This is a genomic window from Aquitalea sp. FJL05 (assembly GCF_003852595.1).
GTDB classification, from domain to species: domain Bacteria; phylum Pseudomonadota; class Gammaproteobacteria; order Burkholderiales; family Chromobacteriaceae; genus Aquitalea; species Aquitalea aquatilis.
Genome location: NZ_QAJS01000010.1, coordinates 1 through 56103 on the forward strand (window position 1 = coordinate 1; position 56103 = coordinate 56103).

General features: G+C 59.9%; 56 protein-coding genes, 1 other RNA gene and 1 riboswitch (1 of these 58 only partly in view). Of the genes, 41 read left to right on the forward strand and 16 right to left on the reverse strand.

Annotated features, from left to right (window positions below; all coding sequences use genetic code 11):
- Nucleotides 1-183 precede the first annotated feature (183 nt).
- From DBR44_RS10570 to DBR44_RS10620, 11 genes are all read left to right on the forward strand, one after another.
- Nucleotides 184-702 carry a GspH/FimT family pseudopilin gene (locus DBR44_RS10570; protein ID WP_124644144.1) on the forward strand — a complete coding sequence of 173 codons (519 nt, stop codon included), beginning with the start codon at nucleotides 184-186 and terminating at the stop codon, nucleotides 700-702.
- Between the two features lie 4 nt (nucleotides 703-706).
- A complete protein-coding gene (gene pilV, locus DBR44_RS10575) occupies nucleotides 707-1270 on the forward strand; it encodes a type IV pilus modification protein PilV (RefSeq protein WP_124644036.1) in 564 nt (187 codons plus the stop codon).
- On the forward strand, nucleotides 1227-2036 hold the full coding sequence (locus tag DBR44_RS10580) for a PilW family protein (protein WP_233578475.1): 810 nt from the start codon (nucleotides 1227-1229) through the stop codon (nucleotides 2034-2036). The genes pilV and DBR44_RS10580 overlap by 44 nt, the downstream gene beginning before the upstream one ends.
- Nucleotides 2033-2449, forward strand: coding sequence for a PilX N-terminal domain-containing pilus assembly protein (locus DBR44_RS10585; RefSeq protein WP_124644037.1), 417 nt, complete (start codon nucleotides 2033-2035; stop codon nucleotides 2447-2449). The genes DBR44_RS10580 and DBR44_RS10585 overlap by 4 nt, the downstream gene beginning before the upstream one ends.
- Before the next feature lie 10 nt (nucleotides 2450-2459).
- Nucleotides 2460-6908: a pilus assembly protein gene (locus tag DBR44_RS10590; protein WP_124644038.1), complete on the forward strand. Its 4449-nt coding sequence runs from the start codon at nucleotides 2460-2462 to the stop codon at nucleotides 6906-6908.
- 8 nt (nucleotides 6909-6916) lie between these two features.
- Entirely contained in the window at nucleotides 6917-7357 is a 441-nt protein-coding gene (locus DBR44_RS10595) for a type IV pilin protein (RefSeq protein WP_124644146.1), read from the forward strand.
- Nucleotides 7358-7482: 125 nt separating this feature from the next.
- Nucleotides 7483-7983, forward strand: a complete 501-nt coding sequence (gene rfaE2 / locus DBR44_RS10600) for a D-glycero-beta-D-manno-heptose 1-phosphate adenylyltransferase (RefSeq protein WP_124644039.1) — start codon at nucleotides 7483-7485, stop codon at nucleotides 7981-7983.
- Entirely contained in the window at nucleotides 7980-8948 is a 969-nt protein-coding gene (locus tag DBR44_RS10605) for a biotin--[acetyl-CoA-carboxylase] ligase (RefSeq protein ID WP_124644040.1), read from the forward strand. Before rfaE2 ends, DBR44_RS10605 begins: the two co-directional genes overlap by 4 nt.
- A complete protein-coding gene (locus tag DBR44_RS10610; protein ID WP_124644041.1) occupies nucleotides 8945-9661 on the forward strand; it encodes a type III pantothenate kinase in 717 nt (238 codons plus the stop codon). The genes DBR44_RS10605 and DBR44_RS10610 overlap by 4 nt, the downstream gene beginning before the upstream one ends.
- Nucleotides 9658-10527 (forward strand): SPOR domain-containing protein, encoded by an 870-nt coding sequence (locus tag DBR44_RS10615; RefSeq protein ID WP_124644042.1) that lies wholly within the window; start codon nucleotides 9658-9660, stop codon nucleotides 10525-10527. The genes DBR44_RS10610 and DBR44_RS10615 overlap by 4 nt, the downstream gene beginning before the upstream one ends.
- A 114-nt stretch (nucleotides 10528-10641) precedes the next feature.
- Complete coding sequence (locus DBR44_RS10620) at nucleotides 10642-11439, forward strand: YoaK family protein (RefSeq protein ID WP_124644043.1); 798 nt, start codon at nucleotides 10642-10644, stop codon at nucleotides 11437-11439.
- Between the two features lie 30 nt (nucleotides 11440-11469).
- On the opposite strand, the gene DBR44_RS10625 is transcribed toward DBR44_RS10620, so the two are convergent.
- Nucleotides 11470-12465: a M48 family metallopeptidase gene (locus tag DBR44_RS10625; protein WP_124644044.1), complete on the reverse strand. Its 996-nt coding sequence runs from the start codon at nucleotides 12463-12465 to the stop codon at nucleotides 11470-11472.
- Complete coding sequence (locus DBR44_RS10630) at nucleotides 12462-13589, reverse strand: YjgN family protein (protein WP_124644045.1); 1128 nt, start codon at nucleotides 13587-13589, stop codon at nucleotides 12462-12464. Before DBR44_RS10630 ends, DBR44_RS10625 begins: the two co-directional genes overlap by 4 nt.
- A gap of 235 nt (nucleotides 13590-13824) precedes the next feature.
- Between DBR44_RS10630 and speB the strand changes: the two genes are divergently transcribed.
- Together speB and DBR44_RS10640 are read left to right on the forward strand one after the other, a co-directional pair.
- Entirely contained in the window at nucleotides 13825-14790 is a 966-nt protein-coding gene (gene speB, locus DBR44_RS10635; protein ID WP_103524823.1) for an agmatinase, read from the forward strand.
- Nucleotides 14791-14868: 78 nt separating this feature from the next.
- Nucleotides 14869-16002: a hypothetical protein gene (locus DBR44_RS10640; RefSeq protein ID WP_124644046.1), complete on the forward strand. Its 1134-nt coding sequence runs from the start codon at nucleotides 14869-14871 to the stop codon at nucleotides 16000-16002.
- Here the strand turns inward: DBR44_RS10640 and DBR44_RS10645 are convergent, their stop codons facing one another.
- The 4 genes from DBR44_RS10645 to cobT all read right to left on the reverse strand — a co-directional run bounded on the left by DBR44_RS10645 (nucleotide 16003) and on the right by cobT (nucleotide 19034).
- Nucleotides 16003-16488, reverse strand: a complete 486-nt coding sequence (locus DBR44_RS10645) for a GNAT family N-acetyltransferase (RefSeq protein ID WP_124644047.1) — start codon at nucleotides 16486-16488, stop codon at nucleotides 16003-16005.
- A gap of 133 nt (nucleotides 16489-16621) precedes the next feature.
- Nucleotides 16622-17401: an adenosylcobinamide-GDP ribazoletransferase gene (cobS, locus tag DBR44_RS10650; protein WP_124644048.1), complete on the reverse strand. Its 780-nt coding sequence runs from the start codon at nucleotides 17399-17401 to the stop codon at nucleotides 16622-16624.
- Nucleotides 17398-18000: a histidine phosphatase family protein gene (locus tag DBR44_RS10655; RefSeq protein ID WP_124644049.1), complete on the reverse strand. Its 603-nt coding sequence runs from the start codon at nucleotides 17998-18000 to the stop codon at nucleotides 17398-17400. The genes cobS and DBR44_RS10655 overlap by 4 nt, the downstream gene beginning before the upstream one ends.
- On the reverse strand, nucleotides 18000-19034 hold the full coding sequence (cobT, locus tag DBR44_RS10660) for a nicotinate-nucleotide--dimethylbenzimidazole phosphoribosyltransferase (protein WP_124644050.1): 1035 nt from the start codon (nucleotides 19032-19034) through the stop codon (nucleotides 18000-18002). Before cobT ends, DBR44_RS10655 begins: the two co-directional genes overlap by 1 nt.
- A 152-nt stretch (nucleotides 19035-19186) precedes the next feature.
- A riboswitch (cobalamin riboswitch) is annotated at nucleotides 19187-19387 on the forward strand.
- A gap of 175 nt (nucleotides 19388-19562) precedes the next feature.
- On the opposite strand from cobT, the gene DBR44_RS10665 reads away from it, so the two are divergent.
- The 7 genes from DBR44_RS10665 to DBR44_RS10695 all read left to right on the forward strand — a co-directional run bounded on the left by DBR44_RS10665 (nucleotide 19563) and on the right by DBR44_RS10695 (nucleotide 24352).
- Nucleotides 19563-21407 (forward strand): TonB-dependent receptor domain-containing protein, encoded by a 1845-nt coding sequence (locus tag DBR44_RS10665; protein ID WP_124644051.1) that lies wholly within the window; start codon nucleotides 19563-19565, stop codon nucleotides 21405-21407.
- 91 nt (nucleotides 21408-21498) lie between these two features.
- The gene (gene cobU / locus DBR44_RS10670; protein WP_124644052.1) at nucleotides 21499-22023 is read left to right on the forward strand and encodes a bifunctional adenosylcobinamide kinase/adenosylcobinamide-phosphate guanylyltransferase; all 525 of its coding nucleotides are present in this window, start codon (nucleotides 21499-21501) and stop codon (nucleotides 22021-22023) included.
- Entirely contained in the window at nucleotides 22023-22904 is an 882-nt protein-coding gene (locus DBR44_RS10675; protein WP_124644053.1) for a cobalamin-binding protein, read from the forward strand. Before cobU ends, DBR44_RS10675 begins: the two co-directional genes overlap by 1 nt.
- A gap of 21 nt (nucleotides 22905-22925) precedes the next feature.
- Nucleotides 22926-23153: a hypothetical protein gene (locus tag DBR44_RS10680; protein ID WP_124644054.1), complete on the forward strand. Its 228-nt coding sequence runs from the start codon at nucleotides 22926-22928 to the stop codon at nucleotides 23151-23153.
- Nucleotides 23150-23461 (forward strand): cell division protein ZapA, encoded by a 312-nt coding sequence (locus DBR44_RS10685; protein WP_059285823.1) that lies wholly within the window; start codon nucleotides 23150-23152, stop codon nucleotides 23459-23461. Before DBR44_RS10680 ends, DBR44_RS10685 begins: the two co-directional genes overlap by 4 nt.
- A 32-nt stretch (nucleotides 23462-23493) precedes the next feature.
- Nucleotides 23494-23676, forward strand: a non-coding RNA gene (gene ssrS, locus DBR44_RS10690) — 6S RNA.
- Nucleotides 23677-23737: 61 nt separating this feature from the next.
- Nucleotides 23738-24352 (forward strand): 5-formyltetrahydrofolate cyclo-ligase, encoded by a 615-nt coding sequence (locus DBR44_RS10695; RefSeq protein ID WP_124644055.1) that lies wholly within the window; start codon nucleotides 23738-23740, stop codon nucleotides 24350-24352.
- 15 nt (nucleotides 24353-24367) lie between these two features.
- On the opposite strand, the gene DBR44_RS19500 is transcribed toward DBR44_RS10695, so the two are convergent.
- Entirely contained in the window at nucleotides 24368-24529 is a 162-nt protein-coding gene (locus DBR44_RS19500) for a hypothetical protein (RefSeq protein WP_158613595.1), read from the reverse strand.
- Nucleotides 24530-24658: 129 nt separating this feature from the next.
- Here DBR44_RS19500 and DBR44_RS10700 point away from each other — a divergent pair, with 129 nt between their 5' ends.
- From DBR44_RS10700 to DBR44_RS10730, 7 genes are all read left to right on the forward strand, one after another.
- Nucleotides 24659-25117, forward strand: coding sequence for an EVE domain-containing protein (locus DBR44_RS10700; RefSeq protein WP_124644056.1), 459 nt, complete (start codon nucleotides 24659-24661; stop codon nucleotides 25115-25117).
- 52 nt (nucleotides 25118-25169) lie between these two features.
- A complete protein-coding gene (gene pip, locus DBR44_RS10705) occupies nucleotides 25170-26111 on the forward strand; it encodes a prolyl aminopeptidase (RefSeq protein ID WP_124644057.1) in 942 nt (313 codons plus the stop codon).
- 31 nt (nucleotides 26112-26142) lie between these two features.
- Nucleotides 26143-26535, forward strand: a complete 393-nt coding sequence (locus tag DBR44_RS10710) for a hypothetical protein (protein ID WP_124644058.1) — start codon at nucleotides 26143-26145, stop codon at nucleotides 26533-26535.
- A gap of 173 nt (nucleotides 26536-26708) precedes the next feature.
- Nucleotides 26709-29327: a leucine--tRNA ligase gene (gene leuS / locus DBR44_RS10715; protein ID WP_124644059.1), complete on the forward strand. Its 2619-nt coding sequence runs from the start codon at nucleotides 26709-26711 to the stop codon at nucleotides 29325-29327.
- A 114-nt stretch (nucleotides 29328-29441) separates the two neighbouring features.
- Nucleotides 29442-30002 (forward strand): LPS assembly lipoprotein LptE, encoded by a 561-nt coding sequence (gene lptE, locus DBR44_RS10720; RefSeq protein ID WP_124644060.1) that lies wholly within the window; start codon nucleotides 29442-29444, stop codon nucleotides 30000-30002.
- Nucleotides 29983-30987, forward strand: a complete 1005-nt coding sequence (gene holA, locus DBR44_RS10725) for a DNA polymerase III subunit delta (protein ID WP_124644061.1) — start codon at nucleotides 29983-29985, stop codon at nucleotides 30985-30987. Before lptE ends, holA begins: the two co-directional genes overlap by 20 nt.
- Nucleotides 30988-31207: 220 nt before the next feature.
- On the forward strand, nucleotides 31208-31471 hold the full coding sequence (locus DBR44_RS10730) for a hypothetical protein (RefSeq protein ID WP_233578476.1): 264 nt from the start codon (nucleotides 31208-31210) through the stop codon (nucleotides 31469-31471).
- Nucleotides 31472-31555: 84 nt separating this feature from the next.
- Here the strand turns inward: DBR44_RS10730 and DBR44_RS10735 are convergent, their stop codons facing one another.
- Nucleotides 31556-32350 (reverse strand): lytic transglycosylase domain-containing protein, encoded by a 795-nt coding sequence (locus DBR44_RS10735; RefSeq protein WP_124644063.1) that lies wholly within the window; start codon nucleotides 32348-32350, stop codon nucleotides 31556-31558.
- 114 nt (nucleotides 32351-32464) lie between these two features.
- Between DBR44_RS10735 and DBR44_RS10740 the strand changes: the two genes are divergently transcribed.
- The 3 genes from DBR44_RS10740 to ahpF all read left to right on the forward strand — a co-directional run bounded on the left by DBR44_RS10740 (nucleotide 32465) and on the right by ahpF (nucleotide 35404).
- Nucleotides 32465-32857 (forward strand): YidB family protein, encoded by a 393-nt coding sequence (locus DBR44_RS10740; RefSeq protein WP_124644064.1) that lies wholly within the window; start codon nucleotides 32465-32467, stop codon nucleotides 32855-32857.
- Nucleotides 32858-33137: 280 nt separating this feature from the next.
- Entirely contained in the window at nucleotides 33138-33707 is a 570-nt protein-coding gene (gene ahpC / locus DBR44_RS10745; protein ID WP_124644065.1) for an alkyl hydroperoxide reductase subunit C, read from the forward strand.
- Nucleotides 33708-33853: 146 nt separating this feature from the next.
- Nucleotides 33854-35404, forward strand: coding sequence for an alkyl hydroperoxide reductase subunit F (ahpF, locus tag DBR44_RS10750; protein WP_124644066.1), 1551 nt, complete (start codon nucleotides 33854-33856; stop codon nucleotides 35402-35404).
- A 136-nt stretch (nucleotides 35405-35540) separates the two neighbouring features.
- Here the strand turns inward: ahpF and DBR44_RS10755 are convergent, their stop codons facing one another.
- Nucleotides 35541-36050: a YcnI family protein gene (locus DBR44_RS10755; RefSeq protein ID WP_233578479.1), complete on the reverse strand. Its 510-nt coding sequence runs from the start codon at nucleotides 36048-36050 to the stop codon at nucleotides 35541-35543.
- Nucleotides 36051-36196: 146 nt separating this feature from the next.
- Between DBR44_RS10755 and DBR44_RS10760 the strand changes: the two genes are divergently transcribed.
- Nucleotides 36197-36646, forward strand: coding sequence for a YiiD C-terminal domain-containing protein (locus DBR44_RS10760; protein ID WP_158613596.1), 450 nt, complete (start codon nucleotides 36197-36199; stop codon nucleotides 36644-36646).
- 97 nt (nucleotides 36647-36743) lie between these two features.
- On the opposite strand, the gene rlmH is transcribed toward DBR44_RS10760, so the two are convergent.
- The 7 genes from rlmH to DBR44_RS10795 form a co-directional block, all read right to left on the reverse strand.
- Complete coding sequence (rlmH, locus tag DBR44_RS10765; RefSeq protein ID WP_124644068.1) at nucleotides 36744-37214, reverse strand: 23S rRNA (pseudouridine(1915)-N(3))-methyltransferase RlmH; 471 nt, start codon at nucleotides 37212-37214, stop codon at nucleotides 36744-36746.
- Nucleotides 37215-37341: 127 nt separating this feature from the next.
- Nucleotides 37342-37713, reverse strand: a complete 372-nt coding sequence (gene rsfS / locus DBR44_RS10770; RefSeq protein WP_103524800.1) for a ribosome silencing factor — start codon at nucleotides 37711-37713, stop codon at nucleotides 37342-37344.
- 204 nt (nucleotides 37714-37917) lie between these two features.
- On the reverse strand, nucleotides 37918-38562 hold the full coding sequence (gene nadD, locus DBR44_RS10775; RefSeq protein WP_124644069.1) for a nicotinate-nucleotide adenylyltransferase: 645 nt from the start codon (nucleotides 38560-38562) through the stop codon (nucleotides 37918-37920).
- Entirely contained in the window at nucleotides 38559-39140 is a 582-nt protein-coding gene (locus DBR44_RS10780; RefSeq protein WP_124644070.1) for a carbonic anhydrase, read from the reverse strand. Before DBR44_RS10780 ends, nadD begins: the two co-directional genes overlap by 4 nt.
- 266 nt (nucleotides 39141-39406) lie before the next feature.
- The gene (locus tag DBR44_RS10785) at nucleotides 39407-39853 is read right to left on the reverse strand and encodes a GNAT family N-acetyltransferase (RefSeq protein WP_124644071.1); all 447 of its coding nucleotides are present in this window, start codon (nucleotides 39851-39853) and stop codon (nucleotides 39407-39409) included.
- A 4-nt stretch (nucleotides 39854-39857) separates the two neighbouring features.
- On the reverse strand, nucleotides 39858-40850 hold the full coding sequence (locus tag DBR44_RS10790) for a DUF2804 domain-containing protein (protein WP_124644072.1): 993 nt from the start codon (nucleotides 40848-40850) through the stop codon (nucleotides 39858-39860).
- 33 nt (nucleotides 40851-40883) lie between these two features.
- Nucleotides 40884-41747 (reverse strand): MBL fold metallo-hydrolase, encoded by an 864-nt coding sequence (locus DBR44_RS10795; protein WP_233578481.1) that lies wholly within the window; start codon nucleotides 41745-41747, stop codon nucleotides 40884-40886.
- Between the two features lie 160 nt (nucleotides 41748-41907).
- Here DBR44_RS10795 and DBR44_RS10800 point away from each other — a divergent pair, with 160 nt between their 5' ends.
- The 10 genes from DBR44_RS10800 to DBR44_RS10845 form a co-directional block, all read left to right on the forward strand.
- Nucleotides 41908-42234 carry a helix-turn-helix transcriptional regulator gene (locus DBR44_RS10800; RefSeq protein ID WP_124644073.1) on the forward strand — a complete coding sequence of 109 codons (327 nt, stop codon included), beginning with the start codon at nucleotides 41908-41910 and terminating at the stop codon, nucleotides 42232-42234.
- 9 nt (nucleotides 42235-42243) lie between these two features.
- Nucleotides 42244-42681: a YeeE/YedE family protein gene (locus DBR44_RS10805; RefSeq protein ID WP_233578484.1), complete on the forward strand. Its 438-nt coding sequence runs from the start codon at nucleotides 42244-42246 to the stop codon at nucleotides 42679-42681.
- Between the two features lie 2 nt (nucleotides 42682-42683).
- On the forward strand, nucleotides 42684-43103 hold the full coding sequence (locus tag DBR44_RS10810; protein ID WP_124644074.1) for a DUF6691 family protein: 420 nt from the start codon (nucleotides 42684-42686) through the stop codon (nucleotides 43101-43103).
- Complete coding sequence (locus DBR44_RS10815) at nucleotides 43091-44800, forward strand: SulP family inorganic anion transporter (protein ID WP_233578486.1); 1710 nt, start codon at nucleotides 43091-43093, stop codon at nucleotides 44798-44800. The genes DBR44_RS10810 and DBR44_RS10815 overlap by 13 nt, the downstream gene beginning before the upstream one ends.
- Before the next feature lie 135 nt (nucleotides 44801-44935).
- Entirely contained in the window at nucleotides 44936-46387 is a 1452-nt protein-coding gene (locus tag DBR44_RS10820) for a M48 family metalloprotease (RefSeq protein WP_124644075.1), read from the forward strand.
- A 304-nt stretch (nucleotides 46388-46691) separates the two neighbouring features.
- Complete coding sequence (aceE, locus tag DBR44_RS10825; protein WP_124644076.1) at nucleotides 46692-49355, forward strand: pyruvate dehydrogenase (acetyl-transferring), homodimeric type; 2664 nt, start codon at nucleotides 46692-46694, stop codon at nucleotides 49353-49355.
- Between the two features lie 132 nt (nucleotides 49356-49487).
- Nucleotides 49488-51140, forward strand: a complete 1653-nt coding sequence (gene aceF, locus DBR44_RS10830; protein WP_124644077.1) for a dihydrolipoyllysine-residue acetyltransferase — start codon at nucleotides 49488-49490, stop codon at nucleotides 51138-51140.
- A 139-nt stretch (nucleotides 51141-51279) separates the two neighbouring features.
- Nucleotides 51280-53079 carry a dihydrolipoyl dehydrogenase gene (lpdA, locus tag DBR44_RS10835; RefSeq protein ID WP_124644078.1) on the forward strand — a complete coding sequence of 600 codons (1800 nt, stop codon included), beginning with the start codon at nucleotides 51280-51282 and terminating at the stop codon, nucleotides 53077-53079.
- Nucleotides 53080-53299: 220 nt separating this feature from the next.
- The gene (locus tag DBR44_RS10840) at nucleotides 53300-55048 is read left to right on the forward strand and encodes an autotransporter assembly complex family protein (RefSeq protein WP_233578487.1); all 1749 of its coding nucleotides are present in this window, start codon (nucleotides 53300-53302) and stop codon (nucleotides 55046-55048) included.
- Nucleotides 55048-56103, forward strand: the start of a protein-coding gene (locus tag DBR44_RS10845) for a translocation/assembly module TamB domain-containing protein (protein WP_124644079.1). 2772 nt of this gene lie beyond the right edge of the window; only the first 1056 of its 3828 coding nucleotides appear in the window; its start codon is at nucleotides 55048-55050; its stop codon lies beyond the right edge, outside the window. Before DBR44_RS10840 ends, DBR44_RS10845 begins: the two co-directional genes overlap by 1 nt.

Genomic DNA, 56103 nt, shown 5'->3' on the forward strand with positions numbered 1-56103 from the left:
GGGCCTGGCCTGAGTGCCCCCAAGCCGCCCAAGGGCGGCTTTGTTGCGTCGGGCCTGGCTTGGCAGGGGTGTGTGATATACCGACTATCGGATTATTCATAACGTACATCAGTACATACCAGTCATTTGTTGGGAAAATTCCTAAAATATACCAATGAAAAATGACTGCAGGAACGCTCGGCTATGAAACTGCCTGCGTTAGCACTTGGATTCACATTGGTTGAACTGATGGTGGTAATTGCTGTTGTGGCAATTTCATTGGCTATCGCAGTTCCAAATTTCGCACAGTTCGTCGATACCAACCGCTTCCAGTCCCTTTCCAGTGCATTGATTGCAGATATGGCCAATGCGCGTGCTGAGGCAATCCGGCGCGGTAGTTATATGGGAATCTGTGCATCCACTGATGGATCAAGCTGTTCTGGCTCGGGGGCTGATTGGTCGCGTGGTTGGATCGTGTTTGTCGACATCAATCAAGACGGAACACCAGTTGCCAGCGCGATCTTGCAGGTTCAGAACCTGGGTGGTACGGCTGTTGCCTCAGGTACTTCAGGTTTCCGTTTTGTTCCGAGTGGAGAGGTGCGAGGACTGTCATCAGGTGGTGTTCGCATCGGCAATTCAGTGGCTATTACTCTCACCAATACGACGAGTAATGCCAGCAAGACGATATCCGTTGCTCCATATGGTTTGATCAGGGGTAACTAAATATATGCATAGAAAAACTGAATCCGGCTTTACTATTCTTGAGGCGCTGATTTCATTGCTGGTTGTTGCATTTGGAATGCTTGCGATGGCGGGGATGCAGCTCAAATCAATTCGGGACACACATGATGCCTATGTACGTAGCTTGGCTTCTGAAATTGCAACAGAGGCAGCAGAGAGGATCAGGGCATCAGTTGGTGATCAACTATATACAGTCAATAGTACAACAGGGAAGGTTGACCTCAGTACTACCGTAGCTTGCTACCTTGGGAGCACCGCTAGCTCGACATGTAGTTCGGTTATAAGCAGTGTGCAATCTATTGTCGCTAGTGACATCACATATATGGTGTCGACAGCTTCTCAGTCATTAAGCTCGGGTACGCTGGCAATTAGCTTATTAAAACCAAATGGCACGACTACTACAGCAGTAACCGATTGTAGCTATACCTTGTCTGCTACTGCAGCTTCAGCAGGGACTGCGTGCTCGGTACAAGTACAAGTTGGTTGGATGGAAAAAACAGCCTCAGGTGGGGCAATTACTGCCGCGAGTTTTACCTATGCCTTCCGTTAAAATGAGTAATTTTCGTTCTGAAGAAAATAAACACCATGGCTTTTCACTTGTTGAACTAATGGTCGCCATTACTATCAGTTCATTCATAGTGTTGCTGGTTGGTCAAGTTTTCTTTGCAAACAAAGCTGTATATCGTAGCCAGAATGCACAGGCCGAAATCCAAGAAAAAGGCCGTTTTTTAATGCGTTGGATTGCAGGTCAATTACGGCAGGCTGGCTATGTTGATACTTCACGGCTAAGTAATGGTATGCCAACTAACTTTGCCATTAGTGGAACCACTTTTCCGACTGCGGGTATGATTTTAAATGAAACTGCATCCAATACGATAAGCTACAGATATTATGGCAACAGTGATAATCAAATCATTGACTGTAATGGAAGCCCTAATGCAAGTGCTGTTCTCAATACTTCACAAATTGCACTGACTGCTAGCAATACAATGTCTTGCACTAGTTCCAGTTCCCAAGGTGGAACTGCACAGCAAGTAATGACAAATGTCAGTCAGTTTGTCATGAAGTATGGTGTGGATAATGCAGTAGGAACTGCAGATAGAATACCGGATAGTTATCTTTCAGCTGCCGGGGTGGCCGATTGGACGCGGGTATTTAGTGTGCAGGTGTGTGCATTGGTTGAGTCAGAGACTAGTTATGTTGCACCCAGTAATTACTCGATATCTGATTGTAGCGGTAATGCGTATACACCAGGATCTGGTCGAATAGGTCGCGTATTTAGGACTACGATATATTTGAGAAATAACTTGCCATGAAAATTAATTTGCATGAAAAAAATCAAGCAGGTTTTTCACTGCTTGTGGCATTGATTTTTCTGAGCGTAATGGCGTTATTGGGATTTGGTGCGGTTAGATCTGCGCTCATGGAAGAAAAATTGGGTGGTAATAATCGAGAACGCTCATTATCTTTCATGGCTGCAGAGGTGGCTATGCGGCAGGGCGAGGTGTACATAGAAACATCTGATAGTCTCCCTGCTAGTGGGACTGTTGCGAGCGGGGTTGTCTCGGTGGCCAATACGGCAGCATCTGCAACTTATGCAATTAATTATATCAGTAGCAATGGTGGCAGGGATTATTATCGTATTTTAGCTACTGGTTATGGTGCAAGAAAATTAATTGGCAATGTCACGCAGACAAATCTGGAATCAGTTGTGTGGGTTCAGCAGTAAGGAGCTTTAAATGAAAAGAGTATTCTTGGTAATGATAAGACTGTTCATTGGATTATTAGCCCCCACGTTTGCATTGGCATTGACTATGCCTACAGCGCCACTGTTACAGAATTTGATTCAGGTGAATCCTGTTAATTTGCTGGTTATGGGGAAAAGCCATAATCTTTTCACCGCAGCCTATAACGATTATACGGATTTGACCGGTGATGGGGTACCGGATATTGGATATACGCCGAAGTCAATTGATTATTATGGCTATTTTGATTCATATAAGTGTTATAAATATAGCTCGTCGATGTTTAAACCCAACTCAACTACTGCGAATAAAAAGTGTGATGGTGCGAGTTGGAGTGGTGATTTTTTGAATTATGTCACTATGTCGCGTATCGATGTGCTGCGAAAGTCATTGTATGGAGGTAAAAGAACATCTGGTACCACTGGGGTATTGGTAAGGTCGCAAATTCCTCTTGATTCCCATGTATGGGGGAAATCTTTTACCTCTAGTGTTATTGGAGGGGATAGTCTTTCTTCATACGTCGATACAACTTTTTCAGTATCTGACTATGGCAGTACCTCCGCGACGAGAACCATTGCATCAGCCTTGAGTAGTGGGCGGGCTATTGTCATGGCCAATATGGATGACTCCTTTCCAGGAACACCACTTTTACGTGTGGTGTCAATGAATCCTTCAACAAATACAATGAATGATTGGCTTAGCACAGATGGCAATGCTAATTTATCTACACAATATACTTGGATGGCCGTAAAAATACAGGTCTGTGTTGCAGGTATGCTGGAGTCAAACTGCACGCAATATGGTAGTAACTATCTTCCTACTGGATTGCTCCATAAATATGGGGTGAACGGTAATATGGAATTTGGGCTGATTACCGGTTCATATGATTTTCCTCAGTTGGGTGGCGTCCTGCGTGACTCGATCAGGAAGTTTTCTGCTGAAGTCAATTCAGATGGCTCGTTTATTTCGGGAGGTATTGTTGATACACTTGATCGCTTGCGTATCAATAAGCCAAATTCTAGCTATGATCCAAGTACGTCGGGTAGTGGTAACTGGGGTAATCCAATTTCCACCATGTATTATGAAGCATTGCGCTACCTGGCAGGTAAAAGTGGGCCGACATTTATTACCGGATCGACTGGAATTGATACCTCAACGTTTGGGCTGCCTAAAGTTACTAGCTGGACTAACCCTTATGCTTCTCGTCCATGGTGCTCCAAGCCATTTATCACTGTTATTAGTGAGGCAATATCATCCTATGATAGCCAGGTTCCCGGTTCTCCTTGGGGGTTTAGTTATTCCAAAGATATATCATCGAATTTAAATGTGAGTACCCTGGGTAAGACGCTATGGGGCTATGAGGGTTATGGTTCTCAGAATGTACTGATCGGTGAGGTAAGTGGTGGTACTGCGGATGGTTTGCCTACCAGCAAGTCTGCCAGTAATTTTGATATCAGAGGCTTGTCACCAGATGAACCGGCGCGCCAAGGTAGTTATTACTCTGCAATGGAAGCATATTTTGCTCGTACAACCCCCATCATCAGCCCAGCAGCAGTTCCTACCGGGGCGACACTAGCCCCGATACGCACTTATGCGATAGGTCTGTCATCTCCGCTGCCCAAGGTTAGTATTCCACTGACCGGAGGCACAATTACCGTTGCTCCTTATGGTCGAGTGGTCTATGCCATCCCCGGGTTTTCATTAACTACCCTGACAATTTCTAATTTTTACCTGTTAAGTGCAGCGTCGGATGGTAGCTATTATAAGTTTCAGGTCAATTATGATGACTCTGAATTTGGTAACGACTACGATCTGGATGCAATTGCAGTGTATGAGGTGACAAAGATCAATAACACTCAGGTACAGGTCAAGGTTACATCGACTTATGCTGCTAGTGGAAATTCAAACCATATGGGTTTCATTATTTCTGGTGCGAAATCATTGCCAGGTGCATCATCTGCTAATCAGGCAGGAGCATACCTTGTTGTTCGTGAAAATGAATCGGCATCGCAGTCAGAATGTGTTGGTACAACAGTGGGTTCTACACGTTACAGCCCACTGAATTATGGATTGATCAATAATGGCTATTGTAGCAATGTATTACCATTAAATTTTACTGGAACCTTTACGGTAGATACTTCGCAGGGTACCACCACCACGCTACAAAGCCCTTTGTGGTATATGGCAAAGTATGGTGGTTTTGCTGACAATAAGACGACGCCATCTACTCCGAATACCTTTGATCCGACACAAACATGGCAATGGGATGCTGATGGTAATGGCTCACCAGATGCGTACTCGCTGGTGAGTAATCCCGCTCAGCTGAATTCGCAGCTTGATAAGGCTTTTCAGAATATCAGTAATCAGAATGGTTCGGCCACTGGCGGCACTGGTAGCCAATCCTCGATTAGCAGTACGAGTAATACTTATTATTATGAGGCTGGTTTGAATACCAGTGACTGGTCTGGCTCGTTGATTCAACGATTGATTTCTGTCTCAGGTTCGTCGGTCTCTCTGGGTACGGCGCAATGGAATGCGCAGACCAAGCTGACAAGTGATAGTGGTCGTCAGATTATTACCAGTAGTGATGGTATCGGTATGGGAGCCGCGTTCCTTTGGTCTGGTTTGACCGGGACGCAGCAGTCGGCATTGAAGAGCAGTAGTGGTGAGAGTACTGCTACCACGCAGCTCAAGCTTAGCTATCTCCGTGGTAATGCCGGAAATGAAGGGACTGGAAGCTCACAGTTTCGCCCACGGACGACCACCAAGTTGGGTGATATTGTCAATTCTTCACCTCAATATGTAGGTGCTCCATCGACAGCATCCAGTAATATAAATTATCAGGAGAGTAGCTATAAAACATTTGCAACAAACTATGCCAGTCGTACCCCTATAGTCTATGTTGGTGCTAATGATGGAATGTTGCATGCTTTTGATGCAACAAATTCGGGTGGTACTGAAAAGCTTGCGTTCCTTCCTAATGCCGCTATTTCTAATTTGAATCAATTGCCAAGTAATGCTTATGCGCATGCATTCTACGTGGATGCGCCCCCTGTGATTGCAGATGTGAAGAATTCTAGTGGAAGCTGGATGACGTTGCTGGCTGGTGGCATGGGGGCAGGTGGTCAGGCACTTTATGCCTTGGATGTGACAAATCCAGCGAATTTTTTAGAGTCACAAGCCAGTAATTTGGTGAAGTGGGAGTTCTCCTCTGCAGCTGATTCTGATCTAGGTTATACATTTGGCCAGCCTGCTATTGCTAAACTAAATGATGGAAACTGGTATGTGGTAGCCAATAATGGCTATAACAGCAGTAATGGAGATGCCGTACTCTTTATTATTCCAGTTACTCCTGCAAAGTTGACTACCACGACGACTGGATGGGTGCTGGGTTCTAATTATTATAAAATTAACACTAGTTCTGGAACCACTGCTTCTATCAATGGTTTGTCTGCGGTAACGCCTGTTGATTTGGATGGGGATGGCAAGGTCGATGTGATTTATGCAGGTGATTTGAAAGGTAATGTCTGGAAGTTTGATATGAGTGGTACAACTCCAGCAACGTGGAAAGTCGCCTTGGGTGGAAAAGCATTGTTTACTGCAAAGTCATCATCTGGCAATTTGCAGCCAGTGGTATTGCCACCTGCTGTTGGAGCTTTCCCTGCAGCAGCGGGTGTCGCTTCTGTCAGTAAAACCAATTTGATGGTTTATGTCGGTACTGGTAAGTATATTGAAAGTTGTGACAAGAGTAGCAGCTGTACCCCAGAGTCGAATAATCATACTGTTTATGGAATTTGGGATTGGGGTGTGCCGGTGTGTGCTAGAAGTTTGATGCTTCCGCAGACACTTGATAGCATCGATCTCAATGCTTCGGGGGCAATTGTCGCTGCTGGTAGTGGTGGTAGTAAAACGTACCGAACTGTAAGCAAGAACGCTATCACTTGGAAAGATGCTAGTTTGGCTACTAGTGCTAATGCGGATTGTACAGTTAATGGTACTACTACCAAGCAAGAGCAGAATATTTCTTCTCAGCCAGGTTATCTTGGATGGTATGAAGATCTCAACTTAAGTGGAGAGCGGGCTGTTGGTGCGATTCGCTTTCAATCAAAGACTGTCGAATACCAGACTTATATCCCAGCAACCAGTACCAGTGATGTATGTACACCTACTGATCAATCATTCGTCATTCGTGTCAGTGCCGATAATGGGGGTGCATTTTCAGTGCCTAAACTGAGTGATTCCGCTGCACAGGCTTTGGTAAATGGCCAATACCGTAATATTGTCGGGGTCTCGGTGGGTGGCTCTCTGGGAAGTACTGACTATAGTTATAATGGCAAGGTTATTACCGTGACGTCTGGGACTTCTGGTGTCAACTCTATGCTGACTTGGAATCTCAGCCGTACTTGGCAGCGCCTTACATGGCGTGAATTGATCAATAACTAGGGGTTGAAATGCAGAGAGTTCGCCCATCAGGTTTCACTTTGATTGAGATGATGATTGTTTTGGCGATTGTCGGAATACTGACCGCGATTGCCTATCCATCCTATAGCCGCTATGTATTACGCTCATATCGGGCGGATGCAGAGGCTACGCTGGTAGCAGTAGCACAGTCTCAAGAGAAGTATTACACCCTGAACAACATGTATGCTTCGAGTTTGGTCAGTCTTGGCTATTCGACTCCGCTTTATAGTCAGAATAATCGCTATACCATTGAGATGAATGATCTGAATGCATCAGCCACTTTGAATAGCGGGCTTGGTTACTCCTTGAAGGCGACGGCTAATCTTACTGGAGGCCAGAATACAGAAACCTGCGGGGATCTGACGCTGGATAGCCTCGGTACCAAAAATATGTCCGCGTCTGGGGTGTCCGTGTCGGATTGCTGGAGATAAGTACTTTTTGAGTTGACCACGGGCTGGAGATTTTCAGCCCGTTTTCATTGGCCCGATGCATCGCGCCCGCGTCCATGGTGCATCCATAATTTGTTCCAACAGCTCATGCCGGAGATAATGGCGGAATGACTTATCCCACTCCCGCATTTGAAGACAAGATCTGCGCGCCAGAGGCTCTGGCGGCGCGGCTGGCCGCCTTGCCGCGGCCCATCGTGTTCACCAATGGCTGTTTCGACATCCTGCACCGTGGTCATGTCACCTACCTGGCGCAGGCTCGCGCATTGGGTGCCAGCCTGGTGCTGGGGCTGAATACCGATGCCTCGGTCAAGCGCCAGGGCAAGGGCGAGGATCGCCCGATCAATAATGAGCTGAACCGCGCCGCCGTGCTGGCCGCGCTGGAAAGCGTCAGCCTGGTCACCTGGTTTGACAGCGACACCCCGGCCGATTTGATTGAACTGGTGCAGCCGGATGTACTGGTCAAGGGCGGTGACTGGACGGTGGACAAGATAGTCGGCAGCACCGAAACCCTGGCCCGTGGCGGCCAGGTGCATTCCATCCCCTTCCTGTTTGCCACCTCCACCACGCAAACCATCAACAAGATCCGCGCGGCCGAGGATCAGCAGTGAGCGAACATGCTTTTGCCGTACTGCGCCAGTTGAGTGATGGCCGCTTTCATTCCGGTGCCGATATCGCGCGCGAGCTGGGTTGTTCTCGTACTTTGATCTGGCAGGCGGTGCATGCCATCGAAGAGGAGTTCGGCCTCACCGTGTTCAGCGTGCGCGGTCAGGGCTACAAGCTGGCCGAGGCTTTCGAGTGGCTGGATGTGGCCCGTGTGCGCGAGGCGTTGACCACCCCGGCGGCGGAAACATTCACCCTGGCCGTGGCCGAACGTACCGACTCCACCAATAGCCAGCTGATGGCACGCGCCGCCAGCGGTGGCCTGCATGGCCTGGTGCTGGCTGCAGAAATGCAGACGGCCGGGCGTGGCCGCCTGGGCCGCCGTTGGCAAACCCGACTGGGTGCTGGCCTGACTTTTTCCCTGCTGTGGCGCTTTGATCGCGGCCTGGCCGAACTGGCCGGCCTGTCGCTGGCTGTCGGCCTGGCATTGGCGCGCGCCCTGCATCAGCTGGCGGTGCCGGTACAGCTCAAGTGGCCCAATGATGTCCTGCTCAATGGCCGCAAGCTGGCCGGCATCCTGATTGAGTTATCCGGCGATGCACTGGGGCCGGCGGCGGTGGTGATTGGCATTGGTCTGAATCTGGATAGCCCCGGCGAGGTTGACCAGCCGGTGGCTTCGCTGGCCGAGGCCGGCATCCGGCTGGGGCGCAACCAGTTGCTGGCCGCGCTGCTCAGCGAGCTGGCCACGGTGCTGGAGACTTTCAATCGCGAAGGTTTTGCCGCATTCCGCGATGACTGGATGCGCTGTTCCAGCCACGAAAACGCCCCGGTGCGGCTGAGCTTTTCCCACGGTGAGCCGGTGGATGGCATTGCCCGTGGCGTGGCTGAAAATGGTGCCTTGCAAGTGGAAACTGCAGATGGCAGCTTGCGCATTTTCCATGCCGGAGAAGTCAGCCTGCGGAGCCGCACATGAAGCTGTTGCTGGATGCCGGCAATAGCAGGCTGAAATGGGGCGTGCATGATGGCAGCCGCTGGCTGGCGCAAGGTGCCGTCGCGCATGACGCCATTGCTGCGCTGGCACCGCAATGGGCCGCCTGGCCAATTAGCACCGTCCATGCCGCCAGCGTGGCGCGCCCCGAGGTAGCTCAAGCCATCGGGCAGGCTGCGCCCTGTCCGGTGCAGTGGGTGCGTTCAGCTGCCAGTTTTGCTGATGTGCGCAATCACTACCGCAATCCGGCCGAGCAGGGGGCCGACCGCTGGCTGGCGGTACTGGCGGCTCGCAGTCTGTGCCCTGACGATGTGGTGGTGGCCTGTGCCGGTACGGCGCTGACCGTGGAAGCGCTGACGGCTGAGGGCGATTATCTGGGGGGCATGATCCTGCCCGGACAACAACTGATGCTGCGCAGCCTGGCGCAGGGCACGGCGCAGCTGGATCGCATGGCTGGGCAGGTGCAAATCTTCCCGCAAGGTACCGCCGATGCGCTGGCCAGTGGTGTGCTGGCGGCGCAGTGCGGGGCCATCGAGCGCATGGGCCGGCAGTTGGCGGCACATACCGGTCGTGGCCTGCCGCAAGTCTTGCTGACCGGCGGTGATGCCACAGTCATTGCGGCGCAACTCGCCGTGCCGCCGCGTATCGTGGATAATCTGGTGCTGATGGGACTCTTGAGAGTGGCGTGCGAATCATGAAGTGGTTTCTGGTACTGATTATGGTGCTCAATCTGGCGGTAGCCGGCTATGGCTCGTTCAAGCAACGGCCACCGGCAGACGTGCACGCCCAGGAAATCAGCCCCGAGCAGGTCAAGCTGCTGCCGCCGGACTGGCAGCCGGCTTCGGCTCCGGCCGCCGATGCTAGCGCGCCGCTCAAGCTGGTGGCCTCCATGCCGCAAACCGAGACCCTGAAACCGGGCGATCTGGGCAAGGCTGCTTCGCAGCCGGCCAGCAGCAAACCGGAAGCCGCCAAGGCGAAAGCCGAGGCCTCCAAGCCGGAAGCCAAGGCCGAGGTGAAAAAGGTAGTGGACACCAAGCCAGCTGACAAACCAGCGGACAAACCGAAAGTGGAAGCCACCAAGCCGGAGCCGGCCAAGGCGCTGGCCTGTTACGACTGGGGCACGCTGGACGCCAAGTTGCTGGCGCGGGTCAAGGGCGGTCTGCCCAGCCTCAAGCTGAAGGCCGAGCAAATGGCGGAAACCGCCAAGGGCGAAGTCAAGGGCAATGGCAAATTCTGGGTCTATCACCCGCCGCTGGCCACCCAGGCTGAAACCCAGACCCTGTCTGCCGAGCTGAAGGACAAGGGCTTCGACAACTACATCGTGCATAACGACCCGTTTAAGGGCAGTGTGTCGCTCGGCCTGTTCGGGCAGGAGGGCGCGGCCAAGGCCATGCTGGCCAAGCTCAAGGCCGCCGGCTTCGATAAGGCCATGAGCGAGCAGAAGGGGCAGAAGGGCGCTGCCACCGTGCTCAGCTTCAAGGCGCTGGAGCCGGCACAGGCCGAACGTCTGCAGGCGCTGCAAAAGCGGCTGACGCCGGGGATTCCGCTGCAAAGCTGCCGCTGATTATTGCGTTGCAGCAAATGAAGCCGGCCCTGCGCTTGTCAGCAGGCCGCTCGAAGATGGATGATGAACGGCAATGGCGGGATGTCCCGCCTTGCCGTTTTTTCATGGTCTGCTATGTCCCGACGTTCAAGCAATATCACCCGCCTGCTGGATCGCGGCACGTTCAATGACCGCGTGCTGCGCCAGCTGGGCGGCTCCATGGCCTTTATCGCCGGTGCGCTCAATGCCGGCGGTTTTCTGGCGGTGCATCGCTACACCTCGCATGTTTCCGGCATTGTCTCCGGCATGGCCGATGACCTGGCGCTGGGGGAAATCCGCCTGTCGCTCTCCATGCTGATCATGCTGCTGTGCTTCATCGGCGGGGCCATGCACTCCACCTGGCTGATCTTGTGGGCCAGGCGGCAGCGGCTGCGTGGTGGCTACGGGGTGTCGATGATGGAAGAGGCTGGCCTGCTATTGCTGTTTGGCTTGCTGGGAGCGGGGTTGGCCAGTCACAAGGGTTTGTTTACCCCGCCTACCGTGATGTTGCTGTGCTTCATCATGGGCATGCACAACACCATCGTTACCAAGCTGTCCGGCGGCCTGCTGCGCTCCACCCACATGACCGGCATTGCCACCGATATCGGCATCGAGCTGACCAAGATGAGTTATTACAATCACCTGCACAGTTCCAAGATCAAGGACATCAAATCCAATCGCAGCCGCTTGTGGGTATACAGCATGATTCTGTCGGCCTTTTTCCTGGGCGGGGTGGTGGGGGCGCTGGGCTTCAAGCACCTGGGTTACGCCTTTACCCTGCCACTGGCGCTGCTGCTGTTCGGGCTGGGCCTGCGGCCAGTGTGGTACGACATGCGCCTGCGCTGGCGCTGGTGGTTGCAGCATCAGGAGCAGGGGGCCGGGCCACGGGACTGAGCCGGTCCTGCACCTGCCATCGCTGGTGTTTCAGGCCGGGCATTGCTGGCCATCGGGGTGGCTGCGTTCCTCGCTGCCGGGATGGCTGGCCAGCAAGGAGGTGCTTGCGCCATCCGCCCCGCTTAGCCGGGTGAGGAACTGGCCGAGCACGCAGGGCGAACTGCCACGGGCCGCCAGCGCGCGGAAGGCGTAACGGTCGGCATCGCGCTCGAAATCGCGCGAGTATTTCATGTCGGCCAGCATGATGGGTGCCACCGCCAGCATGGGGGTGGTGTCGCCGCTGAACAGTGTCACTGCAAGTGACAGGCCGCCATACTGGATCAGGCCGCGCAGCCCATGCCGCCCCTCCACATGGCCCACTTCATGCGCCAATACGGCAAACACCTCTTCATCGTTTTTGGCCACCTTGACCAGTTGGTCGGTCAGAATGACCTGGCCGGCGGGCAGGGCAAAGGCATTGGCACCGATATCGCGCGAATCCACCACCCGCAATTGATAGTGATAGCGGCTGCCCTTGGGCACGGCCTGCATCAGCAGCGCCTGCAAGGCATTTTGCCGAGCCTGTGACAGCTGGGATGGGCGGATGCTGTTGGTTCTTTCCAGCAAGCTGATGGTGGGGGCGGCCATTTGTTCTTCGATGGCGATGGGCGTGCGCCGCGCCGCTTCATCGGCCAGCCAGGGCAGGCCATAGCGATAGCCGCACCAGACGGCGACTACGGTGAGTAGCGCCAGCACGGCCAGTACCTGCCAGCCGCTGTGCAGCCACTCCAGCAGGCGTACCCCCAGCGGCAGGCCGCCGCTCAGGTGGCGGCAGCGGTATTCGCTGGCCACTTCGATCACGCCGCCATCGGGCAGTTGCAGTTTGTCGGGCAGGCCGGGCAGGCCGGCTTCGAACTCCACCTCGCGTGCCAGATAGCGGTGGGTATGCACACCATCGGTAAACACCAGGTGGTGAGCATCGCGCTGCAGCATTACCGCCCGGCTGACGGGGCTGCGGCCATCCATATAACTGCCCGGCAGACTCATAGGCCCAGATCCAGTTCAAAGCCATCGGCGGCGGCATCGCCCAGCGCGCTACGCGAGGACTGTGGCCGGGCACGGATGGCGGCAAGGTCTTCATCGGGAAACATCTTCAGATGTTCTAATCTGTAGCGCAGTGCGCGCAATTTGGCAAAGGGGTAATACAGGCCCAGTGTCAGCAGGGTGAGCAGGGCGTTGCTGGCATGCAGGTTCATCAGGCCACGCAGCGTCATGCTGCTTTCAAAGCGGTGCAGACGGCCATTGCTCTCCAGCAGGATATGGTTCCACATCACGTTGGCCAGCCCGTCGCGCACCACCTGGCCGATGGACATCCACAACAGCAGCACCCCCAGATAGACCGTCGCGCCCAGCAGCAGCAGGCTGATACCGCTTAAGTGGCCACTGAACAGGTGGCTGATGATGGAGGAATACAGGCCGCCGATAAAGCCGAATAACAGCAGCATCAGCAAACCCAGCGCGCTGGCGCGGAAATAGACCCGGTAATAGTCGCTGGCACAGTTGAGCATTTCAAAGCGGGCATTGCCAAACCAGGCATTGTTGACCAGAAAGCGTTGCTGCATGTGGCGGGCGTAGGGGAAGCCAATACCCAGCGTCAGTACGGTAATGATCAGGCCCATGATGAAGGGGCCAACCGCATCCATGGTACTGGCGCGGAAGTTGAAACGCATCTGGCGCCAGCTGGTGTTGCGCAGGCGAAAGCGCATGGCCATCACTACCACCCAGGGCAGGGCCGGTAGTAGCAGCAGATAGAGCAGGGCATGCAGGCCCGGTGAGGATTTCTGCGTCACGCCCAGGAGCAGCAGCACCAGGAAAACCAGTGCCCGCCCCTTGAGAATGGCCAGTGGCTTGCCGTGGTAGCCGAAACCAGCACCGGCAAAGCGGGTGTGGCCGTACAGGTATTGGTGGCTGCGCACCTTGCCCCAGGCCGAATAGATGCCCAGGGTGAGGATGGACAGCAGCAGGTTGACGATCCAGATGCGGAAGTAAGCCGCACCATTGCCACTGAAGCTGAAGCCCAGGCCATCACCCTGCGGCGTGGGCGGTGAGGCCGGCTGGCCGATGCGCACCGGCTCCATGGCCAGCGTGTAGTCTTGCGACGAGGAAGTCATGATGGCCCCTTTGTGGCATCTGTGGATGTTTTGCCGCGTCAGCGCGGTGGCGCACTTGAACTGCAGCACGGCTCGCGGCACACTGCCGGTTCCGCGCCAAGGGGCGCGGCAGCCTTAACCCGTCGGCTGTGCAAGATGGACGGCAATCGTCAGTCTCCCACTTATTCTAAGCCTCAGTCCATTGTCATGGAATGGGGCGTGGCAGCGTTGGCGTACTCTCTCTTGGAGAGTGTCTGTGACCGATATCATCAAGGGCGATGGCGCAGTGCGCCGTCAGGGCCTGTATGGCTCTTCCATCGAAAATACCTATGCTGGCGTGCTGTCTTTCATGCGCCGCAACTATAGCCGCGACCTGAGTGGCGCTGATGTGGTGGTGTCCGGCATCCCGCTGGACCTGTCCACCACCTTCCGCTCCGGCGCACGCATGGGGCCGCAGGCCATCCGTGCCGCCAGCGTGCAGCTGGCCGAGCTGAAGCCCTTCCCCTGGGGCTTTGATCCCTTCGACGACCTGGCCGTCATCGACTACGGCGATTGCTGGTTCGATGCGCACAACCCGCTGACCATCAAGCCGGCCATCATCGAGCATGCTCGCCATATCCTGGCCTCCGGTGCCAAGATGCTCACCTTCGGCGGCGACCACTTCGTTACCTACCCGCTGCTGATCGCACACGCAGAAAAATACGGCAAGCCGCTGGCCCTGCTGCATTTCGATGCCCACTGTGATACCTGGCAGGACGACGAGCCGGACAGCCTGAATCACGGCACCATGTTCTACAAGGCCGTGAAAGAAGGCCTGATCGATCCGGCCAAGTCGGTACAAGTGGGTATCCGCACCTGGAACGACGACTTCATGGGCATGAACGTGTTGGATGCGCCGTGGGTACACGACAATGGCGTGGATGCCACCATCGCCCGCATCAAGGAAGTGATCGGCGATCATCCGGTCTACCTCACCTTCGATATCGACTGTCTGGACCCGTCCGCTGCACCGGGCACCGGCACGCCGGTACCGGGTGGCCTGACCAGTGCCCAGGCATTGAAGATCGTACGCAATCTGGGCGATCTGAACATTGTCGGCATGGACGTGGTCGAAGTGGCTCCGGCTTACGACCAGAGCGAAGTGACCGCCATTGCGGCCGCTCATCTGGCCTGTGACATGCTGTGCCTGATGCGTAACAAGAAGGTGGCTGGCACGCTGTAAGAACCAGGCAGCTTCACCGGCCTTGATAACAGCGTCGCGCCATGGTGGCCCGGCGCTGTTTTGCTGAAAGGGAATGAAATGTTGCCAAAACTGGCGGGACTATTGTTGTGGGGGCTGAGCCTGGCGGCGCAAGCGGCTCCGCTGCTGTTGCAGGGGCAAATCGGCAATGCCGCAGTCGTGATGGAGTTGAATGTCGGCCAGGATGGCGAGGTTGATGGCCGCTATTTCTACCGCAAATATCATCAGGACCTGGCCTTGTCCGGCAAGCGCATGGCCGACGGCAGCCTGCAGTTGGGCGAGAACCTCAAGTACGACGAGCAGCGCAATGATCTCACCCTGCAGCCGCAAAATGGCGGCTGGCGTGGTGAATGGCATGGCCCCAAGGCGAGCAAGAGCCTGCCGGTGATGCTGACTCCCTATGAGCCGGGACAATGGCCGGCCAGCGCGGATGCGGCACTCAACTCCATGCGCCAGCGTTCCGGTTACGACTACACCCGTCTGGCCGGGCTGTCGCTCAAGCCGGGCAAGCGCGAGCGCGTCCAGGGCCATACCCTGCAATGGTGGGATGAACCGCTGAGCAAGATCCGTCTGTTCCGGATACTGGATGGCTATCCCGATGCCAGCCTGCAGCGGTTGAACCAGTTGCTGGCCGAGCGCCAGTGGCAGGAAGTCGCCAGCTATTTCGATTGCCAGCTGGGTGGCACGCATAGTGCCGGAGCTGATTTCGAACAGACTGTCACACCACACCTGCTGAGCAGCAAGTTGTTCAGCATCAGTATCTTTACCAGTTACTACTGCGGCGGCGCACACCCTGACTTTGCGGATAATCCGCTAACCGTCGATGTCGCCAGCGGCCGGACGCTGCAGCTGGAAGACCTGTTGTGGCTGGGCAAGGGCAAGCCGCAGCTGCTGCGCAGCGCCAGTGGTGAGCGCAAGGACTATCAGTATGAAGAAAAGGTGCTGGCACCATGGCTGGCCAGCACCATGGCGCGTTTGCACTCGGCCGAAACCCAGCCGGGCAATGAAGATGACTGCGCCTACCGCGATCCGCAGGTGTGGCAGTTTGTCAGCTGGTATGCCACGCCGCAGGGTCTGTATCTGGGGCCATCCTTTGCCCGGGTGGCCCGTGCTTGTGAATACCCGGAATGGAGTGTGCTGCCGTGGTCGCTGGTCAAGCAGCACCCTGGTGCACGGCCGGAGCTGTTGCCCTGATCAGGCGCTGGCGCGCGGGCGCTCCGCTTGCGGCCGGCGCAAAGTGAAAGGCCAGCGCAGCAAGGCCGGTTGTGGCGCCTGCTGGCGCAGCTCCATATAGCGCTCGCCCTGCTGCAGAGGGCCAAAGCCGAGCTGGCGGTAAAAACCGCGCGCATCGCGCGATACCAGCAGAAAGCGGCGCAGTTGTTGCAGATCGGGGTGGGCGATGGCGGCCTTGATCATGGCCTGGCCCACCTGCTGGCCACGGTGCGCGGGCAGCACGAACACATCAGACAGATAGGCAAAGCTGGTGTAGTCGGTAATCACCCGGGCAAAGCCGATTTGCCGGTCGTGGTGATACGCGCCGATCACCAGCGAATGGCGAATGGCCCGTTGCAGCCGTGCGCCATCCATATTGGCTGCCCAGTGCGCCTGCTCCCGCAGAAACTGCAGAATCATGGCGTGGTCGAGGCGGTTGGGGTCGAACGAGATGTCCAGATCGGTCATGCGCCAGCTCCACGAAGTGTCCGGGGGAGGCGTACCCCCGGCCTGTCGCCGGCTTGGGCCGCTGGCCGCAGTATGCTGAGCCAAGGTCACCGTCTTGTGACAGGACGATGGCAGGTCTTTGACAGCCAGGCCGTCACAGCCCGTGCATGCCGTGCAGTGGGATCAGCAACAGGCCCAGCAGCAGGATTTCACACACTTCGATGCCGGCACCCAGGCAGTCGCCGGTCATGCCGCCCAGCTTGCGCTTGAGCCAGCTGCGCCATAGCAGGCCGGCCAGCGGTGCCAATAGCAGCGCGGGAGCCAGCCAGGCAGACAGGCCGAGCAAGGCCAGCAGGCTGATGGCCTGTACCCGCCATTGCGGCTGCCAGGCAAAGCGCTCGCCACTGCCGGGGGCCAGGGCTGGCAGGGTGGCCGACCAGAACAGGGCGAACAGCCGCGCCCAGGCCGGCAGCAACAGCAGCCCGGCCAGCTGGGCGGGCTGTCTGGCCAGCAGCATCAGCAACACCAGTTTGCCGACGATGGCGCTGATCAGGGCAATCACGCCAAAGCTGCCGACATGCGGGTCTTTCAATACCTCGAAAAATCGTTTGCGCGAGCGGTGTGCCGCCCCCATGGCATCGGTCAGGTCGGCCAGCCCGTCCAGATGCAGGCCGCCGGTGACACCTATCCAGCACAGCAGGCCCAGCAGCGCGCCCAGCCAGGGGTCGTACTGCCCCCCCAGCCACACGGCCAGCCACAGCAGGCTGCCCAGCAACAGGCCGACCGGAGCAAACCAGCGCGCACTGGCGGCCAGCCATTCCGGGTGGAAGGTGCGCAACTGCGGTGTGGGCAGACGGGTAAGAAACTGGATGGCCAGAATCAGCGATTGCCACCAGCGGGCTGGCGGCACCGGGGACGAGGGGGGCAGGCTCATGCTTCGCCGGGGCTTTCCAGATGCATCAGATAGGCCGGATGGCCTTCCAGAATCGACAGCTGGGCAAAGCCGCCACGCTGTACCGTCATCAGCTTGGCCACGGCGAATTCGGTGCCCAGCAGCTCGGCCAGCAGCGCGGTAATCACCCCGCCGTGGCAGACCAGCACGCGATGGCTGCCGCGCGCGGTTTGAATCCACTCGCTGAAGCCACACAGCACCCGGGTGCGGAATAGGGCATAGCTCTCGCCGCCCGGCGGGGTCAGTTCTCCGCTGGCCACCCGGCTGCCCCAGTCCGGTTGCTGGCCGGACAGGATGTCGCGCGACATGCCGTCCCAGTCGCCAAAGTCGAATTCGGCAAAGCGCTCGTCCACCTTCAATGGCAGCGAACCATGCAGGGCCTGGTGTACGGCAAATTCGCGGCAGCGCTGCAGGGGGGAGGTGGCCATGCTGGTCACTGGTGCCAGCTGGTTCAGCCGCTGCCAGCTGCGGGCCATCTGTTCACAGCCCAGATCATTCAGCGGCAGATCGGTACGGCCGATCAGCCGGCCGTCGTGGTCGATCTCGCCGTGGCGCAGCAGGGTCAGCGTGTAGGGGTTCATCAATCCTTCTCCGTCACTCCGGCCTGGGCAAAAGTGGCCATCTCGGCATGCAGCTTGATGGCCAGTTGCAACAGCGGTACGCAGGTCGCCGCGCCGGAGCCTTCACCCAGCCGCATGCCCAGTTCCACCAGCGGCTCCAGCCCCAGCGCCTCCAGTGCCAGGCGGTGGCCGGTTTCTTCCGAGCGATGGCTGGCCAGCAGCCAGGCGGCCACGGCAGGGTTGATGGCGCGGGCAGCCAGTGCGGCTGCGCTGGCGATGAAGCCATCCACCAGAGACGGCACGCCCTGTAGGGCACCTTCCAGATAGAAGCCGGCCATGGCGGCGATTTCCAGCCCGCCCAGTTCGGCCAGCACTTGCGTGCCGCTCAACGGCTGCCCTTGCAGGCGCTGCAGTGCCTGTGCCACCACGCGGCGCTTGTTGGCGAGGCCGGCGTCGTCGATGCCGGTGCCGCGGCCGACGATGAGATCGACCTCAAGATTGGCCAGGCGGCAGATCAGCGCCGCCGACGGCGTGGTATTGCCAATGCCCATATCGCCGGCGATCAGCAGATTGGCTCCTTGTTCGATGGCACGGCGGGCGGCGGCGCGGCCCACTTCCAGCGCGGTCTCCACCTCGGTCGTGCTCATGGCAGCCTCAAGCGCCAGATTGGCCGTACCGGCAGCGACCTTGGCGTAGACAATGGGCAATTCCGGCAGCTGACCCAGTACACCCACATCCACCACTTCCAGCCGGGCGGAGATGGCGCGGGCCAGCACGCAGATGGCCGCGCCGCCGGCGGCAAAGTTTTTCACCATTTCGCCGGTCACGATGGACGGGTAGGCCGATACGCCTTCGGCAGTCACGCCGTGGTCACCAGCAAAAACGGTAATGGCCGGCGTCAGCGCGGCCGGAATGGTCTGGCCTTGCCAGGCGGCAAAGCGGCAGGCCACCGTTTCCAGTACACCCAGGCTGCCGGCCGGCTTGGTCAGCGAGTTCTGGCGCTGCAGGGCAGCCTGATAAGAAGCGTGGGCGGGCAGGGCGATGGACTGGGTCATGATGCGGTGTTCTCTGGTTGGCATGGGCTAGAGCGGGACTCTAAGTCATGGGGGGCGGCGCGGCAAGCGGCATGCCGGTATGGCGTGGGCATTGCCATTTGCATATGGCAACAAATCGCTGATGATCGCTCTATTTTCGCGACAATTCGCTTTATAATTCCCGCCAGACAGGTGTCCGGGCTTTGCCGCCCGGATGAAACGGGAAGCCGGTGCAAGACCGGCGCTGCCCCCGCAACGGTAAGGTCTGGCCTTTTGCTGGCCAAGGTTGTGCCATCGCCACTGTTCACATCGAACGGGAAGGCGCACGACTGCAAGACCAAGCCCGGAGACCGGGCTGTCGCCGGCGGCTGCCTGTGCGGCTGCCGGTGCTGGAGTATCGCGGGGAGGCGATCTTGCAGACAGCGGAGCGCGCCAGCTGCGCCGCTCCGCATGCCATGATGTTCAAGCGGCGAAAGCCGTCCTCTTCGCACTCCTCGCGGCAGCAGCCTGTCAGCGCTGCCGGTTTTTCATTTCAGGAGTGTGTGTTTCATGTTCAAGCCGCAACAAATCGGGCTGCTGGTGTCGCTGATCGGCACCGGCATGGCCCATGCCGACAATCTGCCGCAATTCCAGGGCGAGGAAGTGGTGGTAACGGCCAGCCGCCAGCCGCAATCCATCACCAAGACCCTGTCTGACATCAGTGTGATTACCCGCGACGACATCGAGCAATCTGCCGTCACCAGCCTGCCGCAGCTGCTGGCGCGCCAGCCCGGGGTTGAAGTGGTCAGTTCCGGTGGCGCCGGCAGCCAGGCCAGCATCTACCTGCGAGGCAGCAATGCCAACCAGACCGTGGTGTTGCTGGATGGTGTGCGTATCGTCTCGGCCACCACCGGTACCACGGCGCTGGAAAACATTCCGCTGGATAATATCGAGCGCATCGAAATCCTGCGTGGCAGCAGCTCCAGCCTGTATGGTGCCGATGCCATCGGCGGCGTGATCCAGATTTTCACTCGCCAGGGCAGCGGTGCCCCGCGTTTCAATGCTGCGCTGGGCGTGGGCGACCATGGTCTGTTCCAGTCAGCCGCTGGGGTGGCTGGCAAGCTGGACAATACCGCCTTCAGCCTGCAGTTCAGCCAGCAGCAAACCAATGGCATCTCCGCCACCAATGCGCAGAGCAGCAGCTATAACCCCGACCGTGATCCCTACCGCAACCTGTCCTACTCGGCGAACCTGACCCAGACGCTGGCTGCCGGCCAGGAGCTGTCGCTGCGCCTGTTCCAGACCAACGGCAAAATGGATTACGACGGCTACAACAGCCACGGTGAAGATCTGCAACGCAGTCGCCAGAGCGGTGCCAGCCTGGAATCCAAAAACAGCCTCACCGACAACTGGACCTCCACCCTGCGTTTCAGCCACAGCGTTGACAGACAGGAGCACTGGACCAATGGCGACATGGCCCAGCATGCCGACCTGTATCAGACCGCCCAGAACGAATGGCTGTGGCAGAACGATATCCACACCGGGCTGGGAAATTGGCTCGCTGGTTTCGACTATACCCAGCAGCATGTGGACAGCAGCACGGCTTTTGATGTCAGCGAACGCAGCAACAAGGCGGTGTTCATCGGCTACAGCGGCGAATTCGGCAAGCATTTGCTGCAAGCCAGTGCCCGTCATGATCAGGATGAGCAGTTTGGCGGCAAAACCACCGGCCAGCTGGGTTACGGTTATCGCCTGAACGAGGCGCTGACTGCACGCGCCAGCTATGGCACCGCCTTCAAGGCCCCTACCTTCAATGACCTGTACTACCCGCTGGATAGCTATGGCTACGCCGGCAACCCCCACCTGCAGCCAGAGACATCGCGCAATGCCGAGCTGGCCTTGCAATACAAGGCTAATGGCAGTTCGGCCTCGCTGACGCTGTTTCACAACAGCATCGACAACATGATTGCCATTACCTCCGACTACAGCACCATGACCAATATCAGCCATGCCACCATCCGTGGTGCCACGTTGGCGGCGGCCAAGGCTGTCGGCAACTGGGACTGGTCTGGCTCTGCCACCTATCAGGACCCGCTGGACCATTCCGGCCACCAGCAATTGCAGCGACGTGCCCGCGCCTACGGGCAGCTGGCGGCCGCCTACGACTGGGGGCGGGTGACTACCGGGCTGGAGTGGCAGGTCAGTGCCAAGCGGCGTGACACGACCGATAGCGGCAGCAATGTCTGGCTGGGCGGCTATACGCTGACCAATCTCTATGCCAATTACCGCTTTGCCCGCGAGTGGACTGCCAATCTCAAGCTCAGCAATGTGTTCGACCGTCATTACACCACGCTCTATGGCTACAACACGGCGGGCCTTGGCGGGTATATCGGCGTAAGCTACCAGCAGAAATAGACCTTGCTTGCTACCTTATTGGTGGCAGCTCCTTCTTGGTTTGTAGCCGGGCCTCCTTGCTGGAGGCCCGGTTTTTCGGGATATCAAGTTCATGACCCACCTGATCAGCGGCGGCTCCCGCTCCGGTAAAAGCCGCTACGCCGAACAACTGGCCGTGCAGCATGGCGGCCCGGTGACTTACATCGCCACTGCCGAAGTGCGCGATGATGAGTTTGCCGAACGGGTGCGCCAGCACCGTTTGCAGCGGCCGCAGCACTGGCACGTGCTGGAAGCCGAGCGTGGTCTGGCCGAACTGCTGCTGGGACATGATCAGGAAGACGGCCTGTTGCTGGTGGACTGTTTGGGCATGTGGCTGATGCGCTTTTTCCGCAGCGATGACCAGTTTGACGAAATGGACTTCGTGCAGGAAAGGCAATGGCTGCTGGAAGCCATTGCTGCCGTGCAAGGCCAGCTGTTGCTGGTCAGCAATGAAATCGGCTGGGGCGTGATGCCGATGAGCAGCGTGGCACGGCGCTATGGCGATCTGCTTGGCCGGCTCAATCAGGACATCGCCGCCCGTTGCCAGCGCGTGACCCTGGTGGCCTGCGGCCTGCCGCTGGCGCTCAAGGGCGGCTGATGGCCCGGTTTGGACGCGCCGGCTGGTTGTTGCTGGCACTGCTGCTGGCCCCGGCCCAGGCGGCCATAGTCGTGCGCGACGGTGCCGGCCAAGGACTGACCCTGCCTGCCAGCGCCCGGCGCATTGTCTCGCTCTCCCCCCATACGACCGAAATGCTGTACGCCATCGGTGCTGGCTCACGGCTGGTGGCGACGGTGGATTACAGCAACTATCCGCCAGCGGCACGCCAGCTACCGCGGGTGGGCGGCTATAGCGGGGTCAGCCTGGAAGCGGTCATGCGCCAGCAGCCCGATCTGGTGGTGGCCTGGCAGGATGGCGGCAATCCACGCGAACTGGAGCGCTTGCGCCAGCTTGGCGTGCCGGTGTTCATCAGCCATCCCTTGCAGCTGGAAGACATCGCCAGCGAGATGCACCGCCTGGGCCAGTTGACTGCCACGCAGCCGCAAGCCGATGCGGCGGCCAGCCGCTATCGCCAGCGTCTGCTGCAACTGCGCCAGCGCTATGCCCGCCGTCCGCCGCTGACCGTGTTTTACCAGATCAGCAGTGCCCCCATCTTTACCGTCAGCCAGCGCAGCTTCATGGGTTCGGTCATGCAGCTGTGCGGTGGGCGCAATGTGTTTGGTGGCCTTGCCCAGGCTGCGCCGCAGGTCAGCATGGAAGCGGTTGTCGCGGCTCAGCCACAAGTCATGCTGGCTGGCCGCGCCGATATCCTGCGCATGTGGGACCGCTGGCCGGCCTTGCCGGCAGTGGCCAAAGCGACGCGCTATGTGGTGGATGAGGATTTGCTGACCATTCCCGGCCCACGGCTGCTGGACGGGGCTGTGGCCATGTGTGCCACGCTGGACACAGCACGGCGTAGTCTGGGTTTGACGCTGGACTAGCCGACCGTTATCCTCGCCGCCATGGACAAGGAACTGGAATATCTCGAATCCCGCGTGCAGGCATTGATTGGCCGCATCAAGGAACTGGAAACCCAGAACGGCCGTTTTGCCCAGGCGCTGGCTGAAGCGCTGAAGGAAAACGCCGAGCTGAATTTCCGCGTGAACGAAACCCGCAGTCGCGTGGCCGCGCTGGTGGAGCGCCTGCCGAAGGCGGATGAACCGGAGCAGGGCGCAGGAGAGGCAGAATGAGCGATATCGTGCAGGTGGACATCGAATTGCTGGGTCGTCACTTCACCATAGGCTCACCCGCCGACGAGCGCGAAACCCTGCTGGAAGCGGTCAGACTGCTGGAAGGCAAGATCGACATGATCCAGCAGCATGGCAAGGTGATGGATGCGGACAAGATCGCCATCATGGCCGCGCTGAACATTGCCCACGATTTGTTACGCACCAAAGTGGGAGAGGGCTTGGAAATGGCCTCATTCCAGCGTAAAATACGCAATATGAGCGAGGCAGCCGACACGGCGCTTCGCGAAAGCCAGCAAGCCCTGTTCTGAACAGGCAGGCTGGCGGACACTACAGATCAGCTTATCCCCTGCGGTGTTCGTGACGGCAAACAATTCCTTTGTACCAATGCGTTCGCTTCTGGTTGCCAGCGTGAGTCACGGGTGTGTCGGGTCCCTTGCGGACGCGCCCGAAGTGGCTGGCAGGTGACCCTCCCTGGAAACAGGGTACAAGCGAATTATGCCCAAACGACACTCGCGGGGGTCTCCCTTCACGACCCGGCGCATCTTGCTCCGGGTCGTTTTCATTTCTGCTCTCATGGGCCAGCCATGACGCCATCGTCTTCTGCCGCTACCGACAAGATCACCCTGCGCAAGAACATCCGTCGCCAGCGCATGGCATTGAGCCCGGCTTGTCGCGCCCAGGCCATGCGCGCCGTTGCGCGCCATGCCGGCCGTTTGTTGCGGCGGGGCAAGCGCATTGGTGGCTATCTGGCGGCGGGTTCCGAGCTGGATATCGAGATTCTGCTCAGCACGGCCTTGCAACGCGGGGCCAGTGTCTGGCTGCCGCAGATTCCGGCGCGCGGCCGGCGCATGTGGTTCTCCCGGCTGAATGCGGCAGGCCGCTGGTATCGCCATCCGCGCTACGGCATCGTGGAATTTGATGGCCCCTGCCTGCGGGCAGAGCGGCTGGATGTGCTGTTGCTGCCCTTGCTGGCTGTCGACGAGCAAGGCTATCGCATGGGGCAGGGCGGGGGCTTCTATGACAGCAGTCTGGCCTTTCGCCACCGCCACCCCCGCTACGGCAAGCCCCTGCTGGTCGGCGTGGCCTACGATTGCCAGCGTGTGGCTGCCGTACCGCGCGAAGCGTGGGATGTGCAGCTGGACTATCTGCTGACTGAGTCGGGTCTGCACCGCTTTGCACCAAACCGCAGTGCTACTTAACGCACAGGGCGAGGGTTAGTCTCGACGGTCCCAGTGGTGATGGCGCTCTGCCGGCACGTAGACCGGAACCACCTCCACTGGCCGGAACTCAGGTCCACGGTAGGCAACGCGTGGCGGGACGACGACACAGGCGCTCAGAGCGCTGGCGAGCAAGACGCCGATCAGCAGGCTTTTCATGATGTTTCTCCTGGTTGCAAGGGCTGCTTGGCCCTGATGTTTATCCTGAACTCAGCATAATCCAGCCCGACAGTTGTAAGATGGCGTAAATTGTTAAGTTAACCTCCCATTGATTAACAGACATTTCCCATGCGCTATTGGCTGATGAAATCCGAGCCGGACGAAACGTCCATTGATGACCTGATGGCTGCGCCGCAGCGGGCTTTCGAGTGGACCGGGGTGCGTAATTATCAGGCGCGCAATTTCATGCGCGATGACATGCAGCCGGGTGATGGCGTGCTGTTCTGGCATTCCAGCTGTGCCGAGCCAGGTATCGCTGGCCTGGCTGTGGTGGCCAGTACTGCCCATGCCGACTCCAGCCAGTTTGATCCGGCCAGTCCCTATTTCGATGCCAAGTCCGTGCCGGATGCCGCGCGCTGGCAGTGTGTGGATGTGCGCTTTGTGCGCAAGACTCCGCTGCTGACGCCTGCCTTGTTGCGCCAGCATCCACCGCTGGAGCAGATGCAGGTACTCAAGCGCGGCAATCGGCTGTCGATTACCCCGGTCAGCCCGCTGGAGTGGGACTACATCACCAGCCAGTTGTGCTGAATCCTGCCCTGCTAACAGGGCCTGTCCCCATGCCAACCCGACAAGGACGCTGATGCTCTATCCCCCGATTACGCCCTACGCCAGCGGCATGTTGCCGCTGGATGGTCTGCACCAGATGTACTGGGAACAATGTGGCCGGCAGGATGGTCAGCCGGTGCTGTATCTGCATGGCGGGCCGGGCGATGGTTGTGCGCCGATGAGCCGGCAGCTGTTCGACCCCTGGTTTTATCGCGCGGTCTTGTTTGATCAGCGCGGCAGTGGCCGTTCGGTGCCGCGTGGCGAACTGCGCGACAACACCACCCAGCACCTGGTCGCCGACATCGAACGCCTGCGCGAGCATCTGGGCATCGCGCGCTGGCTGGTGTTTGGCGGATCCTGGGGTAGCACGCTGGCACTGGCCTATGCCCAGGCGCATCCGCAGCGGGTACAGGGCTTGGTCCTGCGTGGTATTTTTCTGGGCAGACAAAGCGAAATCGACTGGTTCATGCATGGCATGCGCCAGTTCTACCCCGAGGAATGGCAACGCTTTGTCGCGCCGATTCCCGTGGCTGAGCGCGACGATTTGCTGCAGGCCTATTACCGCCGGCTGACCGACCCCGATCCGCAAGTGCACCTGCCGGCCTGCCGTGCCTGGGGTCGTTACGAAGGAGCCTGCGTCGCCCTCCGCCAGAATGCCGACGCCATCGAGCGCGCCAGCAGCGAATATGTGGCGCTGTCGCTGGCGCGGCTGGAAGCGCATTACTTCGTACATCGCATTTTCCTGCCCGAGGCACAGTTGCTGCAGCAGATCGAGCGCATTCGCCATATCCCGGCGGTCATCGTGCAGGGCCGCTACGACGTGGTGTGCCCGCCAGTCACCGCCAGTGAACTGGCACAGCACTGGCCAGAGGCTGATTTCCACCTGGTGGAAATGGCTGGCCACTCGCTGTGGGAGGGGGGCATTCTCCAGCTGCTGATGCAGGCGCTGGAAACCTTCAAACTGCGCCTGAGCTGAACCGGCTGTCCATGTGGCAGTCTGTAAATAGATGAAAACCTCTTTGCGCTTGTTGCTGCTGTTGTGCAGCCTGTTCATCACTCCAGTGGCATGGGCCTATACCGACGAAGGGCGGCTTCCCTTTGTTGGCCAGCCGGGCGAATTGCCAGCTGAATTGGCCCTGCGTTTTGTCCGGCAGCGGCTGGGTCAGGAGGGGCAAATCGACTATCCGCATTTCCGGCTGATACAGCACAGCCCGGCTCCAGACTTCAAGCGGGCCGACATCACCCTGATTCGCGATGGTTTGCAAGACGACAGTGTCAAGGCGGTACGGCAGCAATTGCAGCTACTCCACCGCGACGGCCGCTGGGAGATTGACGCGATTCATGAAGATTTTTCCTGCTATCGGGCTGCGTCAGGCTGGACCCGCCGTCCCTGCCCCTGATGCCGTGGCGGCTGATGGCAAGCGTTTGTTTTTGTGCGGCTCTTATCGGCAGGGCCCTCTGGCCGCTATAATGGGCCGATTGAATTTGTGACGGACTGCCCAAGCTGCCCTGCCAGGCGGGGACTTGGGCAGTCCGCCCTTTTGTTTTCAAGCCATTCCAGACAAAGATCACCATGCAAGAAATCTATAGCCCGCGCGAAGTCGAAGCCGCCGCGCAACAGAAATGGCACCGCACCGCCGCCTTCAAGGCCGTGGAAGACGCCAGCCGTCCCAAGTACTACGCCTTGTCGATGTTCCCCTACCCGTCCGGCAAGCTGCACATGGGCCATGTGCGTAACTACACCATTACCGACGTGCTGGCCCGCTTCAAGCGCCTGCAGGGTTTCAATGTGCTGCAACCGATGGGCTGGGATGCCTTTGGCCTGCCGGCCGAAAACGCCGCCATGAAAAACGGTGGCGCACCGGCCGCCTGGACCTATGCCAACATCGAATACATGAAAACCCAGCTGGACAGCCTGGGCTTTGCCCTGGACTGGGAGCGCGAGCTGGCCACCTGCAAGCCCGACTACTACCGCTGGGAGCAGTGGCTGTTTACCCGCCTGTTTGAAAAAGGCGTGATCTACAAGAAAAACGGCGTGGTCAACTGGGACCCGGTGGACCAGACCGTGCTGGCCAACGAGCAAGTGGTGGATGGCCGCGGCTGGCGCTCCGGTGCCGTGGTGGAAAAGCGCGAAATCCCCATGTACTACTTCGCCATCACCAAGTACGCCGACGAACTGCTCACCAGCCTGGATACGCTGGATGGCTGGCCGGAACAGGTCAAGACCATGCAGAAGAACTGGATTGGCAAGAGCCACGGTTCTGACGTGGTGTTTGCCTACGATGAGGCCAGTATCGGCCATGCCGGGATCATGAAGGTGTACACCACCCGCCCGGATACCCTGATGGGGGCCACTTATGTGGCGGTAGCGGCGGAACACCCGCTGGCTACCCAGGCGGCTGCCAATAATCCGGCACTGCAGGCCTTCATCGCCGAATGCAAGGCAGGTTCCGTGGCCGAGGCCGACGTGGCCAAGATGGAAAAGAAGGGCATGGACACCGGCCTGTTCGTGGTGCATCCGCTGACCGGGGCCAAGCTGCCGGTGTGGGTAGCCAACTACGTGCTGTGGGGTTACGGCGAAGGTGCAGTGATGGCCGTGCCGGCGCATGACGAGCGCGATTTCGAATTCGCCAACAAATACAGCCTGCCGCTGCTGCAAGTGTATGCCAAGGTGATCGGCGACAACGATTTCGACGCTGCCACATGGCAAGACTGGTATGCCGCCAAGGATGACAGCGTACGCACCGTCAACAGCGGCAAATACGATGGTCTGGGCTTTGCTGCCGCATTTGACGCCATCGTCGGCGATCTGGAAGCCAAAACGGCCGGCCAGAAGAAAACCCAGTACCGCCTGCGCGACTGGGGGATCTCCCGTCAGCGCTACTGGGGCTGCCCCATCCCCATCATCCATTGCCCGACTTGCGGCGATGTGCCGGTGCCGGAAAAAGACCTGCCGGTGGTGCTGCCGGAAAACGTGATTCCGGATGGTGCCGGCTCGCCTTTGGCCAAGATGCCGGAATTCTACGAAACCAGCTGCCCCAAGTGTGGCGGTGCCGCCAAGCGCGAAACCGACACCATGGACACCTTTGTCGAGTCCAGCTGGTACTACGCCCGCTACGCCTCGCCCAAGTGTGAAACCGCCATGCTGGACAAGGCCGCTGCCGACTACTGGCTGCAGGTTGACCAGTACGTAGGTGGCATCGAACACGCCATCCTGCACCTGCTGTACGCCCGTTTCTTCCACAAGCTGATGCGCGACGAAGGCCTGGTCTCCAGCGACGAACCGTTCAAGAGCCTGCTGACCCAGGGCATGGTGATCTGCGAAACCTTCTATCGCGACCTGCCCAACGGCAGCAAGGACTGGATCGCTCCGCAAGACGTGGTGCTGGAGCGCGACGGCAAGGGCAAGATCACCGGCGCAACCCATCGTGTGGACGGCCTGCCGGTGGTGGTGGGTGGCATCGAGAAGATGTCCAAGTCCAAGAACAATGGCGTGGACCCGCAGGAATTCATCGAGAAATATGGTGCCGATACCGCGCGCCTGTTCATGATGTTTGCCGCGCCGCCGGAGCAGAGCCTGGAATGGTCGGATGCCGGTGTCGAGGGCGCTTTCCGCTTCCTCAAGCGTTTGTGGAAACTGGCCAAGGAACATGCCGATGCCGGCGTGGTAACCGCCTATGTAGGTGGCGAGCTGAACGCCAGCCAGAAGGAATTGCGCTTCAAGCTGCACAGCACCATCCAGAAAGTGGCGGATGACTATGGCCGTCGCCAGCAGTTCAACACCGCCATCGCCGCGGTGATGGAGCTGCTGAACACCTATGACAAGACCGACCGCAGCGATGCCGCCGGCCGTGCCGTGGCGCAAGAAGTACTGGAAAGCGTCACCTTGCTGCTGTCGCCCATCGTGCCGCACATCACCGATGCCATCTGGGCGGTGCTGCGTCCGGGCAGCGAGCTATTGGCACAAGCCTGGCCTCAAGTGGACGAGGCCGCGCTGGTGAAGAGCGAAATCGAAATGATGGTGCAGGTGGCCGGCAAGCTGCGTGGCAGCATCACCGTGGCCGCCGATGCAGCCAAGGATGTCATCGAGGCCGCCGCCCTTGCACATGAAAACGTGCAGAAGTTCATGGAAGGCAAACCGGCCAAGAAGATCATCGTGGTGCCGGGCCGACTGGTGAATATCGTCGTGTAATGGCAAACCGGCCCCGGATCATGCCGGGGCCGCCAACAAACCCGGGCCGGCTCGGACCAGATTCCCCACAACAGGGGATGGGCTGATCCGGCTTTTCCTTACGGAGAAACAGGAATGACCCGAACCCTGCACTGGCTGGTGCTCACTGGCGCCGTACTCTTGCTCAGCGCCTGCGGTTTTCATCTCAAGGGCATGGGTGGCAGCAGCCGCCCGCTGCCCTTCAGCAGCGTTTATGTGGAAGAGGGCAGTGGCCAACTGGGCCCCTTGCTGCGGGAAACCCTGTTGCGTAATGACAAAGTGGTGATGTTGTCCTCGCCCAAACAGGCCGAGGCCGTGGTCAGCGTGCTGAGTGAACGCCAGTCCAAGGAAGTGTCGACCATCAATAGCGGCGGCAAGGTCAACGAGTACTTGCTGAGCTATAGCGCCACGGTCCGCACGGTGATTGGTGGTTCGCCCATCGAGCCGGACATGCAGGTGTCGGTGCGCCGTTACATGAATTATTCGGATAGCGATGTGCTGGGCAAGGAGCAGGAAGAAAATCTGCTGTGGACTGATATCCGCCGCGATGCGGCCGAGCAGATCGCCCGCCGGCTGGCCTATGTCAAGCGCCCGACCGCCATGGGCACGACTGGCCCGCAAAGCCTGAAGCCTGCCAATGCCCAGCCTAAGCCCTGATGCGCTGGAGACGGTGCTGGCCAAGGGGCTGGCGCCGCTCTACCTGATTCATGGTGAAGAGGCGCTGCTGGCGCTGGAAGCGGCCGACAGCCTGCGCACGCATGCCCGTGCGCAAGGCTATCAGGAGCGCGAAGTGCTGACGGTGGAAGCGGGTTTCGACTGGTCGCAACTGCGCGATGCCATGAGCAGCGTCTCGCTGTTTGCCTCGCTCAAGCTGCTGGAGCTCCGCATCCCTGGCGGCAAGCCGGGCAATGAAGGTGCGGAAGCCCTGCAACAGCTGGCGGCCAACCCGCCGCAAGACACCATCACCCTGCTGACCCTGCCACGGCTGGAAAAAGCGCAGCTGCAATCCAAGTGGTATCTCGCGCTGGAAAAAGCCGCGGTGGTGGTGGAAGCCAAACCGGTGGGACGGCACGAGCTGGGCGGCTGGATTGCCCGCCGCATGAAACGCCAGCACCAGCAACTGTCGGGTGAGGCGCTGACTTTTTTTGCCGACCGGGTGGAAGGTAATCTGCTGGCGGCCCGTCAGGAAGTGGACAAGCTGGCCTTGCTTTACCCGGCCGGCGAGTTGACGCTGGAGCAGTTGCGCGAGGCCGTGGCCAATGTGGCGCGCTTCGATGTGTTCCATCTGTCCGAATCCTGGCTGTCCGGCGATGCCGCCCGCGTGCAACGCATGCTGGAAGGCCTGTTGGCAGAAGGCGAATCGCCGGTGCTGGTGTTGTGGTCTTTCACCGAAGATGTACGCATGCTGCTGCGCTTGCGGCAGGGGCTGAAGGATGGACGGCAGTTGCGCGATCTGGCGCGTGAATTGCGCCTGTGGGGTGACAAACAGCGGCTGGCCGAGCCGGCCCTGCGCCGTATCGGCCCGCGCAAGTTGATGACGGCCTTGTCGGAGTGCGCCCGTATTGATCAGCAGATCAAAGGCGTGGCGGCCGGCGACCCCTGGCATTCCCTGCGTGGCCTGGCCTTGCTGTTGGCGACATGATGCAGAAAAAACACAGTAATTTTAAATGGTCAGCCTATGCTGGCCATTTTTTTTTAAATTGAACCAGAATTTATGTGGCTGTTATTTAAATTTCTTTTAATCAAGTATTGAGATTGCAAAAGACCTGCCCTATGATTAAGGAGAAGTTAATTCATTTTAAACAATAATAGTTTTAGAAAAAGACGCTATGCAAGACGAGGGAGTCAGAAGTGCTACACCTGTGGGCGAAAGCAGAACCCGCAGCAAAGTCGTGTTGGTGGAGATCATCCACCAGGCCTTAGAGGTGTTACTGACGGCAGAAGAAGCACGCCTGGTGCATTGGGATGGCCGCATCTTGCGCATACACAAGCTGTCCTCGCGCAAGGCCAACCAGATTCTGCATGCGCCGGATGCCTATCCGGGCTTGCTGGGGGTATTCGACCATCGCGCACACTATCGCGATCTGGCCGAGCCGCTGGGCGAGATCCTGGGCATCCAGCTGTGATGGCGCAGTTGCGGCGCTGATCAATTCAAACCATGCAAAAAGGCCTTCACTGGAAGGCCTTTGTCATGCCATGAAGCTGTACTTTTACAATGCAGAGGCTGTTGTACCAGACAGGGCCGCAGGCAGGATGACGGCCCGGACACGGGTCTTGCCGGCGCTGTTGCGCAGACTGCTCTGATAGGCAAGGCCGCCGCGTTTCTCGTAAGAAGCCAGCACCTTGGCGACATAGTCGCGGGTTTCTTCATACGGCGGAATGGTGTTGCGGTACTTCTGCACTGCCCCTTCGCCCGCATTGTAGGCGGCGATGGCCAGCGGCAGATCGTTGTTGAACTGGGCTAATAAAAAACGCAGATAACGCGCCCCGGCTCGCAGGTTTTGCCTGGGGTCGCTCAATTCGGTCACGCCAAAGCGCTCGCCAGTAGCCGGAATCACCTGCATCAGGCCCACGGCCCCCTTGGGTGACAGTGCTTGCGGGTTGTAGCCGGATTCGACGGTGACGATGGAATGCAGCAGATTGGCATCCAGCTTGAATTCACGCGCAGTCTGGTCGATCAGATGCTTGTACTGGGATGCCAGCTTGGTGTTGTACGCCGGGGCATTCACGCTTTTGATCCCATCCGCACGTGCTGCTGCTGGAGCAGGCAAGCGGTTGTCGCTGCTCAGGGTGGCACCCAGGCCGGGGGTGGTGGCGTCATCCAGTGCCGCATTGCTGCTGACGCCGGGCTGCAGGCTTTTCTGGTAGAGCTGATAGCGCTCGTCCAGTTGGCGGTTGGCAAGGTGAACCTGACCCTGTTCGTCCACAAAACCATAAAGATCGGCGTGTACGCTGCTGCTTGCAAAGCAGGCCAGCCAGGCCAGGAAAACGGTGATGAATCGCATTTTGATGAAGAGCAGCCCGCATGGGTTTCGGTTTAATGCGCTATTGTACTGATTTTTCTATGCTATTTTGCAAGTAAAGTTTTCTGAAGACATTTTAAAGCGAAAGGACTAAGCATGAGCCTGTTTGATCAACTGGGTGGTTTGCTGGGCGGCGAAGGTGGTGGCGTGGCTGGTGCGGTCACCGAACTGATGCAGCAGCAGGGCGGCCTGTCTGGCCTGGTGGAGAAGTTCAATAGTGGCGGCATGAGCGAGCTGGTGTCGTCCTGGGTGGGGACTGGTGGCAACCTGCCGGTGTCGGCCGAGCAGATCCAGCAGGTACTGGGCAATGAGCAGGTGACGGTGCTGGCGGGCAAGTTCGGGCTGGACCCGCAACAGCTCAGTCAGGGGCTGGCTGATTACCTGCCACAGGCGGTGGACAAGCTGACGCCGGATGGCCAGTTGCCGCAGGGTGGGGATTTGCTGTCGCAGGGTCTGGGCATGCTGCAGGGCTTTTTTAACAAAAGCTGAATAAACTGAGTTGAGCGATGGAAAAAGCCGCCTTTTTTGGCGGCTTTTCTTATTTTACTGTGGCAAGCAGACCACAGTGCTGTGCTGGCGTTAGCCGAAGGGGCCGTGCCAGCCCTCCCTGATGGCTGGCTAGCTGCATTCCGAATCATGATAGGAAAATTCTATTTTTAACATTTAAACAATCAAGTGGATCAATTGATACGGACTGCCTAAGATGCGTACATCGAATGCAAACGCAGCCAAACACTGCATTTTCTTATTTCACCGACTGGAGAAAAACATGTCCGTATCGCTGATCAATACCGAAGTAAAACCGTTCAAGGCTAGCGCTTTTCACAATGGCAAATTCATCGACGTCAGCGACGCCGACCTGAAAGGCAAGTGGTCGGTTGTGTTCTTCTACCCGGCTGACTTCACCTTTGTCTGCCCGACCGAACTGGGTGACCTGGCTGACAACTACGCCGAATTCTCCAAGCTGGGCGTGGAAATCTACTCGGTATCTACCGACACCCACTTCACCCACAAAGCCTGGCACGACAGCTCGGAAACCATCGGCAAGATCAACTACCCGATGATTGGCGACCCGACCGGCATCATCAGCCGCAACTTCGGCGTGATGATCGAAGAAGCTGGCCTCGCCGAGCGCGGCACCTTCGTGATCGACCCGCAAGGCAAGATCCAGATCATCGAAATCAACGCCGGTGGTATCGGCCGTGACGCCAGCGAACTGCTGCGCAAGGTGAAGGCTGCCCAGTACGTAGCCAGCCACCCGGGTGAAGTGTGCCCGGCCAAGTGGAAAGAAGGCGAAGCTACGCTGGCGCCTTCGCTGGATCTGGTTGGCAAGATCTAAGCCACACCCTGGTGCTGCAGCGCAGGCCTGCGCTGCGGCCCAATGGGGCGGCCACTCCCTGGCCGCCTCTTCTCCCCATCACCCGATTGCAGCGGCAAGCTGTTGGCAGCCACAAGCTTGCCAGTGCAATTGCCTGAGGACTTCCCATGCTCGACACCACCATCAAGACCCAACTGACCGCTTACCTGGAAAAACTGCAGCAGCCCATCGAACTGGTCGCCAGCCTGGATGACAGCGCCAAGGCGCAGGAAATGTTTGGCCTGTTGCAGGACATCGCCAGCCTGTCGCCCAAGGTGACACTGCGCAGCGATGGCCAGGCCGCGCGCCGCCCGTCCTTTGCCATTGCCCGCCCCGGCGAGGCTGGCCGTATCGAATTTGCCGGCATTCCCATGGGCCACGAATTCACCTCGCTGGTGCTGGCTTTGTTGCAAACCGGCGGCCATCCGCCCAAGGTAGACGAAGACACCATCGCGCAGATTCGCGGCCTGCAAGGCAGCTACCAGTTTGAAGTGTTTGTCTCGCTCAGCTGCCACAACTGCCCGGACGTGGTACAAGCCGTCAACCTGATGGCGGTGCTCAATCCCAATGTACGTAGCGTGATGATCGATGGCGGCGTGTTCCAGCAGGAAGTCACCGACCGTCAGATCATGGGCGTACCGGCTATTTATCTGAATGGCGAACAGTTTGGCAGCGGCCGCATGGGCCTGGAAGAAATCATTGCCAAACTGGATACCGGTGCCGTGGCGCATGAAGCCGAAAAGATGGCTGCCAAGGAAGCATTCGACGTGCTGATCGTCGGCGGTGGTCCCGCTGGTGCTGCTGCCGCCATTTATGCCGCTCGCAAAGGCATTCGTACCGGTGTGGTGGCCGAACGCTTCGGCGGTCAGGTGCTGGATACGCTGGCGATTGAAAACTTCATCTCGGTGCAGGAAACCGAAGGGCCGAAGCTGGCGATGGCGCTGGAACAACACGTCAAATCCTATGATGTGGACGTGATGAACCTGCAACGCGCTGCTGCCCTCAAGCCGGCACAAAACGGCCAGCTGGCCGAGCTGACGCTGGCAAGCGGCGCGGTACTGAAAAGCAAGGCGGTGATCATCGCCACCGGGGCGCGCTGGCGCGAAATGAATGTGCCGGGTGAAGCCGAATACCGCGCCAAGGGCGTGGCCTACTGCCCGCATTGCGATGGCCCGCTGTTCAAGGGCAAGCGCGTGGCGGTGATTGGCGGCGGTAATTCCGGCGTGGAAGCCGCCATTGACCTGGCCGGCATTGTTAGCCACGTTACCCTGCTGGAGTTTGGTGACAGCCTGCGTGCCGATGCGGTATTGCAGAAGAAGCTGCACAGCCTGCCCAATGTGCGCGTCATCACCAATGCCCAGACCACCGAGGTGACCGGCGATGGCCAAAAGGTAAATGGCCTGCGCTATCAGGAGCGGATCACCGGTGAAAACCACCATGTGGCGCTGGAAGGCATTTTTGTGCAGATCGGCCTGCTGCCGAATACCGACTGGCTGCAAGGCAGCATCGCCCTGTCGCCGCGTGGTGAAATCGAGGTGGATGCCAAGGGCCAGACTTCGGCCGAGGGTGTGTTTGCCGCTGGCGATGCCACCACCGCACCGTACAAGCAGATCATCATCGCCATGGGCGAGGGTGCCAAAGCCAGCCTGTCGGCGTTTGACTACCTGATCCGTCAGTAAGACCGGCTCACCACACTGCCGCTGCTACGCGCTTTTGTTCGTGGCTCCAGAGCCTGCGCGGATCAGACAGCACAACCCCCTTGCAACAGCATGCTGCAAGGGGGTTTTCATTTTGTGGCCTGCGGAAAGCCGGGGCTTAGTGGTGGTGTGCTTCGCCCGGTTCGGTCACCTGCAACACGGCGGCGGGGGATTTCAGACTGTGTGCATCCTGGCCATCAGCCGGAATCTCTACCCAGCTGGTGCTGCCCTGGGCGCATTGCTGTGTCACCTTGAAAAACAGCTTGCCCGGCTTGGCGGCAATGCGGGTCTGGAAGGTGAACTCGTCGTAAAAGTCCGCCGGCAGGCTGCCGCCACTCCAGCTGATGCGGCTGACATCTTCCTTGACCAGGGTGCCGTAGTTGTCAAAGGGCTTTACCGCGCTCTTGCTGACTTGAACCTGCCAGCCGGCCTTGGGCATGGGGCGGGCCAGCTGCGCGCCTGCCGGCAGCTCCACGCTGATCCCGGTGGTGGGGCTGCCATCGCAGCCATGGCCTACTTTCAGCACAGCCTTGTAATAGCTGCCGCTGGCGGCTGTGGGGGTTTCCAGGGTGACGTGAGCTTGGGCCGCGGTGGACAACAGCAGGGTGAGGGCAGCGAGTGTTTTCATGATGTCTGGCATGGCTGAGAAAGATAGTGTGCGGCGGATTGTAAGGGAAATCCATGCGCGGGCCCTGCGACATCTTGTCGCAGCCACTACTGCCGTCGCTGGCTGGCTGTGGCATGCTGGGGCTTGTTTGCAGGAAAGGAATTGCCGTGAAGGACAAGCAGCAAATCGAGCAGTATCTGTATCAGGCCATCCCGCTGGCGCAGGCGATGGCGGTCAGGGTGGTGGCGGCCGAAGAGGGTCGGGTGGAGCTGGAAGCGCCGCTGGAACCGAATATCAATCATTGCGCCACGGTGTTTGGTGGCAGTGCGGCGGCCGTGGCGACGCTGGCCGGCTGGTTGCTGGTGTACCGCACATTGCAGGCGCTGGGGCTGCGCGGCCAGGTGATGGTGCGGCGCAGCCAGATGGATTACCAGAAAGCCATGCACGGGGCATTTACCGCCCGCACCCTGCCGGTGAATGAGGCAGCCTGGCAGCGCATGGCGGCAGCCTTGTCAAAAGGGCGCATGGCACGGCTGACGCTGGTGGTGAACGTGGAGTGTGCCGGGCAGCAGGCTGGTCGGCTGGAGGGGGAGTTTGTGGTGTTGCCGCTTAGCTGAGTGCAGCAGATAAGGGACTTGGAACCGCTAACAGAACCTCGTAGAGAACCCGGGCCAGGGTGGTGCAACGCCGGAGCGGGGGTTTTGTTATCGGGTCTTATTCGCGGTGGTAGGGGTGGTTGTTGAGGATGGAGTAGGCGCGGTAGATCTGCTCGCCCAGCATCACCCGCACCATGCCGTGTGGCAGGGTCATGGCGGATAATTGCAACAGCACGTCGGCGCGCTGCTTGAGTTCGGCAGACAGGCCGTCGGCCCCGCCAATGATGAAGCACACATCATCGCCACCGGCCATCCATTCTTTCAAGCCGGCGGCCAGGCGCACCGAAGTCCAGTTCTGGCCACGTTCATCCATCACCACCAGCTTGCAGCGGGCTGGAATGGCGGTCATCAGCCTGTCGTGTTCGGCGGCAATGCCTTTTTCTGCCGTGACGCCACCGCCGCGTTTTTCCGGTTTGATCTCTTTGAGTTCCAGACTGATGTCGCGGCCAAAGCGTTTGGCGTAGTCGTTATAGGCTTCGTCGACCCAGCGCGGCATCTTGGTGCCGACGGCAAGAATGGTGATTTTCATGGCAATGCTTCAGCGCGGAGTACGGCGCAGGCGCATGCTGGCGCCAGCGATGGGAAAAGCGGGAGGAGGGCGGCAGACGGGGCGGGTGCCGCGCGTCTGCCGCGCCTGATGCGGCCTGGATGGCGTATCAGGTATTGGCTTGCCACGGACGACCGCCAACCGGGGTAAAGCTCGGCTTCTGGCCGCCCCACAGTTGTTCCAGGTCGTAGTAGTCGCGTACGGCCGGCAGCATGACGTGGACGACCACGTCACCGGCGTCGACCAGTACCCATTCGCCGCTTTCGTGGCCTTCGGTGCCAACCAGATCAACGCCGGCTTCCTTCAGGGTCACGGCCACGTTGTTGGCCAGAGCCTTGACCTGGCGATTGGAGTCGCCGGTGGCCACGATCATGCGCTGAAACAGCGATGTCAGCGCGGAAGTGTCCATTTCGATGATGTCTTTGCCCTTGATGTCTTCCAGAGCGGTCAGTGCCAGTTTGGCAATGTCTTGAACTTCCATGATGTCCTTTGATGTCGGTGGCGATACGTGGCGGCAGCATGGCGGCCAGAGGTATCTGGTAAAGATCGTTTACCGCAACGTGCGGCAAAAACGGGCAGGGGCCGCAAGCAGGGGCGGGCGGCCCGGCCGGCAATACAAGCGCCGGCACTGGAAAACCGTTCTGCGCTGCCGGCGCAGCGGGCAGGCGTGGAACGGCTTCTTGCTTCAGAGATATAGCCGGTGCTGGCGAATATAATCCAGTACCGGCGCGCAGAGCAGAGGCTCGACGCTGGCTCCGGTCTGCAGGCGGTGGCGTATCTCGGTGGCCGAGACATCCAGCGGTGGCAGGGCCAGGGGGCGCATTGTACCGGAAGGCGCGCCATTTGAAAAATCAGTGACTTGGCGCGCCTGCCATTGTGTGCGCACCACGGCAGGAAGGTGGGCGGCATCGAAGCCGGGGCGCAGTGCCACGGCGATGTTGGCCAGCTCGAACAATTGCTCCCAGCGCCGCCAGGTATGCAGGGTGGCCAGCGAGTCGCCACCGATCAGCCACCACAGCGCTGGTGCGGGGCCGATTTCGGCGCGGATTTCCTGCAGGGTGTCGATGGTATAGGCGGGCTTGTCGCGCAGCACTTCTCGCGGATCGACCGTGAGGCCGGGCAGGCCGGCAATGGCCAACCGTGCCATCTCCAGCCTTTGTTGCGGGCTGGCATGGGGACCGTGCTGGCGGTGGTAGGGCTGGCCGGCGGGGATCAGCCGCACCTCGGCCAATTGCAGTTCATGACGAAAAGCCTGCGCCATGCGCAGGTGGGCGGCGTGGATGGGATCGAAAGTGCCGCCAAACAGTCCCAGCGCAGCCGCTTGCGTCATTCCTGTACGGGTGGCTTGCCGGTGTAACCGTCGATGATCAGTTCCAGCCGGCCGGTGGACGGATGAATCACCATGCCGTGGATGGGAATATCCTTGGGCATCAGCGGGTGATTGCGGACGGTCTGCACGCTGTGGCGCACGCTGTCGGACACGTTGTCAAAGCCCTTGAGCCAGTTGTCCAGATCAATGCCGGCATTGCGCAGGGTGTGGATGGTGTCTTCGCTGATGCCGCGTTCGGTGGCGTGGGTCAGGATCTTGTTGGGATCAATGGCGCGCATGCCGCAATCGCGGTGGGCCACCACGCAGATTTCCTCAGCGCGCAGTTCGTAGACCGCCACAATCAGCGAGCGCATGACCGAACCCCAGGGGTGGGTGATCAGCGCGCCGGCGTTCTTGATCAGCTTGGCATCACCGTTTTTCAGACCCATGGCCTTGGGCAACAGCTCTACCAGACGGGCATCCATGCAGGCGAGGACGGCCAGGCCTTTATCGGGAAACTTGTCGGTTTTGAATTGTTCGTACTCGCGGTTTTCGACGAAGCTCCGATTGTGCTCGAGAATGGTATTCAGCACACCCATGCGCGTAATCTCCTGGCTGAGGTTAGATTGAGTGCTCTAATCGGGGCGCCATGCTAACACTAGTCAGTGACGAAGAGGGGGTATTTCGCCATGGCACCCGGCTCGACAGCGGGGCTATGGTAGACCAGATTCAGGTGGGAAAGCCAACTTTGTTGCCCTGCGGCATCCGGCCGGCTTGTCCTGATTCGCAAAGGGTTTTTCCCGCTAGTGCAGGGGAAAAGGCGTCAGGAAACAGCCGGCAAGGTGGGGTGTGCGCAGGTGGTGTATTAGCTGTTGTCGTCCAGTTGCTTGCGGAAGGTTTTCTGGACATTGCTCAGCTGGTAGCCCTGATTCTGGTAGAAGTCCGGTGCTTCTTCGCGGTGGATGGTGGAACGCAGCGTGACGGTGGTGGCACCCTTGGTCAGTGCCCAGCGTTCGGCCACATGCACCAGGGCGCGGCCGGCTCCGCGGCGTCGCCAGCGCAGCCCCACGGCCAGCCCGCCGATTTCCACTGCCGCCGGCGCTTCCAGCAGCGGCCGCCAGAAAGCATGCAGCCAGCCGGCCACTTCGCCTTCGATTTCCGCTACCCACAGCTGGTGCAGATCGGGGCTGCCCAGCAGCATGGTCAGCCGGTTGCCCAGGGCTTCCACCCCGGAGGGGTAGCCCATCTCGGCAGTGAGTGCGGTCAGGGCCGGTACGTCCTGGTAGTTCGCCGGCCGGATAATGATAGTCATGGTGTTACCAACGTGCGTAATGGTCTTCGGTGACGCCTGTCAGCGCCTGCACCACATGGCGCGTACCGCTGAGCGGATCGGTCAGATAGCCGTCGAAACGGCCTATAGCTTGAATATAACGGCTACTGGCGATCAGAAGGTTCTGATTTTTTGCCCGCATGCCTTCCGGGGTGAACTGCAGCTCCAGCAAACCGTCGCTGCTGCGCAGTTGCCAGGCTTGTAGCGGCTGTTGCGGATTGAATGTGAACTCCACTGCCGACAGCGGATACAACTTGCCCTGCAGCCAGCAGGCATTTTCTGCTTCCCCCATATAACCCTGCTGCAGATTGAAGCCCAGCGCGCTGTTGTGGGCGCTGGCCCAGCGCCAGTCGGTGCGGCGCGCCAGCAGGCCATTGGAGTAATCCAGGCTGGCGACGGCACCATCCAGCGAAAAGCGCTGTCCCTGGCAATCGGCAAAGCCGCTGACCGCCAGTGCGGTGGATTTGTGGGTGGAATGGGCCAGCCAGTTGGCCGGGCCGATGGCCGCCAGCACCGGTGGCATCGGATCGAGGCCGACGTGGGCGGCCAGCCGCAACTGTGGTGAGCTGACTTCCACCGCCAGGCGGCTGCCTTGACGCTCGAAGCGCACGGTCAGTCCCCTGCCGGCAAAGCTGGCGTCGGCAAACGGCTGATCAGCCAGCTGCGCGCCATGCAGGGGAAAACTGTCGGCGGCAACATCAGCCAGTATCTTTCCCTGGCGACGGTCAAACAGATAGGCAAAAGCGGCGGCGGTCCAGCCCACATCCACCACGGCCAGCCCGATGACGTAATCGGCATGCGCCAGCGCCAGGTATTGCCAGCGCTTGTGACGCAGCGGGCGCAGCAGCCGTTGCCAGCGGCTCAGCGGCAGGGCTTGCCAGTCGTGCTGGGTGATGCAGCCCTGGTAGCGGCCATGCTGTGGCTGGCCCTGGCTATCAAGCAGGCTATGTGGTGCGGCGGGAAGGGCAGACCAACTCATGCGGATGACCGTGGCTTAAACACTTGTTTGAGTCTACAGCATATCCAGCGGTATTTTCAGGTAGCGTACGCCATTGTTTTCCGCTGCTGGCAACTGCCCGGCGCGGATGTTCACCTGGATGGCCGGCAGGATCAGCTGCGGCATTTCCAGCGTGGCATCGCGTGCCTGACGCAAGGCCACGAATTCGCTTTGGCTGATGCCGGCATGCAGGTGGATATTGTGCTGTTTCTGCTCGGCCACCGTGCTTTGCCAGGCGATGGGCCGCGCCTGTGGCGGATAGTCGTGACACATCAGCAGGCGGGTGTCATCCGGCAGCGCCAGCAGCTGTTGCACCGATTGATAGAGCATGGCGGCATCGCCGCCGGGAAAGTCGCAACGGGCACTGCCGACATCCGGCATGAACAAGGTGTCGCCAACAAATACCATGTCGCCGATCTGGTAGGCCATGTCGGCCGGCGTGTGACCGGGTACGAACAAGGCCCTGGCCGTGAGCTGGCCGATGTGGAAGACCTCGCCCGCGGTGAACAGATGATCGAACTGGCTGCCGTCGCAGGCGAAGTCGTCACCCAGATTGAAGATGCCCTTGAACAGCTGTTGGACCTGGGCAATGCCCTGGCCAATCGCCATGCGGCCACCGGCCTGCTGTTGCAGCCAGGCAGCCGCCGACAGATGATCGGCATGGGCGTGGGTTTCCAGAATCCACTGCACGCTCAGGCGCTGCTGCCGGATAAAATCCAGCACACGCCGGGCGGAATCGCTGGCGATGCGCCCGGACTTGGCGTCATAGTCCAGCACCGGGTCGATGATGGCAGCGTGGCCTCCCGGCTGGTCGTACACCACGTGGGAAATGGTGGAGGTCCCCGGGTCGAAGAAGGAAGCGAGCTGTGGCTGCAGCATGGTGAACTCCGCAACAGAATGGGAAGGGCGATGGGCCTGCATGGATGGCACTATCGCACACTGCGAAACATTATACTATAATGTATATTATAAAAATAAGCCGGTATCAGCCATGGTGGCACAGTGCGCACCGGCCGGGCCGGTGGTCGGGATGGTGACAATGGATTTGAGCATATTGCGTGATAACGCCAGCCGGGCTGCCGCCTTGCTGAAAAGTCTGGCCAACGAAGACCGGCTGATGCTGCTATGCCAACTGGTGGACGGCGAGAAGACGGTTTCCGAATTGGAAAAACTCACCGGCATCCGCCAACCCACCCTGTCGCAGCAGCTGGGTGTGCTGCGCAACGAGGGGCTGGTGGCAACGCGGCGTGAAGGCAAATGGATTTATTACAGCATCGCCAGCGCCGAGGCCATGATCATGCTATCGGCGCTGCATGGCGTGTTTTGTGGTGATGGTGCGGGTGATGAATCTTCCGCGCCACATTGAGGAGAAAGCGTGCAGATAGCCTGGGATAGTTTTACCCCGTTCGCCTCGCTGGCTGGAGGCCTGTTGATTGGGCTGGCCGCCAGCTGGCTGGTGTTGATGAACGGCCGTATTGCCGGCATCAGCGGCATGCTGGCCGGCCTGGTGGACCGGGCTGGCGACTGGCCGCTGCGGCTGGCTTTCGTGCTGGGCCTGCTGGCCGCTCCTCTGGTCTGGCGCGGCTTGGTCGGGCCCTTGCCGGTGCCGCAGCTGAGCACACCCTTGCCGCTGCTATTGCTGGCCGGCGTGCTGGTGGGTATTGGCACACGGCTGGCTGCCGGTTGCACCAGTGGCCACGGTGTGTGCGGGCTGTCGCGCCTGTCGCCGCGCTCCTTGCTGGCGACGCTCAGCTTCATGGGCAGTGCCGGGTTAACCGTATTTGTGATGCGTCATCTGTTGGGGTGGAGCTGAGCATGGCCAAGTTACTGTCTGCACTGATTGCCGGCCTGTTGTTCGGGCTGGGTTTGCTGTTGTCCGGCATGAGCAACCCGGCCAAGGTACTGGGTTTTCTCGATGTGAGTGGCCGCTGGGACCCCAGCCTGGCGCTGGTGATGGCGGGTGCCATTGCGGTGGCGTTTTTTGCCTTTCGCCGGGCCGAAGGCCAAACCCACTCTGTGCTGGGTGAGCCGATGCAGTTGCCCGACAAAAGCCGGCTGACCCTGCGGTTGGTGCTGGGCAGCGTGCTATTCGGCATTGGCTGGGGGCTGGCCGGCATCTGCCCCGGTCCCGGCCTGGTCCTGGCCGGTATGGCGCTGCCGGATGGCTTGTGGTTTGTCGCCGCCATGCTGCTGGGCATGCTGTTGTTCCGCCCGCTGTCGCGATGCCTGTCCTGAGCCAGCTGCTGCCGGCTTGGCTCAGCGGCTATCGTCGTGCCTGGCTGGCGGGTGATATCACCGCTGGCGTAGTGGTAACCCTGCTGCTGGTGCCGCAGAGTCTGGCTTATGCCTTGCTCGCCGGTCTGCCGGTCGAGGCCGGCTTGTACGCCAGCGTGGCCCCCTTGCTGGTGTATGCCTTCAGTGGCAAAAGCTCGGCGCAGTCGGTTGGGCCGATGGCGCTGACCTCGCTACTGACTGCGGCCACCTTGTCGCGCTTTGCCGATGCCGGAGCGACCGACTATCTGGTGCTGGCGGTCTGGCTGGCGCTATTGTCCGGCCTGATGCTGCTGGCCATGGGGCTGGCCCGCCTGGGCTTTATTGCCGACTTGTTGTCCGAGCCGGTACTGTCGGCCTTCACCACGGCTTCGGCCTTGTTAATCATCTTGTCGCAGCTGGCTCCCTTGTCGGGCCTGCACAATCCAGGCAACTCCCTGCCGCAATGGCTGCTTGGCATGTGGCATCAGCCAGTCTGGGCGCAGCCGGCTGCCTTGCTGGTGGGCCTGCTCGCCTTGGGCTGGCTGCTGCTGGCCCGCCGTTGGGGGGCGAGTCTGCTGCAAGGGCTGGGCCTGTCGGCCGATACTGCGCGAGTGCTGGTCCGTACCGCTCCGGTACTGGCCATGCTGGCCGGCATTCTGCTGGTACCGGCAGCGCAGCATGTGCCGGTGGTCGGTCCGGTGCCGGCTGGTCTGCCACGGCTGGCTCTGCCCGCCATCGGCTTGGCACAGTTGGCTGATCTGGCCTTGCCGGCCTTCTTCATTGCCCTCATCAACTATGTGCAGAGCCTGTCGGTGGCGCAACTACTGGCCGCGCGCAGCCAGGACAGCGTCGACCCCGACCGCGAGCTGGTGGCGCTGGGTCTGTGCAATATCGCAGCCGGGCTGGTGGGCGGCTTCCCGGTGACGGGAGGGCTGACCCGTTCGGTGGTCAATGCCGATGCCGGTGCCCATTCGCAGCTGGCCTCCTTGCTGACAGCAGCCGGCATGCTGCTGGTGATGTGTCTGGCAACCTCCGCGCTGGAGAATCTGCCCTTGCCGGTGCTGGCCGCCACCATCATTGCTGCACTGCTGGCCATGCTGGATGTCGGCAGCCTGCGCCGTGCCTGGCTGGCCGAGCGTGCCGATGCCGTGGCCTGGCTGCTGACCTTTGCACTGGTGCTGTTACTGGGTGTGGACAGCGGCATCATGGCCGGGGTGCTGGTGTCGCTGGCTACGCTGCTGTGGCGCAGCAGCCGGCCGCATATTGCCGAGCTGGGGCGGCTACCCGGCACCCATCATTTTCGCAACCGCCAGCGCTATGCCGTGGAAACCCTGCCGGGCGTACTGCTGCTGCGGGTGGATGAGAGCCTATATTTCGGCAATGCCCGCCAAGTTGGCACGGTCTTGCTGCACAGGGCAGGGCAGACGCCCCACTTGCGACAGTTGGTGCTGGTGATGAGCGCGGTCAACCGGGTGGATACCACGGCCTTGTCGATGCTGGAGCATCTGGACCAGCGCTTGCAGCAGGCCGGGGTGGTGCTGCATCTGGCCGAAATCAAGGGTCCGGTGGCGGACATCCTGCAACGCAGCGGACTGGGGCAGCGCTTTGCCGGCCGGGTGCATCTGTCGGCACAGGCGGCCTGGCAAAGTCTGGCAGGCCTGCCGGATTATCACATCTAAACAATTCTCCTGGCATGATCCTGCCGCATGGCGCTAGTCCGCTGGGTGAGGGAGGGCTATGCTGTGGCTGTTTCCGGCGCTGGCCGCCTTATCGGCCGGCATGCAACCAAATCGAAGCTGCCCGCTCACACAAAGATGAAAAAAACCTTGCTGGCCAGCCTGCTGGCCATGACCCTGCTGCAACCGCTGGCTGTCTATGCCGATCTGCCTTCCCTGCCTGATCTGGGCGAGATATCCGATGCTTCCTTGTCGATGGCCGACGAAGCCCGCATTGGGCGCGATTTCATGCGTGCCATGCGCGATGCCGGCGATGTGGTGGAGGATGCCGAGGTCAACGACTACATCAATGTCCTGGGTCACCGGTTGTCGGCCACAGTACGCATGCCGGGTCTGCAACTCACCTATTTTGTCGTCAACGACAAGCAGATCAACGCCTTTGCCATGCCCGGCGGCTATGTCGGCATCAATAGCGGCCTGCTGGTCGGCACCCAAAGCGAGGGCGAGCTGGCTTCGGTGGTGGGGCATGAAACCGCCCACGTTACCCAGCGCCATATCGCGCGCATGAAGGCCGCCAGCGACGCCACCAGCCCCTTGCTGCTGCTGGGGACGGTGCTGGCTGCGGTACTCGCGTCGCGTGCCGGCGGTAGCCAGGCCTCCATTGGCACCCTGTCGGCCGGATTGGGCTTGCAGATATCCAACCAGCTGTCATTCTCGCGCGATTTCGAACGCGAAGCCGACCGTGTCGGCATGCAATACCTGGCCCAGGGCGGTTTCGACGTGCGTGCCATGCCGGCCTTCTTCCAGCGGCTGGATGCGGCCAACCGCTACAGCGACAACAACGCCTATGCCTTTCTGCGCACCCATCCGGTGACTTCGCAGCGCATCAGCGAGGCGCAGAATCGCGCACTGGAATATTCGGTGAAAATGAAGGCGGACAGCACCGCCTACCTGCTGGTGCGGGAAAAACTGCGTGTCATGAGCATGTCGCCGGACGAGGCGGTGCGCTATTACCAGACCATGCTGGAAAAAGGCCAGTATCTCAATGAGGGAGCCGCGTGGTACGGGATGTCGCGCGCGCAACTGGCCAGTCATCAGTTGCCAGCCGCACGCAGCGCACTGGCCAAGGCGGAAAGCCGCTTGCCGGCTGATCCCATGCTATTCGGGCAGGATGCGGCCATCGCCCGCGAGGGTGGAGACTGGAGTGCTGCCCTGGCCAGTCTGCGCCGTGGACAGGCGCAGTTCAAAGACAGCCAGCCCTTGCAATTGGCCGAGCTGGATGTCCTTATAGATAGCGGCAACCGCACGGCAGCACTGGCTTTGCTGCGCCAGCTGCAAAGCCGCTATCCGCGCTTGGCCGCGTTGTATCGCAGCGAGGCCAAGCTGTTTGCCGACAAGGATGCCCAGCGCTATCACGCGGCCCTGGGCAATGCCTTCTACTTCGAGCGGCGCTACGAGGCCGCTCTGGAGCAGTTCCAGTTTGCCGCGCAAGCCAAGGGCGATGACTTCTATCTGCGTTCTTCCATCGAAGCGCGCATGCGCGAAGTTGAAAAAATGCTGAAAGAAGAAAAGAAGGACTCGGGGAAGTAAACAGGAGTGGCGACTGCATGACGCCGTATCGCAAAAAAACAACATGATGCAGCGCAATATACTGATAAACGGAGCAAATATTGAGTGATAACCCTAATTGCCTATTCCGTTGTCGCCTCCTGAAACTATACACTCCGCAACACCAGAAGAGCTTTTCATAAATGAACATTTTTATTGCGAAAGTGATCGTTTATAATCTGTCTCCAACGAGTCCGGTTCGTTTTTTCGTTTTCGATCCGGTAACACAATAAAGTGGGCATGGACTTGATCCCTGCCCCGGTCACCCCCGATGTGAGGATGAGATATGGCTGCAACCTTCCCTGACGATATCGATCCCCTGGAAACCCAGGAGTGGACTGAAGCGCTGGAGTCGGTTCTGGATACCGAAGGTTCCGAGCGTGCGCATTTCCTGCTGGAAAACCTGGTTGAGCGTACCCGCCGCCGCGGCGCTTACCTGCCCTTCGACGCGACCACCGCGTACCAGAACACCATCCCGGTAGGTAAAGAACAGAAATCCCCCGGTAATCACGAGATGGAGCACCGCATCCGCTCCATCAACCGCTGGAATGCCGCCGCACTGGTACTGCGCGCTGGCAAGAAAAACCTGGAACTGGGCGGCCATATCGCCAGCTTCCAATCCTCCGCCACCCTGTACGACGTGGGCTTCAACCACTTCTGGCGCGCTCCCAACGACGAGCAGGACGGTGACCTGATCTACTTCCAGGGCCACATTGCCCCGGGCGTGTATTCCCGTGCCTTCCTGGAAGGCCGCCTGTCCGAAGCACAGCTGGACAGCTTCCGCCAGGAAGTGGACGGCGATGGCCTGTCTTCCTACCCGCACCCGTGGCTGATGGATGACTTCTGGCAGTTCCCCACCGTATCCATGGGTCTTGGCCCGCTGATGGCCATTTATCAGGCACGTTTCCTCAAGTATCTGGAAAGCCGTGGCCTGGCCCGCACGCCGGGTCGCAAGGTATGGTGCTTCTGCGGCGACGGTGAGATGGACGAACCGGAATCCCTGGGTGCCATCTCCATGGCTGCCCGCGAAGGCCTGGACAACCTGATCTTCGTCATCAACTGCAACCTGCAGCGTCTGGACGGCCCGGTACGCGGCAATGGCAAGATCATCCAGGAACTGGAAGGCGATTTCCGTGGTTCCGGCTGGAACGTGCTGAAAGTGATCTGGGGCAGCCGCTGGGATCCGCTGCTGGCCATGGACACCAAGGGCCTGCTGAAGAAGCGCATGAACGAATGCGTGGATGGCGACTACCAGACCTTCAAATCCAAGGACGGTGCCTACGTTCGCGAACACTTCTTCGGCAAGTACCCGGAGCTGCGCGAAATGGTGGCCAATATGTCCGATGACGAAATCTGGGCATTGAACCGTGGCGGTCACGATCCGCACAAGGTATACGCCGCCTACCACGAGGCCACCCACAACGCCAACGGTCGTCCGACCGTGATCCTGGCCAAGACCATCAAGGGCTATGGCATGGGTTCGTCTGGTGAAGCGCAGAACATTGCGCACCAGGCCAAGAAGATGGATATCGACAGCCTGCGCAAATTCCGCGACCGCTTTGGTATCCCGGTATCCGATGCCGACCTGCCGAACGTACCGTACTACAAGCCGGCCGAAGACAGCCCGGAAATGAAGTACATGCGCGAACGCCGCGCCGCGCTGGGTGGCTACCTGCCGGCCCGCAAGCCGGTGAAGGCTCCGCTGGCCATCCCGGGCCTGCACGTGTTCGACAGCCAGCTGGGTGATTCGGGCGAACGCGAGTTCTCCACCACCATGGCCTTCGTGCGCATGCTGGGCACCCTGCTGAAAGACAAGAACATCAGCAAGCAGATCGTACCGATCGTGCCGGATGAATCCCGCACCTTCGGCATGGAAGGTATGTTCCGCCAGTACGGCATCTGGTCCACCCAGGGTCAGAACTACGTACCGCAAGATGCCGACCAGCTGATGTTCTACAAGGAGTCCAAAGACGGCCAGATGCTGCAGGAAGGCATCAACGAGCCGGGCGCGATGTCCTCGTGGATTGCCGCAGCCACCAGCTACGCCAACCACGGCATCCCGATGATTCCGTTCTACATCTACTACTCGATGTTCGGTTTCCAGCGTATCGGTGACCTGGCCTGGGCAGCTGGCGACATGCGCGCCCGTGGCTTCATGCTGGGCGGCACTGCCGGCCGTACCACCCTGAACGGTGAAGGCCTGCAGCACGAAGACGGCCACAGCCACATCCAGGCTGGCCTGATCCCCAACTGCGTGTCCTATGACCCGACCTTCGCCTACGAGCTGGCAGTCATCCTGCAGGACGGTCTGCGCCGCATGTATGGCGAACAGGAAGACGTGTTCTATTACATCACCCTGATGAACGAGAACTACACCCACCCGGCCATGCCGCAAGGCGCCGAGCAGGGCATCATCAAGGGCATGTACCTGCTGAAGGACGGCGGCGACGCCAAGGTGAAGGTACAGCTGATGGGTTCCGGCACCATCCTGCGTGAAGTGATGGCCGCTGCCGACCTGCTGCGCAACGATTTCGGCATCGCCTCCGACATCTGGAGCGTGACTTCCTTCAACGAACTGCGTCGCGACGGCATGGAAGCTTCCCGCTTCAACCTGCTGCACCCGACCGAAGCGGCCCGCAAGTCCTTTGTCGAGCAACAGCTGGAAGGCCGCAGCGGTCCGGTGATTGCCGCTACCGACTACATCCGCAACTACGCTGACCAGATCCGCGAATACGTACCGGGTCGCTACGTGGTACTGGGCACCGACGGTTTCGGCCGCTCCGACAGCCGCGCCAAGCTGCGCGAGTTCTTCGAAGTGGATCGTCACTACGTCGCCGTGGCTGCCCTGTCCGCCCTGGCCCGTGAAGGCAAGATCGAAGCGGCCAAGGTGGCCGAAGCGATTGCCAAGTACGGCATCAAGGCTGACAAGCTGCCTTCCTGGAAGGCCTAAGGTCGTGAGTAGGGAGCGGGGACTGGTGGATGACACCTTCTTCGCTCATGCAGCCAACGAACAGAGGGAAGCGGATGGACCGTTGCGTGGCGGGCTGATTAGCCGTCGCCAGCGGCACACCCCCAAATAATCATGAGCAATCTGATCGAACTGAAAGTGCCCGACATCGGTGGGCACAGCAATGTAGACATTATCGAAGTGTTCATCACCGTGGGTCAGACCGTGGCGGTGGACGATTCGCTGATCACCCTGGAAACCGACAAGGCCACCATGGAAGTACCGGCCGAAGCCGCCGGCGTGGTCAAGGAAGTGAAAGCCGTGCTTGGCGGCAAGATTTCCGAAGGCGATGTGATTGCCATCATCGAAGTGGCAGCCACTGCAGCTGCGCCGGCACCGGCTGCCGCCGTTGCCGCTCCGGTAGCCCCAGCCGCTGCCCCGGTAGCCGTTGCTGCCGCAGCGGCCGCGACGCCTGCTGCACCGGCTGCCAGCGGCCGCATCGACATCGTGGTGCCGGATATCGGCGGCCACAACGGTGTGGACGTGATTGAAGTGTCGGTCAAGGTCGGCGATGTCATCAGTGTGGATGATTCGCTGATCACCCTGGAAACCGACAAGGCCACCATGGAAGTGCCGTCTACTGCTGCCGGCAAGGTGGTCGAAGTCAAAGTCGCTGTCGGCGGTAAAGTCAGCCAGGGTGACCTGATCGTGGTGGTGGAAGGCGCTGTTGCCGCCGCCGCTGCGCCGGTTGCTGCCGCTGTTGCTGCCCCCGCTCCCGTTGCTGCGCCGGCCCCGGTGGCTGCTGCGCCTGCTGTGGTAGCGCCGGCTGCGGCCAGCACCAGCCTGCCGGCCATCAACGAAGCCAGCTTCTCCAAAGCCCATGCCGGCCCGTCGGTACGCCGTCTGGCGCGTGAGCTGGGTGTGGATCTGGGCCGCGTCAAGGGCTCGGGCCGCAAGGGGCGCATCATTGATGCCGACGTGAAGGCCTTTGTGAAGGGCGTGCTGCAGAACCCGGTGGCTGCTGCGCCGGCTGCTGCTGCCGGTTCCGGCGTGGGTCTGGACCTGCTGCCGTGGCCGAAGGTGGATTTCGCCAAGTTCGGCCCGATCGAAACCAAGCCGCTGTCGCGCATCCAGAAGATTTCCGGTGCCAACCTCAGCCGCAACTGGGTGATGATCCCGCACGTGACGTTCAACGACGAGTGCGACATCACCGAGCTGGAAGACTTCCGCAAGAGCATTGGCAAGGAATGGGAAAAGTCCGGGCTGAAGATTTCGCCGCTGGCCTTCATCATCAAGGCCGCTGCTGAAGCGCTCAAGGCTTTCCCCAACTTCAACAGCTCGCTGGACGGCGACAATCTGGTACTCAAGCAGTACTACCACATTGGCTTTGCCGCAGACACGCCAAATGGCCTGGTCGTGCCGGTGATCAAGGACGCCGACAAGAAGGGCCTGAAGCAGATCGCCCAGGAACTGACCAATCTGTCCGCGCTGGCGCGTGACGGCAAGCTCAAGCCGACCGACATGCAGGGTGCCACCTTCACCATCTCCAGTCTGGGTGGCATTGGCGGCAGCAGCTTCACCCCCATCGTGAATGCGCCGGAAGTGGCCATCCTGGGTGTGTGCAAGTCGCAGATCAAGCCGATCTGGAATGGCAAGGAATTCACCCCGCGCCTGATGTGCCCGCTGTCGCTGTCCTTCGATCATCGCGTGATCGACGGTGCCGCCGCTGCACGCTTCACCGTGTATCTGGGCAAGCTGCTGTCCGACGTGCGTCGCCTGATCCTCTGAAATCGTGAGTAGGGTGTGGGGAGCTGCGTGTGCCGTCAGGCCGCGCTTCCCCATCGGGAAAACGAACTGATAAAGGAATGCGGGTGGTGGATGGCAGACGGGGCAAGCCCCGATGCGCCGTGCGCCACTCCCAAAAGCCATGAGCAATCTGATTGAACTGAAAGTCCCGGATATCGGCGGCCACAGCAATGTGGACGTGATCGAAGTCTTTGTGAAACCGGGCGATGTGGTGAGCAAGGACGACAGTCTCATCACCCTGGAAACCGACAAGGCCACCATGGAAGTACCGGCGGAAACCGCTGGCGTGGTGAAGGAAGTCAAAGTGGCCGTAGGCAGCAAGGTGAGCGAGGGCGATGTGATCGTCATCGTGGAAGCCGCTGCCGCAGCCAGCGCCGCCCCGGCTGAAGCCAAACCGCTGGAAACCACCGGTGTGGCATCCGCCCACACCCAGGCCGGTTTTGCCCCGCCGGCAGCGCCAATGGCCGCCAGCCATGGTGGTGGTGCCGATATCGAATGCGACGTGATGGTACTGGGCGGTGGCCCTGGTGGTTATTCCGCCGCCTTCCGTGCCGCCGACCTGGGCCAGAAAGTGGTCATCGTCGAGCGTTACTCCACCCTGGGTGGCGTGTGCCTGAACGTGGGTTGCATTCCGTCCAAGGCACTGCTGCACAATGCCGCGGTGATCGACGAAGTCAGCCATCTGGCGGCCAACGGCATCAAGTTCGGCAAGCCGGAAGTGGATATCGACCTGTTGCGCGGCTACAAGGAAAAGGTCATCAGCAAGCTGACCGGTGGCCTGGCTGGCATGGCCAAGGCCCGCAAGGTGCAGATCGTGCGCGGCAATGGCCGCTTCATCGATCCGCATCACCTGGAAGTGTCGGTGACTTCCGGCAATGGCCGCGAAGAGTCCGGTGAGAAAACCATCATCAAGTTCAGCAACGCCATCATCGCCGCGGGTTCGCGCGTAGTGAAGCTGCCCTTCATTCCGGACGATCCGCGTGTGGTGGACTCCACCGGCGCACTGGAACTGAAAGCCGTACCGGAAAAAATGCTGATCATCGGTGGCGGCATTATCGGTCTGGAAATGGGTACGGTGTATTCCACGCTGGGCGCGCGCCTGGACGTGGTGGAAATGCTGGACGGCCTGATGCAGGGGGCTGACCGCGATCTGGTCAAGGTATGGCAGAAGTGGAATGCCCATCGTTTCGACAACATCATGCTGAACACCAAAACCGTGGCGGTGGAGCCTAAGGAAGACGGCGTGTACGTCACCTTTGAAGGCGAACAGGCCCCGAAAGAAGCGCAGCGCTACGACCTGGTGCTGTATGCGACTGGCCGTGCGCCGAATGGCAAGCTGCTGGCAGCAGAAAATGCCGGCGTGGCCGTGACCGACCGTGGCTTTATCCCGGTGGACAAGCAGCAGCGCACCAACGTGCCGCACATCTACGCCATTGGCGACATCGTCGGTCAGCCGATGCTGGCGCACAAGGGCGTGCATGAAGGCCACGTGGCGGCGGAAAACTGCGCCGGGCACAAGGCCTTCTTCGATGCGCGCGTGATTCCGGGTGTGGCCTATACCGATCCGGAAGTGGCTTGGGTAGGCATGACCGAAGACGAAGCCAAGAAGCAGGGTATCAAGGTGGAGAAATCCGTCTTCCCGTGGGCGGCTTCCGGTCGCGCCATTGCCAACGGTCGTGATGAAGGTTTTACCAAGCTGATTTTCGACCCGGCGACCCACCAGGTGATCGGTGGCGGCATTGTCGGCCCGCACGCCGGCGACATGATTGGCGAAATCTGCCTGGCGATTGAAATGGGCTGCGATGCAGAAGACATTGCCAAGACCATTCACCCGCACCCGACCATGGGCGAATCCATCGGCATGGCTGCCGAAGTGTTCGAAGGCAGCTGCACCGACCTGCCGCCGCAGCGCAAGAAGTAAGTGACCGGCCCCGGCAGTCTTGCCGGGCTGGTGTACTGCAGTGACGGCCCGCTCCGGCGGGCTGTGTCGTATCTCTCTCAGTCTTGTGGCGGAACATTCCGCCTTTTTTTTATGCCGGTGCGCCAGGCAATGGTCTCCTGCCTGCGCGGCTGCTACCGACATTCCTCGCCAGACTGAACCAGTTTCGCTACCATCAGTCGGATTCCTGATGAATGTCGACATGCTGCCACGAACCCATCCCCTTGCCTTGTCATCCGCTTTCGCCCTCGCGCTGTGCGCTGCACCGGCATGGGCCAAGGTGGATTACACCGTCAGTGTGGAAGCACCGGCGGCGCTCGCCACTCTGCTAAATGAGCACCTGGAGTTGATCTCCGCCCGCAACGATGCGGATCTGGATGATTTCCAGCTGCAAGCCATCATCAAGGAAACCCCCTCCGCCGCGCAGGCACTGCTGGAAACCGAAGGTTATTTTTCTGCCCGCATCCACGTGGAAGAGCAGGGGGCACAGCACTATGTGCTGAAGGTGGAGGCCGGCGAGCCGGTCATCATCGACGATGTCACGCTGCAGCTGAATGGGCCGATTCGCCAGCAGGCCGATTATCAGCAAAGGCTGGCTACGGTGCTGGAAGCCTGGGCGCTGCCGATGGGCGCGCCTTACCGCCAGGACGACTGGAGCAGCAGCAAGCGTGCTATCTTGCGCTTGCTCACCATCGACCGTTTCCCGCTGGCCCGCATCGTCAAAAGCCAGGCCGATATCGACCCACAAACCCATCGTGGCCAGTTGCTGGTACAGGTGGACAGCGGGCCACAGATTAGCTTCGGCCCCACCCATATCAGCGGCAACCGGCGCTATCCGCTGAATGTGGCCACCGGACTGGCCGATTTCCGCCAGGGTGACCCCTATCAGCAGAAGAAGCTGCTGGATTATCAGTCGGCGCTGGAACAGTCTCCGCATTACTCCGGCGTGGTGGTCAGTGCCGACATGGCGCGTATCGAGCAGGATCAGGTGCCGGTGGAAGTCAGCCTGACCGAATTTCCCAAGCAGAAGCTGGAGCTGGGTCTGACTTACGACTCGGAAGACGGTCCGGGTACCCGTATCGGTTATGACTACTACAATCTGTTCGGCAAGGGCTGGACCGGTTCGGTATTGCTGGACTGGAAAAACAGCGACCGCAATCTCAGCTTTGGTCTGGGCTTCCCGCGCCAGGCCAATGGCTACTCGCACTCCATTACTTCCTCGTTCAAGCAAACCGATATCCAGGGCGTGAAAACCACCACGGTGGACGCCGGTGCCTGGCGCATCCGCTCGCATGACAAGATCAATGCCCGCTTCGGGGTGGAGTTCATCCAGGAAAAGGAAACCATCGGCAACACGCCCAGTAACAATACCCGGGCGCTGCTGGGGGCATTCGGCTGGACCCGGCGCGATGTGGACGACCCGCTGCGCCCGCGTTCCGGCACGCTGCTGGATGTTTCGCTGTCCAGCACGCTGGGTTCCTTGTTGTCGACCACCAGCTTTGTGCGCGGTTATGTGCGCGGCGTGAGTTACTGGAGCCCCTGGCCCAAATACGGCACCTTGCTGACCAGGCTGGAGCTGGGGCAGGTGTGGGCCAAGGACAGCGATGAAGTGCCGTCTTCCCAGCTATTCCGTGCCGGTGGTTCCAATAGCGTGCGTGGTTACGACTACCAGAGCCTGGGCCTGCCTGGCCCGGATGGTGCGGTGGTGGGCGGACGGGTGGTGGCGACGGCTACGCTGGAATATCAGATTCCGGTGGCCAAGGACTGGGCCGTTGCCCTGTTCCACGATGCCGGTAATGCTGCCCAAAGCTGGCAAAGCTTCAGACTTGAGCATGCCAATGGTGTCGGTCTGCGCTGGCTGAGCCCGGTAGCGCCCTTGTCGATGGATATCGCCAAGGCCGAGAAAGACGGCAAATTGCGCTGGAATATGAGCCTGGGGCTGGCATTCTGATGAGCGAAAACCTGCCTCCCGTCGCACCGGCCATGCCGGATACCCCGCCGCCGGCGACGCCACCGACCCGTCCTCGCCGGCGCTGGTGGCGCTATGTCTGCTTGCTGCTGGTGCTGGCCCTGTTCAGCGCCCTGGGCTGGCTGACTGGCAATGAGCAGGGTTTTGCCTGGTTGTGTCAGCAACTGCCGGCGCTGACCGGGCAGCAATTGAGCATCGCGCGCAGCGAGGGCACGCTGTGGTCGGGTTTTACCCTGCATGACATTCGCTGGCGCGCGCAGTACGAGGATGCCGACATCGACCGCCTGCAGCTGCAATGGCAGCCGTCTGCCTTATGGCAAGGCCAGGTGCAGGTGCAGGCACTCAGCATTGGCCATGTACGATTGACCACGCGCCCCAGCCCGCCCACGCCGGCCGCTGGAGCGCCAGCCTCGCTGTCGCTGCCGGTAGCCGTACAAGTGGACAAGCTGAGTCTGGCCAGCCTTACCGTATTGCCGGCCGATGTGCGCTTGTACGGCCTGCAGGCGGCTTATCGCTACGACCGCCAGCAGCACAGCTTGCAGCTGCACAGCCTGCAAACTCCCTGGGGCAGTACCAGTGCCGCGCTGCAACTGGGAGATAGCAGTCCCTTCGCCATCCGTGGCCAACTGCAGGCCCAGGGCGAACTGGAACAGATTGCACTACTGGCCGGATTGAAACTGGGCGGCAATCTGCTGCAGCTGCAAGTGGATGGCACCGCCAGCGGCAAGGGCATGCTGGCTGAAGCTCATGGCTTGCTGCACCCTTTTGCTTTCAATCCCTACAACCGTTTCAGCCGGCTGGATGTGCGCGTGGGCGGCATCAACCCGCAGGCCATCATGCCGGCCTGGCCCAAGGCCCGGCTGGGCTTTGCCGTGCATGCCGAACCGGACGGCGGCCCGCGCATCAAGGGCGGGCTATCCCTGCTCAACAGCCAGCCCGGCCCGCTGTCAGCCAGCCAGCTCCCCCTGTCGTTGCTGGTGGGGGAATTCCGTGCCGACGAAAAAGCACTGCATCTGGACAAGTTGATGGCCCAGCTG

Excerpts from the sequence above, each read along its gene's own strand:
- DBR44_RS10570 (WP_124644144.1), top strand. The coding sequence starts at position 184 with ATGAAACTGCCTGCGTTAGCACTTGGATTCACATTGGTTGAACTGATG.
- pilV (WP_124644036.1), top strand. The coding sequence starts at position 707 with ATGCATAGAAAAACTGAATCCGGCTTTACTATTCTTGAGGCGCTGATT.
- DBR44_RS10585 (WP_124644037.1), top strand. The coding sequence starts at position 2,033 with ATGAAAATTAATTTGCATGAAAAAAATCAAGCAGGTTTTTCACTGCTT.
- DBR44_RS10590 (WP_124644038.1), top strand. The coding sequence starts at position 2,460 with ATGAAAAGAGTATTCTTGGTAATGATAAGACTGTTCATTGGATTATTA.
- DBR44_RS10595 (WP_124644146.1), top strand. The coding sequence starts at position 6,917 with ATGCAGAGAGTTCGCCCATCAGGTTTCACTTTGATTGAGATGATGATT.
- rfaE2 (WP_124644039.1), top strand. The coding sequence starts at position 7,483 with ATGACTTATCCCACTCCCGCATTTGAAGACAAGATCTGCGCGCCAGAG.
- DBR44_RS10610 (WP_124644041.1), top strand. The coding sequence starts at position 8,945 with ATGAAGCTGTTGCTGGATGCCGGCAATAGCAGGCTGAAATGGGGCGTG.
- DBR44_RS10615 (WP_124644042.1), top strand. The coding sequence starts at position 9,658 with ATGAAGTGGTTTCTGGTACTGATTATGGTGCTCAATCTGGCGGTAGCC.
- DBR44_RS10620 (WP_124644043.1), top strand. The coding sequence starts at position 10,642 with ATGTCCCGACGTTCAAGCAATATCACCCGCCTGCTGGATCGCGGCACG.
- DBR44_RS10625 (WP_124644044.1), bottom strand. The coding sequence starts at position 12,465 with ATGAGTCTGCCGGGCAGTTATATGGATGGCCGCAGCCCCGTCAGCCGG.
- DBR44_RS10630 (WP_124644045.1), bottom strand. The coding sequence starts at position 13,589 with ATGACTTCCTCGTCGCAAGACTACACGCTGGCCATGGAGCCGGTGCGC.
- DBR44_RS10640 (WP_124644046.1), top strand. The coding sequence starts at position 14,869 with ATGTTGCCAAAACTGGCGGGACTATTGTTGTGGGGGCTGAGCCTGGCG.
- DBR44_RS10645 (WP_124644047.1), bottom strand. The coding sequence starts at position 16,488 with ATGACCGATCTGGACATCTCGTTCGACCCCAACCGCCTCGACCACGCC.
- cobS (WP_124644048.1), bottom strand. The coding sequence starts at position 17,401 with ATGAGCCTGCCCCCCTCGTCCCCGGTGCCGCCAGCCCGCTGGTGGCAA.
- DBR44_RS10655 (WP_124644049.1), bottom strand. The coding sequence starts at position 18,000 with ATGAACCCCTACACGCTGACCCTGCTGCGCCACGGCGAGATCGACCAC.
- cobT (WP_124644050.1), bottom strand. The coding sequence starts at position 19,034 with ATGACCCAGTCCATCGCCCTGCCCGCCCACGCTTCTTATCAGGCTGCC.
- DBR44_RS10665 (WP_124644051.1), top strand. The coding sequence starts at position 19,563 with ATGTTCAAGCCGCAACAAATCGGGCTGCTGGTGTCGCTGATCGGCACC.
- cobU (WP_124644052.1), top strand. The coding sequence starts at position 21,499 with ATGACCCACCTGATCAGCGGCGGCTCCCGCTCCGGTAAAAGCCGCTAC.
- DBR44_RS10675 (WP_124644053.1), top strand. The coding sequence starts at position 22,023 with ATGGCCCGGTTTGGACGCGCCGGCTGGTTGTTGCTGGCACTGCTGCTG.
- DBR44_RS10680 (WP_124644054.1), top strand. The coding sequence starts at position 22,926 with ATGGACAAGGAACTGGAATATCTCGAATCCCGCGTGCAGGCATTGATT.
- DBR44_RS10685 (WP_059285823.1), top strand. The coding sequence starts at position 23,150 with ATGAGCGATATCGTGCAGGTGGACATCGAATTGCTGGGTCGTCACTTC.
- DBR44_RS10695 (WP_124644055.1), top strand. The coding sequence starts at position 23,738 with ATGACGCCATCGTCTTCTGCCGCTACCGACAAGATCACCCTGCGCAAG.
- DBR44_RS19500 (WP_158613595.1), bottom strand. The coding sequence starts at position 24,529 with ATGAAAAGCCTGCTGATCGGCGTCTTGCTCGCCAGCGCTCTGAGCGCC.
- DBR44_RS10700 (WP_124644056.1), top strand. The coding sequence starts at position 24,659 with ATGCGCTATTGGCTGATGAAATCCGAGCCGGACGAAACGTCCATTGAT.
- pip (WP_124644057.1), top strand. The coding sequence starts at position 25,170 with ATGCTCTATCCCCCGATTACGCCCTACGCCAGCGGCATGTTGCCGCTG.
- DBR44_RS10710 (WP_124644058.1), top strand. The coding sequence starts at position 26,143 with ATGAAAACCTCTTTGCGCTTGTTGCTGCTGTTGTGCAGCCTGTTCATC.
- leuS (WP_124644059.1), top strand. The coding sequence starts at position 26,709 with ATGCAAGAAATCTATAGCCCGCGCGAAGTCGAAGCCGCCGCGCAACAG.
- lptE (WP_124644060.1), top strand. The coding sequence starts at position 29,442 with ATGACCCGAACCCTGCACTGGCTGGTGCTCACTGGCGCCGTACTCTTG.
- holA (WP_124644061.1), top strand. The coding sequence starts at position 29,983 with ATGCCCAGCCTAAGCCCTGATGCGCTGGAGACGGTGCTGGCCAAGGGG.
- DBR44_RS10735 (WP_124644063.1), bottom strand. The coding sequence starts at position 32,350 with ATGCGATTCATCACCGTTTTCCTGGCCTGGCTGGCCTGCTTTGCAAGC.
- DBR44_RS10740 (WP_124644064.1), top strand. The coding sequence starts at position 32,465 with ATGAGCCTGTTTGATCAACTGGGTGGTTTGCTGGGCGGCGAAGGTGGT.
- ahpC (WP_124644065.1), top strand. The coding sequence starts at position 33,138 with ATGTCCGTATCGCTGATCAATACCGAAGTAAAACCGTTCAAGGCTAGC.
- ahpF (WP_124644066.1), top strand. The coding sequence starts at position 33,854 with ATGCTCGACACCACCATCAAGACCCAACTGACCGCTTACCTGGAAAAA.
- DBR44_RS10755 (WP_233578479.1), bottom strand. The coding sequence starts at position 36,050 with ATGAAAACACTCGCTGCCCTCACCCTGCTGTTGTCCACCGCGGCCCAA.
- rlmH (WP_124644068.1), bottom strand. The coding sequence starts at position 37,214 with ATGAAAATCACCATTCTTGCCGTCGGCACCAAGATGCCGCGCTGGGTC.
- rsfS (WP_103524800.1), bottom strand. The coding sequence starts at position 37,713 with ATGGAAGTTCAAGACATTGCCAAACTGGCACTGACCGCTCTGGAAGAC.
- nadD (WP_124644069.1), bottom strand. The coding sequence starts at position 38,562 with ATGACGCAAGCGGCTGCGCTGGGACTGTTTGGCGGCACTTTCGATCCC.
- DBR44_RS10780 (WP_124644070.1), bottom strand. The coding sequence starts at position 39,140 with ATGGGTGTGCTGAATACCATTCTCGAGCACAATCGGAGCTTCGTCGAA.
- DBR44_RS10785 (WP_124644071.1), bottom strand. The coding sequence starts at position 39,853 with ATGACTATCATTATCCGGCCGGCGAACTACCAGGACGTACCGGCCCTG.
- DBR44_RS10790 (WP_124644072.1), bottom strand. The coding sequence starts at position 40,850 with ATGAGTTGGTCTGCCCTTCCCGCCGCACCACATAGCCTGCTTGATAGC.
- DBR44_RS10795 (WP_233578481.1), bottom strand. The coding sequence starts at position 41,747 with ATGCTGCAGCCACAGCTCGCTTCCTTCTTCGACCCGGGGACCTCCACC.
- DBR44_RS10800 (WP_124644073.1), top strand. The coding sequence starts at position 41,908 with ATGGATTTGAGCATATTGCGTGATAACGCCAGCCGGGCTGCCGCCTTG.
- DBR44_RS10810 (WP_124644074.1), top strand. The coding sequence starts at position 42,684 with ATGGCCAAGTTACTGTCTGCACTGATTGCCGGCCTGTTGTTCGGGCTG.
- DBR44_RS10815 (WP_233578486.1), top strand. The coding sequence starts at position 43,091 with ATGCCTGTCCTGAGCCAGCTGCTGCCGGCTTGGCTCAGCGGCTATCGT.
- DBR44_RS10820 (WP_124644075.1), top strand. The coding sequence starts at position 44,936 with ATGAAAAAAACCTTGCTGGCCAGCCTGCTGGCCATGACCCTGCTGCAA.
- aceE (WP_124644076.1), top strand. The coding sequence starts at position 46,692 with ATGGCTGCAACCTTCCCTGACGATATCGATCCCCTGGAAACCCAGGAG.
- aceF (WP_124644077.1), top strand. The coding sequence starts at position 49,488 with ATGAGCAATCTGATCGAACTGAAAGTGCCCGACATCGGTGGGCACAGC.
- lpdA (WP_124644078.1), top strand. The coding sequence starts at position 51,280 with ATGAGCAATCTGATTGAACTGAAAGTCCCGGATATCGGCGGCCACAGC.
- DBR44_RS10840 (WP_233578487.1), top strand. The coding sequence starts at position 53,300 with ATGCTGCCACGAACCCATCCCCTTGCCTTGTCATCCGCTTTCGCCCTC.